At 73.9% G+C, this 57,472-nt stretch carries 56 protein-coding genes and 1 riboswitch (1 of these 57 running past the window's edge); of the genes, 20 read left to right on the forward strand and 36 right to left on the reverse strand.

Annotation, left to right across the window (positions count from 1 at the left end; all coding sequences use genetic code 11):
- Positions 1-26 precede the first annotated feature (26 nt).
- The 6 genes from rbfA to rimP all read right to left on the reverse strand — a co-directional run bounded on the left by rbfA (position 27) and on the right by rimP (position 6,096).
- On the reverse strand, positions 27-521 hold the full coding sequence (rbfA, locus tag IMZ35_RS01545) for a 30S ribosome-binding factor RbfA (RefSeq protein ID WP_199439033.1): 495 nt from the start codon (positions 519-521) through the stop codon (positions 27-29).
- A 26-nt stretch (positions 522-547) separates the two neighbouring features.
- The gene (locus tag IMZ35_RS01550) at positions 548-844 is read right to left on the reverse strand and encodes a DUF503 domain-containing protein (RefSeq protein WP_199439034.1); all 297 of its coding nucleotides are present in this window, start codon (positions 842-844) and stop codon (positions 548-550) included.
- Between the two features lie 109 nt (positions 845-953).
- Entirely contained in the window at positions 954-4,079 is a 3,126-nt protein-coding gene (gene infB, locus IMZ35_RS01555) for a translation initiation factor IF-2 (protein ID WP_199439035.1), read from the reverse strand.
- Positions 4,080-4,170: 91 nt separating this feature from the next.
- Complete coding sequence (locus IMZ35_RS01560; protein ID WP_229369238.1) at positions 4,171-4,446, reverse strand: YlxR family protein; 276 nt, start codon at positions 4,444-4,446, stop codon at positions 4,171-4,173.
- Positions 4,447-4,543: 97 nt separating this feature from the next.
- Positions 4,544-5,566 (reverse strand): transcription termination factor NusA, encoded by a 1,023-nt coding sequence (nusA, locus tag IMZ35_RS01565; RefSeq protein ID WP_199439037.1) that lies wholly within the window; start codon positions 5,564-5,566, stop codon positions 4,544-4,546.
- On the reverse strand, positions 5,563-6,096 hold the full coding sequence (rimP, locus tag IMZ35_RS01570; protein WP_199439038.1) for a ribosome maturation factor RimP: 534 nt from the start codon (positions 6,094-6,096) through the stop codon (positions 5,563-5,565). The genes nusA and rimP overlap by 4 nt, the downstream gene beginning before the upstream one ends.
- 182 nt (positions 6,097-6,278) lie before the next feature.
- On the opposite strand from rimP, the gene IMZ35_RS01575 reads away from it, so the two are divergent.
- Both IMZ35_RS01575 and IMZ35_RS01580 read left to right on the forward strand, forming a co-directional pair.
- Positions 6,279-6,767 carry a hypothetical protein gene (locus tag IMZ35_RS01575; protein WP_307867651.1) on the forward strand — a complete coding sequence of 163 codons (489 nt, stop codon included), beginning with the start codon at positions 6,279-6,281 and terminating at the stop codon, positions 6,765-6,767.
- Positions 6,764-7,198: a ferritin-like domain-containing protein gene (locus tag IMZ35_RS01580; protein WP_199439039.1), complete on the forward strand. Its 435-nt coding sequence runs from the start codon at positions 6,764-6,766 to the stop codon at positions 7,196-7,198. Before IMZ35_RS01575 ends, IMZ35_RS01580 begins: the two co-directional genes overlap by 4 nt.
- Before the next feature lie 4 nt (positions 7,199-7,202).
- Here the strand turns inward: IMZ35_RS01580 and IMZ35_RS01585 are convergent, their stop codons facing one another.
- The 3 genes from IMZ35_RS01585 to IMZ35_RS01595 are packed head-to-tail and all read right to left on the reverse strand — an operon-like array spanning position 7,203 to position 9,528.
- Complete coding sequence (locus tag IMZ35_RS01585) at positions 7,203-7,997, reverse strand: hypothetical protein (protein ID WP_199439040.1); 795 nt, start codon at positions 7,995-7,997, stop codon at positions 7,203-7,205.
- Between the two features lie 24 nt (positions 7,998-8,021).
- Entirely contained in the window at positions 8,022-9,050 is a 1,029-nt protein-coding gene (locus tag IMZ35_RS01590; protein WP_199439041.1) for an aminotransferase class V-fold PLP-dependent enzyme, read from the reverse strand.
- 7 nt (positions 9,051-9,057) lie between these two features.
- Positions 9,058-9,528, reverse strand: a complete 471-nt coding sequence (locus IMZ35_RS01595) for a DUF4442 domain-containing protein (protein WP_307867652.1) — start codon at positions 9,526-9,528, stop codon at positions 9,058-9,060.
- An 84-nt stretch (positions 9,529-9,612) separates the two neighbouring features.
- Here IMZ35_RS01595 and IMZ35_RS01600 point away from each other — a divergent pair, with 84 nt between their 5' ends.
- From IMZ35_RS01600 to IMZ35_RS01610, 3 genes are all read left to right on the forward strand, one after another.
- Entirely contained in the window at positions 9,613-10,020 is a 408-nt protein-coding gene (locus tag IMZ35_RS01600; RefSeq protein WP_199439042.1) for a YjbQ family protein, read from the forward strand.
- A gap of 112 nt (positions 10,021-10,132) precedes the next feature.
- Entirely contained in the window at positions 10,133-10,873 is a 741-nt protein-coding gene (locus tag IMZ35_RS01605; RefSeq protein WP_199439043.1) for a DUF8017 domain-containing protein, read from the forward strand.
- A complete protein-coding gene (locus IMZ35_RS01610; protein WP_199439044.1) occupies positions 10,870-11,580 on the forward strand; it encodes an HAD family hydrolase in 711 nt (236 codons plus the stop codon). Before IMZ35_RS01605 ends, IMZ35_RS01610 begins: the two co-directional genes overlap by 4 nt.
- On the opposite strand, the gene IMZ35_RS01615 is transcribed toward IMZ35_RS01610, so the two are convergent.
- The 3 genes from IMZ35_RS01615 to IMZ35_RS01625 form a co-directional block, all read right to left on the reverse strand.
- Positions 11,577-12,146 carry a hypothetical protein gene (locus IMZ35_RS01615; protein ID WP_199439045.1) on the reverse strand — a complete coding sequence of 190 codons (570 nt, stop codon included), beginning with the start codon at positions 12,144-12,146 and terminating at the stop codon, positions 11,577-11,579. The two genes, IMZ35_RS01610 and IMZ35_RS01615, sit on opposite strands and share 4 nt — an antisense overlap.
- A gap of 69 nt (positions 12,147-12,215) precedes the next feature.
- Complete coding sequence (locus IMZ35_RS01620; RefSeq protein WP_199439046.1) at positions 12,216-13,964, reverse strand: proline--tRNA ligase; 1,749 nt, start codon at positions 13,962-13,964, stop codon at positions 12,216-12,218.
- A 114-nt stretch (positions 13,965-14,078) separates the two neighbouring features.
- Complete coding sequence (locus IMZ35_RS01625) at positions 14,079-15,041, reverse strand: GNAT family N-acetyltransferase (protein WP_199439047.1); 963 nt, start codon at positions 15,039-15,041, stop codon at positions 14,079-14,081.
- Positions 15,042-15,110: 69 nt separating this feature from the next.
- On the opposite strand from IMZ35_RS01625, the gene yaaA reads away from it, so the two are divergent.
- Positions 15,111-15,854, forward strand: coding sequence for a peroxide stress protein YaaA (gene yaaA / locus IMZ35_RS01630; protein WP_199439048.1), 744 nt, complete (start codon positions 15,111-15,113; stop codon positions 15,852-15,854).
- Between the two features lie 229 nt (positions 15,855-16,083).
- The gene (locus IMZ35_RS01635) at positions 16,084-17,049 is read left to right on the forward strand and encodes a serine protein kinase RIO (RefSeq protein ID WP_199439049.1); all 966 of its coding nucleotides are present in this window, start codon (positions 16,084-16,086) and stop codon (positions 17,047-17,049) included.
- On the opposite strand, the gene IMZ35_RS01640 is transcribed toward IMZ35_RS01635, so the two are convergent.
- Positions 17,012-17,620: a TetR/AcrR family transcriptional regulator gene (locus tag IMZ35_RS01640; protein WP_199439050.1), complete on the reverse strand. Its 609-nt coding sequence runs from the start codon at positions 17,618-17,620 to the stop codon at positions 17,012-17,014. The genes IMZ35_RS01635 and IMZ35_RS01640 overlap by 38 nt on opposite strands.
- Positions 17,621-18,117: 497 nt before the next feature.
- On the opposite strand from IMZ35_RS01640, the gene IMZ35_RS01645 reads away from it, so the two are divergent.
- Positions 18,118-19,653, forward strand: coding sequence for a DEAD/DEAH box helicase (locus IMZ35_RS01645; RefSeq protein ID WP_199439051.1), 1,536 nt, complete (start codon positions 18,118-18,120; stop codon positions 19,651-19,653).
- A gap of 107 nt (positions 19,654-19,760) precedes the next feature.
- Here the strand turns inward: IMZ35_RS01645 and cobA are convergent, their stop codons facing one another.
- The 8 genes from cobA to IMZ35_RS01685 all read right to left on the reverse strand — a co-directional run bounded on the left by cobA (position 19,761) and on the right by IMZ35_RS01685 (position 29,131).
- A complete protein-coding gene (gene cobA / locus IMZ35_RS01650; RefSeq protein WP_199439052.1) occupies positions 19,761-20,966 on the reverse strand; it encodes a uroporphyrinogen-III C-methyltransferase in 1,206 nt (401 codons plus the stop codon).
- 69 nt (positions 20,967-21,035) lie between these two features.
- Positions 21,036-22,325, reverse strand: a complete 1,290-nt coding sequence (locus tag IMZ35_RS01655) for a cobalamin biosynthesis protein (RefSeq protein ID WP_199439053.1) — start codon at positions 22,323-22,325, stop codon at positions 21,036-21,038.
- Positions 22,322-23,512 (reverse strand): bifunctional cobalt-precorrin-7 (C(5))-methyltransferase/cobalt-precorrin-6B (C(15))-methyltransferase, encoded by a 1,191-nt coding sequence (locus IMZ35_RS01660; protein ID WP_199439054.1) that lies wholly within the window; start codon positions 23,510-23,512, stop codon positions 22,322-22,324. Before IMZ35_RS01660 ends, IMZ35_RS01655 begins: the two co-directional genes overlap by 4 nt.
- 17 nt (positions 23,513-23,529) lie before the next feature.
- Positions 23,530-24,663: a cobalt-precorrin-4/precorrin-4 C(11)-methyltransferase gene (locus IMZ35_RS01665; RefSeq protein ID WP_199439055.1), complete on the reverse strand. Its 1,134-nt coding sequence runs from the start codon at positions 24,661-24,663 to the stop codon at positions 23,530-23,532.
- Between the two features lie 90 nt (positions 24,664-24,753).
- Entirely contained in the window at positions 24,754-26,133 is a 1,380-nt protein-coding gene (locus IMZ35_RS01670) for a cobyrinic acid a,c-diamide synthase CobB (RefSeq protein WP_199439056.1), read from the reverse strand.
- A complete protein-coding gene (cobO, locus tag IMZ35_RS01675; RefSeq protein WP_199439057.1) occupies positions 26,127-26,741 on the reverse strand; it encodes a cob(I)yrinic acid a,c-diamide adenosyltransferase in 615 nt (204 codons plus the stop codon). Before cobO ends, IMZ35_RS01670 begins: the two co-directional genes overlap by 7 nt.
- An 8-nt stretch (positions 26,742-26,749) precedes the next feature.
- Entirely contained in the window at positions 26,750-28,783 is a 2,034-nt protein-coding gene (locus IMZ35_RS01680) for a putative cobaltochelatase (RefSeq protein ID WP_199439058.1), read from the reverse strand.
- A gap of 30 nt (positions 28,784-28,813) precedes the next feature.
- Positions 28,814-28,929: riboswitch (cobalamin riboswitch) on the reverse strand.
- 43 nt (positions 28,930-28,972) lie between these two features.
- Entirely contained in the window at positions 28,973-29,131 is a 159-nt protein-coding gene (locus IMZ35_RS01685) for a hypothetical protein (protein WP_199439059.1), read from the reverse strand.
- A gap of 165 nt (positions 29,132-29,296) precedes the next feature.
- Between IMZ35_RS01685 and IMZ35_RS01690 the strand changes: the two genes are divergently transcribed.
- Positions 29,297-30,460, forward strand: coding sequence for an 8-amino-7-oxononanoate synthase (locus IMZ35_RS01690; RefSeq protein ID WP_307867655.1), 1,164 nt, complete (start codon positions 29,297-29,299; stop codon positions 30,458-30,460).
- On the opposite strand, the gene IMZ35_RS01695 is transcribed toward IMZ35_RS01690, so the two are convergent.
- Together IMZ35_RS01695 and IMZ35_RS01700 are read right to left on the reverse strand one after the other, a co-directional pair.
- The gene (locus IMZ35_RS01695) at positions 30,429-30,896 is read right to left on the reverse strand and encodes a GNAT family N-acetyltransferase (protein ID WP_199439060.1); all 468 of its coding nucleotides are present in this window, start codon (positions 30,894-30,896) and stop codon (positions 30,429-30,431) included. The genes IMZ35_RS01690 and IMZ35_RS01695 overlap by 32 nt on opposite strands.
- Before the next feature lie 22 nt (positions 30,897-30,918).
- A complete protein-coding gene (locus IMZ35_RS01700) occupies positions 30,919-31,686 on the reverse strand; it encodes a serine protease (RefSeq protein ID WP_199439061.1) in 768 nt (255 codons plus the stop codon).
- Between the two features lie 197 nt (positions 31,687-31,883).
- Here IMZ35_RS01700 and IMZ35_RS01705 point away from each other — a divergent pair, with 197 nt between their 5' ends.
- On the forward strand, positions 31,884-32,501 hold the full coding sequence (locus tag IMZ35_RS01705; protein WP_199439062.1) for a LysE family translocator: 618 nt from the start codon (positions 31,884-31,886) through the stop codon (positions 32,499-32,501).
- 9 nt (positions 32,502-32,510) lie between these two features.
- Here IMZ35_RS01705 and IMZ35_RS01710 read toward each other — a convergent pair whose 3' ends face one another.
- Positions 32,511-33,284: a S1 family peptidase gene (locus IMZ35_RS01710; protein WP_307867656.1), complete on the reverse strand. Its 774-nt coding sequence runs from the start codon at positions 33,282-33,284 to the stop codon at positions 32,511-32,513.
- A gap of 271 nt (positions 33,285-33,555) precedes the next feature.
- Here IMZ35_RS01710 and IMZ35_RS01715 point away from each other — a divergent pair, with 271 nt between their 5' ends.
- Complete coding sequence (locus tag IMZ35_RS01715) at positions 33,556-34,503, forward strand: alpha/beta hydrolase (RefSeq protein WP_199439064.1); 948 nt, start codon at positions 33,556-33,558, stop codon at positions 34,501-34,503.
- Positions 34,504-34,545: 42 nt separating this feature from the next.
- Here IMZ35_RS01715 and IMZ35_RS01720 read toward each other — a convergent pair whose 3' ends face one another.
- Entirely contained in the window at positions 34,546-35,133 is a 588-nt protein-coding gene (locus tag IMZ35_RS01720; RefSeq protein ID WP_199439065.1) for a TetR/AcrR family transcriptional regulator, read from the reverse strand.
- A 49-nt stretch (positions 35,134-35,182) separates the two neighbouring features.
- On the opposite strand from IMZ35_RS01720, the gene IMZ35_RS01725 reads away from it, so the two are divergent.
- Together IMZ35_RS01725 and IMZ35_RS01730 are read left to right on the forward strand one after the other, a co-directional pair.
- The gene (locus tag IMZ35_RS01725; RefSeq protein ID WP_307867657.1) at positions 35,183-36,487 is read left to right on the forward strand and encodes an alpha/beta hydrolase-fold protein; all 1,305 of its coding nucleotides are present in this window, start codon (positions 35,183-35,185) and stop codon (positions 36,485-36,487) included.
- Positions 36,478-37,137, forward strand: a complete 660-nt coding sequence (locus tag IMZ35_RS01730) for a CatB-related O-acetyltransferase (protein ID WP_199439066.1) — start codon at positions 36,478-36,480, stop codon at positions 37,135-37,137. The genes IMZ35_RS01725 and IMZ35_RS01730 overlap by 10 nt, the downstream gene beginning before the upstream one ends.
- Here IMZ35_RS01730 and IMZ35_RS01735 read toward each other — a convergent pair whose 3' ends face one another.
- A complete protein-coding gene (locus IMZ35_RS01735) occupies positions 37,138-37,950 on the reverse strand; it encodes a hypothetical protein (protein WP_199439067.1) in 813 nt (270 codons plus the stop codon).
- A 166-nt stretch (positions 37,951-38,116) separates the two neighbouring features.
- Complete coding sequence (locus tag IMZ35_RS01740) at positions 38,117-38,920, reverse strand: SAM-dependent methyltransferase (protein ID WP_307867658.1); 804 nt, start codon at positions 38,918-38,920, stop codon at positions 38,117-38,119.
- A gap of 285 nt (positions 38,921-39,205) precedes the next feature.
- Between IMZ35_RS01740 and lon the strand changes: the two genes are divergently transcribed.
- From lon to IMZ35_RS01755, 3 genes are all read left to right on the forward strand, one after another.
- Entirely contained in the window at positions 39,206-41,575 is a 2,370-nt protein-coding gene (lon, locus tag IMZ35_RS01745; RefSeq protein WP_199439068.1) for an endopeptidase La, read from the forward strand.
- 163 nt (positions 41,576-41,738) lie between these two features.
- Positions 41,739-42,266, forward strand: coding sequence for a YbhB/YbcL family Raf kinase inhibitor-like protein (locus tag IMZ35_RS01750; RefSeq protein WP_199439069.1), 528 nt, complete (start codon positions 41,739-41,741; stop codon positions 42,264-42,266).
- A gap of 84 nt (positions 42,267-42,350) precedes the next feature.
- Positions 42,351-43,727 (forward strand): mycothione reductase, encoded by a 1,377-nt coding sequence (locus tag IMZ35_RS01755; RefSeq protein ID WP_199439070.1) that lies wholly within the window; start codon positions 42,351-42,353, stop codon positions 43,725-43,727.
- A 57-nt stretch (positions 43,728-43,784) separates the two neighbouring features.
- On the opposite strand, the gene IMZ35_RS01760 is transcribed toward IMZ35_RS01755, so the two are convergent.
- Positions 43,785-45,029: an MFS transporter gene (locus IMZ35_RS01760; protein WP_307867660.1), complete on the reverse strand. Its 1,245-nt coding sequence runs from the start codon at positions 45,027-45,029 to the stop codon at positions 43,785-43,787.
- Positions 45,030-45,148: 119 nt separating this feature from the next.
- Here IMZ35_RS01760 and IMZ35_RS01765 point away from each other — a divergent pair, with 119 nt between their 5' ends.
- Together IMZ35_RS01765 and IMZ35_RS01770 are read left to right on the forward strand one after the other, a co-directional pair.
- Entirely contained in the window at positions 45,149-45,826 is a 678-nt protein-coding gene (locus tag IMZ35_RS01765) for a FadR/GntR family transcriptional regulator (RefSeq protein WP_199439071.1), read from the forward strand.
- Positions 45,827-45,886: 60 nt separating this feature from the next.
- Positions 45,887-46,993 (forward strand): winged helix DNA-binding domain-containing protein, encoded by a 1,107-nt coding sequence (locus tag IMZ35_RS01770; protein ID WP_199439072.1) that lies wholly within the window; start codon positions 45,887-45,889, stop codon positions 46,991-46,993.
- Here the strand turns inward: IMZ35_RS01770 and IMZ35_RS01775 are convergent.
- A complete protein-coding gene (locus tag IMZ35_RS01775; protein WP_199439073.1) occupies positions 46,977-47,885 on the reverse strand; it encodes a LysR family transcriptional regulator in 909 nt (302 codons plus the stop codon). The two genes, IMZ35_RS01770 and IMZ35_RS01775, sit on opposite strands and share 17 nt — an antisense overlap.
- Before the next feature lie 72 nt (positions 47,886-47,957).
- On the opposite strand from IMZ35_RS01775, the gene IMZ35_RS01780 reads away from it, so the two are divergent.
- Positions 47,958-48,869 (forward strand): EamA family transporter, encoded by a 912-nt coding sequence (locus IMZ35_RS01780; protein ID WP_199439074.1) that lies wholly within the window; start codon positions 47,958-47,960, stop codon positions 48,867-48,869.
- On the opposite strand, the gene IMZ35_RS01785 is transcribed toward IMZ35_RS01780, so the two are convergent.
- Positions 48,799-50,334 (reverse strand): cobyric acid synthase, encoded by a 1,536-nt coding sequence (locus IMZ35_RS01785; protein WP_199439075.1) that lies wholly within the window; start codon positions 50,332-50,334, stop codon positions 48,799-48,801. The genes IMZ35_RS01780 and IMZ35_RS01785 overlap by 71 nt on opposite strands.
- A gap of 47 nt (positions 50,335-50,381) precedes the next feature.
- Here IMZ35_RS01785 and IMZ35_RS01790 point away from each other — a divergent pair, with 47 nt between their 5' ends.
- The gene (locus IMZ35_RS01790) at positions 50,382-51,080 is read left to right on the forward strand and encodes an alpha/beta hydrolase family protein (RefSeq protein WP_199439076.1); all 699 of its coding nucleotides are present in this window, start codon (positions 50,382-50,384) and stop codon (positions 51,078-51,080) included.
- 9 nt (positions 51,081-51,089) lie between these two features.
- On the opposite strand, the gene map is transcribed toward IMZ35_RS01790, so the two are convergent.
- The 6 genes in view from map to dxr are tightly spaced (at most 54 nt apart) and all read right to left on the reverse strand, a layout consistent with a single transcriptional unit that may run on beyond the window.
- On the reverse strand, positions 51,090-51,947 hold the full coding sequence (gene map / locus IMZ35_RS01795) for a type I methionyl aminopeptidase (protein ID WP_199439077.1): 858 nt from the start codon (positions 51,945-51,947) through the stop codon (positions 51,090-51,092).
- Positions 51,948-51,998: 51 nt separating this feature from the next.
- Complete coding sequence (locus IMZ35_RS01800) at positions 51,999-53,825, reverse strand: penicillin-binding transpeptidase domain-containing protein (RefSeq protein ID WP_307867662.1); 1,827 nt, start codon at positions 53,823-53,825, stop codon at positions 51,999-52,001.
- A 54-nt stretch (positions 53,826-53,879) separates the two neighbouring features.
- Positions 53,880-54,734, reverse strand: a complete 855-nt coding sequence (locus IMZ35_RS01805; protein WP_199439078.1) for a GNAT family N-acetyltransferase — start codon at positions 54,732-54,734, stop codon at positions 53,880-53,882.
- 53 nt (positions 54,735-54,787) lie between these two features.
- Complete coding sequence (gene ispG, locus IMZ35_RS01810) at positions 54,788-55,951, reverse strand: flavodoxin-dependent (E)-4-hydroxy-3-methylbut-2-enyl-diphosphate synthase (RefSeq protein WP_199439079.1); 1,164 nt, start codon at positions 55,949-55,951, stop codon at positions 54,788-54,790.
- A gap of 36 nt (positions 55,952-55,987) precedes the next feature.
- Positions 55,988-57,202 carry a M50 family metallopeptidase gene (locus IMZ35_RS01815; protein WP_199439080.1) on the reverse strand — a complete coding sequence of 405 codons (1,215 nt, stop codon included), beginning with the start codon at positions 57,200-57,202 and terminating at the stop codon, positions 55,988-55,990.
- A gap of 2 nt (positions 57,203-57,204) precedes the next feature.
- On the reverse strand, positions 57,205-57,472 hold the end of the coding sequence (dxr, locus tag IMZ35_RS01820; RefSeq protein ID WP_199439589.1) for a 1-deoxy-D-xylulose-5-phosphate reductoisomerase. Its footprint extends 989 nt past the window's final position; the window shows 268 of its 1,257 coding nt (coding positions 990-1,257); its start codon lies off the right edge, out of view; the stop codon is at positions 57,205-57,207.

Genomic DNA, 57,472 nt, shown 5'->3' on the forward strand with positions numbered 1-57,472 from the left:
GTCCGGGTTCGGCCGTGCGGGAACCGCTACCCGCGGGAGTCCTCGCGGACGTCCGCCGAGTCCTCGGCGTCGTCCTCGTCCTCGTCGTCCTCGCGCGGAGCCCGGTACGGGTCCGGGTCACCGGCCGGCTCGGCGCCGTGCGCGATGCGGGCCACCTCGGCGTCGGCCTCGCGGGCCTTCGCCAGCAGCTCCTCCATGCGCCGGGCCTCGTCGGGCACGGTGTCGGTGACGAACGTCAGCGTCGGCGTGAACCGCACACCGGTCTGCGCGCCGACCGTGCTGCGCAGCACGCCCTTGGCGCTCTCCAGCGCCGCGGCCGCACCCGCGAAGTCCGGTTCGACGTCGATCTTCGCGCCGAGCACGGTGTAGTACACGGTCGCGTCGTGCAGGTCACCGGTCACCCTGGTGTCGGTGATGGTGACGAAGTTGAGCCTCGGGTCCTTGACCTCGTGTTCGATCGCGGAAGCGACGATCTGCGAGATCCGCTTGGCGAGCTTGCGCGCGCGGGCCTGGTCGACCACGACGCCCTCCTAGTGTCGATGTCGAGCTATTCGTCCTCTGGTCCCAGCAGGCGGTGCCTGGCCGAGAGCAGTTCCAACTCGGGGCGACCGACCACCAGCCGTTCGGCGGCGTCCATCACCTCTCGGACGTGCGTCGCGTCCGGCGCGACCACCGCCACCCCGATGAGCGCGCGGCGGTGCAGGTCGAGATGACCCGCCTCGGCCGCGGAGACCTCGAACTTGCGGCGGAGCTCGGCCACGACGGGCCTCACCACCGACCGCTTCTCCTTCAGGGAGTGGACGTCGCCGAGCAGCACGTCCAGCTCCAGGGCACCTACGTACACAGGCATCACCGTGGAACGAGCGTTGTGGTGGTCACCCCGGTGACACCGGGGTGCACGACGAGTTCGGGGCCGCCACGAGGACGGCCCCGAACTCAACTTCCCGCCGAGATCAGCCGCGCGGCTTCTCGCGCATCTCGAAGGTCTCGATGACGTCCTCGACCTTGAGATCGCTGTAGTTGCCGAGCGTCAGACCGCACTCGAAGCCCTCGCGGACCTCGGTGGCGTCGTCCTTGAACCTCTTCAGCGAGCTGATCGGGAGGTTCTCCGCGACGACCTTGCCGTCGCGGATCAGGCGAGCACGCGCGTTGCGGCGGATCTCGCCGGACAGGACCATGCAACCCGCGATCGTGCCGACCTTGGAGGACTTGAACACGTCGCGGATCTCCGCGCGGCCCAGCTGAACCTCTTCGTACTCCGGCTTGAGCATGCCCTTCAGGGCCTGCTCGATCTCGTCGATCGCCTGGTAGATGACCGTGTAGTACCGGACGTCGATGCCCTCGCGGTTGGCCAGCTCGGTGGCCTTGCCCTCCGCGCGGACGTTGAAGCCGAGCACGATCACGTTGTCCGCGATGGCGAGGTTGATGTCGCCCTCGGTGATGCCACCGACGCCCCGGTGGATGACCCGCAGCTCGACGTCGTCGCCGACCTCGATCTTCATGAGCGCGTCCTCGAGTGCCTCGACGGTACCCGAGTTGTCGCCCTTGATGATCAGGTTGAGCTGGCTGGTCTCCTTCAGAGCCGCGTCCAGGTCCTCCAGGCTGACCCGCTTGCGCTTCGACGCGTTCATGGCGTTGCGGTTGCGGGCCTGGCGGCGCTCGGCGATCTGCCTGGCCACCCGGTCCTCGTCCACGACCAGGAACGTGTCACCGGCACCCGGCACCGACGTCAGACCGATGACCTGCACCGGCCGCGACGGGGTCGCCTCGATGACGTCGTCGCCGTGCTCGTCCACCATGCGGCGCACGCGGCCGTAGGCGGCACCGGCGACGATCGAGTCGCCGACCCGGAGCGTTCCGCGCTGGACGAGGACCGTGGCGACCGGACCGCGACCGCGGTCCAGGTGAGCCTCGATCGCGACGCCCTGCGCCTCCATCTCCGGGTTCGCCCGCAGGTCGAGGGACGCGTCGGCCGTCAGCAGGATCGCTTCCAGCAGACCGTCGATGTTGATGCCCTGCTTGGCGGAGATGTCGACGAACATCGTGTCGCCGCCGTACTCCTCGGCGACCAGGTTGTACTCGGTGAGCTGCTGGCGGATCTTGGCGGGGTTGGCCCCCTCCTTGTCGATCTTGTTCACCGCGACCACGATCGGCGCACCGGCCGCCTGGGCGTGGTTGATCGCCTCCACCGTCTGCGGCATGACGCCGTCGTCGGCCGCCACCACGATCACCGCGATGTCGGTCGAGTTCGCACCGCGAGCACGCATGGCGGTGAACGCCTCGTGACCGGGGGTGTCGATGAAGGTGATGAGCCGCTCGTTGCCCTCGAGCTCGGTCCGCACCTGGTAGGCACCGATGTGCTGGGTGATGCCACCGGCCTCGCCCTCGGCGACCTTCGCCTTGCGGATCGTGTCGAGCAGGCGCGTCTTTCCGTGGTCGACGTGACCCATGACGGTGACGACCGGCGGACGGATCTGGAGGTCGTCCTCGCCACCGGCGTCGTCGCCGTAGGTGATGTCGAACGTCCCGAGCAGCTCGCGGTCCTCCTCCTCGGGGGACACGACCTGCACGTTGTAGTTCATCTCCGAGCCGAGCAGCTCGAGGACCTCGTCCGAGACCGACTGGGTCGCGGTGACCATCTCACCGAGGTGGAACAGCACCTGGACCAGCGACGCCGGGTTGGCGTTGATCTTGTCCGCGAAGTCGGTCAGCGAGGCACCGCGCGGCAGGCGGATCGTCTCGCCGCTGCCCTTGGGCAGGCGGACGCCACCGACCGAGGGCGCCTGCATGTTGTCCATGTACTCCTGGCGCTTCTGCCGCTTGGACTTGCGTCCACGACGCGCCGGACCACCCGGACGACCGAAGGCACCAGCCGTGCCACCGCGACCGGCACCGCCGCCGCCACCGGGACGACCGCGGAAACCGCCGCCACCGGCGGGAGCGCCACCGCCGCCACCGGGACGGAAGCCACCGCCACCGCCACCGCCGCCACCGGCACCACCGGGACGGAAGCCACCGCCACCGCCGCCACCGGCACCACCGGGACGGAAGCCACCGCCACCGCCGCCACCGGGACGACCAGCGCCGCCACCGGCACCACCGGGACGACCAGCGCCGCCACCGGGGCCGGGACGACCGCCACCGCCGCCGGGACGAGGACCGGCCGGGCGGCCGGGCATCATGCCGGGGTTCGGGCGAGGAGGCATGCTGCCGGGGTTCGGGCGCGGACCACCGGAACCGGCGGAACCGCCGGGACGGGGACCGGCCGGACGGCTGTCACCGGGCTTGGGCGCGTTGCCGCGCTCGCCCTGGTTGCCGCCGGGGGCACCACCGGGAGCGCCACCGGGACCGGGGCGCGGACCGGACGGACGCGGGGCGGGAGCGCCGCCGCCGACACCGAACGGGTTGTTGCCGGGACGCGGGGCGCGGGGGCCCTGCGGCTTCGGCGACTGCGGCTTCGGCGGGACCACGGAGGGACCCTGCTGAGCCGGCTGGGTGTTCTGCGCCGCCGGGGCCTGCGGCTGGGGAGCGCGCGGACCCGGACGGGGACCTGCGGGCCTCGACGCCTGCGGGGCCCTGGGGGCCGCAGCGGCCGGAGCCTGCTGCTGCGGCTGCGCGGCGGGAGCCGCCGGAGCCTGGGCAGCGGGTGCGGGGGCGGCGGGAGCCGCCGGAGCCTGAGCCGCGGGTGCGGCGGGCTGCGGGGCGGGAGCCGTCTCCTGCTTGGGCGCGGGCGGCTTGGGGGCCGCCGGACGCGGGCCGGGCATCGGGCCGGGACGGCCGGGCACGGGGCCAGGCCTGCCCGGAGCGGCGGGCCTGTTCTCCTGCGGCCTGTTCTCCGGGGAACCACCGGACTGCTGCGCCGGGGCGGCCGGCTTCGGCGGACCCGGACGGGCGCCGCCCGGCTTCGGCTTGGACTCGTTCTTGGTGTACGCGTCCCTCAACCGGCGGGCCACGGGGGCCTCGACGGTCGACGACGCCGACTTCACGTACTCGCCCTGGTCGGCGAGCTTCGTGAGCACTTCCTTGCTCGTGACTCCGAGCTCCTTCGCGAGCTCGTGCACGCGGGCCTTGCCTGCCACTGCTCTCCTCATCGGGTGATGAGGCCGGCGGGCAAGTCCCGTCGACCTCGTCCTAACGTCGCGCGTTCATGGCTTCAGCTTCACGGCTGACTCATGACGGGTCGACCTGCTTCCTTGATTCCTGCTGGCCGCGGGGCGTTCCTGCGACCGGGCTCTCGTGAGCGAACTGCTCGAAGTGGCGCACCACGGCGGACACGTCGAGCGTCGTCGGAGCGCGAAGCGCCCTCGGCAACGCCCGACGCCGCTCGGCGCTGCGCAGGCAGTCCGGGTCGAGGTGCAACCACGCACCCCGTCCCGGCAACCTGCGCCGTGCGTCGGGGACGGCCGTCCCGTTCAGCACCACCACGCGCAGCAGCTCGGAGGGCAACGCCCGAGCGCGGCATCCTATGCACGTACGAACTGGGCCGTCGTGCGCGAGAACCGATCCCCGACGTTGAACCACTGAGTAGTCTATCTCCTGATCCTCAATCAGCCGAACCGGATGTCGCCGCACCCGCTGGAGCGGCCCCTCCGGCCTCGGCGTCGCTGCGGATGTCGATGCGCCATCCGGTCAGCCGAGCGGCCAGTCGGGCGTTCTGCCCCTCCTTGCCGATCGCCAGCGACAGCTGGAAGTCGGGCACCACGACACGGGCCGTCTTGGCCCGCTCGTCGAGCACCCTCACGGACACGACCTTCGCAGGCGAGAGGGCGTTCCCGACGAACGTGGCCGGGTCGTCGGAGTGGTCGATGATGTCGATCTTCTCACCGGCCAGCTCGCTCATGACGTTGCGCACGCGGGCTCCCATCGGCCCGATGCACGCGCCCTTGGCGTTCACCCCCGGCACGGTCGACTTGACCGCGATCTTCGAACGGTGACCTGCCTCACGTGCCACCGCGGGGATCTCCACGGTGCCGTCCGCGATCTCCGGGACCTCCAGCGCGAAGAGCCTGCGCACGAGGTTCGGGTGCGTCCGGGACAGGGTGATCTGCGGACCGCGCGCGCCGCGGGAGACCCCGACGACGTAGCACTTCACGCGCTCGCCGTGCACGTAGGTCTCGCCGGGCACCTGCTCGGCCGGGGGCAGCACGCCCTCGGTGTCGCCGACCTGCACCACGACCATGCCGCGGGCGTTGGCCCGCGCGTCGCGCTGCACGACACCGGCGATGATCTCGCCCTCCTTGGCCGAGAACTCGCCGAAGGTGCGCTCGTGCTCGGCGTCGCGCAGCCGCTGGAGGATGACCTGGCGGGCCGTCGTGGCGGCGATGCGCCCGAAGCCCTCCGGCGTGTCGTCCCACTCGTCGGCCACGCTGCCGTCCGGTCCGAGCTCCTGCGCCAGGACGCGCACGGAGCCGGACTTGCGGTCGATCTCGACCCGCGAGTGCGGGAAGTGTCCCTCTGTGTGCTTGTACGCCGTGAGCAGCGCGGTTTCAATCGCGTCGAGCACGGTCTCGAAGGGGATGTCCTTGTCCCGCTCGATCGCCCGAAGCGCGGCGATGTCGACGTTCACCTCGACCCCTCCTCCGTTCCCTCTCCAGTGCCCTGCTCCAGCAGGGCGAGCTCGTCCGCGGACGGCTGCTTGAACTCGATCTCCACGACGGCGCGCTCGACGTCGCCGTACTCGATCCGGCGCAGCTCTCCCTTGACGAGGAGCACGACACCGGTCTCGTCGGCCTGCCCGACGCGGCCGAAGAACTCGACCGCGTCCGGCTGCTTGACCTTGACGAGGCGCTGCCTGGCGCGCCGCCAGTGCCTCGGCCTGGTCAGCGGCCGGTCCGCCCCCGGCGAGGTGACCTCCAGCGTGTAGGGGCCGGCCAGGAGGTGCTCGTTGGCGTCGAGCGCGGCGGACACCGCGCGACTGGCCACGGCCACCTCGTCCAGGCCGATGCCGTCCTCGCCGTCGACGACCACCTTCACCAGCCGGCGACGCCCAGCCTGATGCACGTCGAGCAGTTCGAGGTCGAGGCCGATGGCCCCGACCGCCTCCTGCACGACGGGTTCTAGCTGCGCGGCAAGCTCTCCGCGCGGCGGGCTGGACACGTAGTCACTCCCCTGGTCCTCGGGTGCAGTCCACATCCGTTCTCGGGCACGAGAACCCCGGCCGACGCTGCACTCGCCGGTCGTGGTCGCCCAGAGTATCTCGTTCGCGGGGCGCTCACCGCCGCCGCCGACCGCGGCGGGCCGATCCGGCGGCCTCGGACCGCCTGGCAGGATGACACGCCGTGATCCCCTCTTCCCGTGGTCCGCAGCTCAGCCGTCGTGGCGTGCTGCTCGCCGCCGCGGCCGGGCCCCTCGTGGTGGCGTGCACCACGAAGGAGACCTCGCCGCCGGAGCCCGACCCGCTGGCCGAGCTGGCGGAGCAGGCCCGCGTCGACGCCGCGCTCGCGGCCGCCGTCGCCGCGTCGTTCCCCGGTCTGGGCGCCGACGTCGTCGCGGCCAACCGCGGTGAGCACGCGCAGCGGCTGGCCGCCGAGGTCGAGCGGGCGCGGACCACCCCGTCGTCCGCGGCGCGGTCGCCGTCCGGGGCTCCGTCCTCGCAGCCGGTCGCGCCCCCGGCCGACGCCGGCTCGGCGGTGGCGCTGCTCGCCGACGCGCTGGCCGCGGCGCAGCGGCGCGGCACCGAACTCCTGCCCGACCTGCCCACCCACCGGTCCGGCCTGGTCGGCGCGGTCGTCGCCGGGTGCGCCTGCCTCGCGGAGGTACTCGCGTGACGCTCTCCCCCGAAGCAGTGGCCGCCACGCAGACGGCCCTGGCGGCCGAGCACGCTGCCGTCTGGACCTACGGCCTGGTCAGCGCCTTCGTCAGCGACGCCGACGCGACGACGCGGGGCGCGAACGCGCACCGGGCGCGTCGCGACACCACCGCGCGGCTGCTGCGCGACGCGGGCGCCGAGCCGCAGCCGCCCGCGGCCGCCTACCTGCCGCCGGAGCCGGTGACCGACGCGGCGTCGTCGATCGCCGCTCTCGTCGCGGTCGAGGCCGACGCGTGCCGGGCGTGGCACGGGGTCCTGGAGCGCACCGACGACACCGACCTGCGCCGCTCGGCGCTCGACGCGCTGACCGAGTCGGCCGTGCGGGCGACCCGGTGGCGCAAGACCGGCGGCATCACGCCGGTGGCGGTGGCGCTGCCCGGCACGTCCTGACGCGCTACTCCGCCTTCATCTCGGCGGTGAGCCGGAAGGCGTCGTTGCTGATGCGCTTCATCAGGGCGTTGTGGGTCGGCTCGTCGGGGACGTGCTGCACGGCGTCCGACTCGATGATCACGACCTCGCGGTCGACCTGCTGCGAGGCGTAGCCGCCGTTGCCGAGCGTCGTCAGGCCCGGCACCGACGCGACCCCCTGCTTGATCAGGTCGTTGACGTTGCCGGTGTCGTCCTGGGTGGTGAGGTTCTTCAGCCCCACGGCGTCCTCGACGGTCTTCATCTTCACGATCGAGATCGACGTGTAGACCTTGCGGCCGTCGTCGGTGGTGGTCGTGTAGAGCGCGCGGATCAGCTCCTCGCAGGGCTTGGCGCGCAGGTACTCCTGGGTCTTGGTGTAGGCGTTGGCGGCGCAGTCGGTGTCGTGCCGCGGCTCCGGCACGGAGGCGGACACCGCGAACTCGAACTCGCCCTCGGGGACGGTCTTCTGCGGCGTGCTCAGGTCCTGCGGCGTGGTGGTCGGCTTGAGGGCCAGGTACAGCAGCCCGGAGAGCACCGCCACGCCGAGCAGGCCGATCCCCTTGACGACCAGGCCGCGCCTGCCGCCACCCGGCCGCTGGTCCTGCTGCGGCGGTGGCGGTGGCGGGTACTGCTGCTGTCCCCAGCCGTACTGCGGCTGGCCGGGAGCGGGCGAGAACTGCCCGATGTCGACCGGCGGCATATGCGCGGTGCTGGACGGGCCCGCCGGGACGCGGGGAATCCGCTGCGTCACCTCTTCGGGCGACTCGTGGGGAACCGACACGGCACTCACGGTAACGGACGCTCCTCAGCGGAGCGCTTCGAGCACCAGGTCCACGTCCTCGTCGGTGTTGTAGAGGTGGAAGGCGAGGCGGGTCCGCCCGGCGCGCTGGCTGCTGACCACGCCAGCGGCGGCCAGTCGTCCGGCCCGCTCACCGAGGTCGAGCGACACGATCGCGGACCCCGCCGGCGGCAGGCCGAGGCCGGTCAGGACGGCGTCGGCCAGCCGGACGCAGTGGTCGCGCACCCCCGCGAGGTCCAGCGACGCGAGCCAGTTCAGCGAGTGGGCCGCGCCCACCTGCGAGAACCACACCGGGGAGGTGTCGAACCGCCGCGCGTTCCCGGCGAGCCGCAGCGGCAGGCCGTAGACCGACGACCAGACGTCCTGCCCGGCGTACCAGTTCGCGGTCTGCGGGACGGTCGTCTCCAGCACCTCGGGACGGCACGCCATCCAGGCCGCGCCGCGGGGAGCGAGGAGCCACTTGTACCCGGCGGCCACCACCCAGTGGGCCCAGTCCAGCGCGAGCGGCGTCCAGCCGGCCGCCTGGGTCGCGTCGAGCAGGACCCGCGCCCCGGCGGCGGAGGCGGCGTCCCGCAGCGCGTCGAGGTCGGCGATCCGGCCGTCGGCGGACTGCACGACGCTGGTGACCACGAGGTCGTGCCCCTCGACCCGCGAGGGCAGCTCGGTCAGCTCCACCTCGGTGACGGTCACGCCGCGGTGGGCCTGCGCGGCGAACGGGAACGTCGCGCTGGTGAACTCGCGCGCCGGGACGAGCACGCGGGTGCCGTCCGGGACGCTCGCGGCGACGAGGCCGACGAACTGGGCGGCCGTGGAGCCCTGGGCGACCGCGTCGGCGGGCACGCCGACGAGCCGGGCGAAGGCCGCGCGGGCCGTGGCCACGTGCTCGTCGAAGTCGCCGGGCCGGTCGGTGCCGGCGGCCCAGCGCTGCACGCTGTCGCGGACCGCCGCGGCCGCCGCGGCGGGAGGAACGCCGATGCTGGCGGTGTTGAGGTAGCCGGTGGGGACGTCGAACCGCTGACCGAGGTGTTCGCGCACCCGTCGATCACACAGTGCCGACCCCCTCCCCGTCCACCCTCTTCCGGCGGACGTAGACCTGCTTGCGCACGCGGGCCACGACGGAGCCGTCCTCGGCGAGCACGTCCGTGTCGAACCACACCAGCGCCTTGTCGCCCCCGGCGGTGCGCTCGCGGATGTCGGCGAGGTGCTCGTCGGTGAGCCGGAACTCGGCGGTGACGGTGCCGCGGCCGGGCCGCACGAACTCGATCTCGGCGGCGCGGTCCCACACGAGGTGCCCGCGGCCGACGTTCCGCAGCACCAGCAGCATCCAGAACGGGTCGGTCATCGCGAACAGCGATCCGCCGAAGTGGGTGCCGACGTAGTTGCGGTTCCACGGCCGCAGCCGCAGGCGCACGCGGGCGAAGCGGTGGTCGTCGGACATCTCCAGCACGCGGATCCCGGCGAACAGGAACGGCGGCCACAGGTTCATCAGCAGGCGGAGGCGCGAGGCGGACACGTCCAGCAGTGTCGCAAGAGGGGCTACTGGCGAGTAACTCCGCGTGGTCACCACCACACCGCGCCGCGCGCCTACCGTGGACGGGTGCTCACCGAAGAGATCGAGATCCGCACCGGCTCCACCGAGGTCGTCCACGACCTGACCGGCGACTGCGCCCGCTTCCTCGACGCCGTCGACGGCGACGGGCTGCTCAACGTCTGGGTGCCGCACGCCACCGCCGGGATCGCCGTGCTGGAGACCGGCGCGGGCAGCGACGACGACCTGCTCGCCGCGCTGCGCGACCTGCTGCCCGCCGACGGCCGGTGGCGCCACCGGCACGGCACGCCGGGCCACGGCCGCGACCACGTGCTGCCCGCCCTGGTCCCGCCGTACGCGACGATCCCCGTGCTCGGCGGCGTCCTCGCGCTGGGCACGTGGCAGTCGGTCTGCCTGGTGGACACCAACGTCGACAACCCGGTCCGCCGGGTCCGGCTGAGCTTCCTGCCCGGATAGAAGATCGAGGTCACGGCCCTGCCGACGGTGCCACGCGGTACGGTTGCGCCGGAACTCGACCGGGTGGTGGACACCGCGGCGGGCCGTCCCAGGAGTGACCCCAGGAGTGGCGTTGTCCTACCCGTCTCAGTACCAGGGCTTCGGGATGTACCAAGCCCCCCAGCAGAAGCCCCCGCGCGGCAGACGTCCGCTCTGGCTCGCCCTCGGCGTGATCGGCCTGGTCGTGCTCGTCGTCGGCGGTGTCGTGGCGGCCGTGCTGATCTCGCGCGGCGACGCGGAGGCGGGCGGCGCGCCGTCGCCCACCCCGGCCTCGACGTCGAACGCCGATCCGGCCGAGGACTGGCAGGAGATCCGCGGCGACAGCAGCAAGATCGTCTACGAGGTGCCGCCCACCTGGATCTCCCAGTCCGGCACGGTCTCGGCGAGCCAGGTCGAACTGGGCGAGCTGATGAAGACCGGCACGTTCGAGTGCCGGGGCGAGAAGCTCGTGCAGGCGTACGCCGGGTCCGGCACCAGCACGACGGCCGACCCGAAGGCCGTGGCCGTGGCGGTGGCGACCTCGATCGCCGTGGACTCCTACTCGGTGGACGGCAACCGCCCGTCCGCCGGGCAGCCGAAGATCAGCACGATCACCCGCGACGGCGTCACCGGCGTGCGGGCCGACGTCGAGGTGACGCCGACCGCCGTGAGCGCCTGCCACCCGCCGAAGGGCCTCGTCACGGTCGTCGCGCTGCCGCACGCCTCCGGCACGGCCGTCGTGACCCTCAACGTCGCGCAGGGCGGACCGCACTCGGCGGACGGCCCCACCGACGACGAGGCGGAGCGCATCCTCGACAGCGTGCGGCTCGCGTGAGCGCGCGGCGGTCCCGCACGCTCGTGCTGTGGGACGTCGACCTCACGCTCGTGGACCTGCGGGGCGTCGGCGGCACCTGGTACCGGGAGGCGCTGAGCACCGTCACCGGGGTCGACCTGGTGCACACCCCGTCGTTCGCGGGCCGCACCGAGCGGGCCATCACGACGGACCTGCTCACGACGCACGGCGTCGCCGTGACCGACGAGACGATCACGGCGATGCACGAGGCGCTGGCCGAGGTGGCGCTGCGGGAGCACGGCGGGCTCGCCGAGCACGGGCGCGCGCTGCCCGGTTCGGCGGAGGTGCTGGCGGCGCTGGCCGCGCAGGACGGCGTCGTGCAGAGCGTCGTCACCGGCAACCTCGTGGAGATCGCGCGGTACAAGCTGGCGGCCTTCGGCCTGGACCGCCACGTCGACCTCACCATCGGCGGCTACGGCGTGCTGTCCGAGCACCGTCCCGACCTGGTCACCGAGGCGGTCCGCCTCGCCGCGGCCAAGCACGGCGAACGCTTCCCGCCGGACTCGGTGGTCGTCGTGGGCGACACCCCGCACGACGTCGCGGCGGCCCTGCACCACGGCGCGGTCGCGGTGGGCGTGGCGACCGGCCGCAGCTCGACCGGCGAACTGCGCGAGGCGGGCGCGCACGTGGTGCTGGAGGACCTGTCCGACACCGCGGCGGTGGTGGACGCGCTCCTCGCGGCGCGCTAACCCAGCACCGCTTCGAGGTACTGGAGGTCGCCGGGCCGCCGGGCGGCCAGGTGCACCCACGACGTGCCGCCCCGCTCGCCCGCCAACGCCAGCAGGTGCTCACCGGCGTAGAGCCGGGAGCCCGCGGTGGGGCCGGGCAGCGGCAGCGGGCGCAGCGGGTCGAGCAGCAGGTCCCGGCGGCCGGGCGACAGGTCGTCGGCGTACGCGCGGTACCGCGCGCCGACGACCGCCTCGTGCACGAGCAGCGACACCAGGAACTCCGCCAGCGGCGCTCCCGTGCGGTGCCACGGCTCACCCCGCAGGGCGGTCCGCCGGCGCACCAGGCCGTCCGGGCCCGCGCCCCACTCGTAGAGGCCGCGGCGCTCGACCCAGAACACGAGCACGCCGTCGTCCGCGCGGACGTCCCTCGGGGCGAGCAGCCCGTCGTGCGCCACCGAGTGCCGCGACAGGGCCTCGTGCAGGTCCAGCAGCGCACCGGGCAGCGCGGCGGCGGGTCGCGCCCCCGCCAGGTCCGGTTCGCCGTACCACCACCGGAGGAACCCCGGCACGGTCCACGCACCGATCATCGCGGCAGCCTCCCACGGCGCGCGGACGGCCACCGGGCTCGGCGGCCGTCGCGCGGGTTCGGGCGGACGTCAGGAGCGGACCACGCCCAGCAGGTGCGGCACCACGTCGGCGACCGCGATCTCCTCGCGGTCGCCGGAACGGCGGTCCTTCACCTCGACCGTGCCGTCGGCCAGGCCGCGGCCCACGACCAGGATCGTCGGCACGCCGACCAGCTCGGCGTCCTTGAACTTCACGCCGGGGCTGGCCCTGCGGTCGTCCAGCAGGACCCGCAGACCGGCCTCGTGCAGCTCGGCGGCGATCTTCTCGCCACCGGCGAGCAGCGCGTCGTCCTTGCCCGCGACGACCACGTGCACGTCGGCGGGGGCCACGTTGCGGGGCCAGATCAGGCCGCGGTCGTCGTGGCTCTGCTCCGCGATGACCGCGACGAGCCGGGACACGCCGATGCCGTAGGAGCCCATCGTGATGCGCACCGGCCTGCTGTCCGGGCCGAGGGCGTCGAGGGAGAACGCGTCGGCGTACTTGCGGCCGAGCTGGAAGATGTGGCCGATCTCGATGCCGCGCGCCGCGACCAGCGTGCCGCGGCCGTCGGGCGACGGGTCGCCCTCGCGGACCTCGGCGACGTCGATGACGCCGTCCGGGGTGAAGTCGCGGCCCGCGACGAGGTCGACCACGTGGTGCTCGGCCTCGTCCGCGCCGGTCACCCAGGCCGTGCCCCGCACCACGCGGGGGTCGACGAGGTAGCGCACGCCGTTGGCCAGCAGCGCGCCCGGTCCGATGTAGCCCTTGACCAGGAAGGCGTTGCGGGCGAAGTCGGTCTCGGTCAGCAGCTCGACCTCGGCGGGCTCGACGGCCGCCTCCAGCCGCTTGAAGTCCACCTCGCGGTCGCCGGGCAGGCCGACGGCCAGCAGCGTCCACTCCTTCTCGCCGGGCTCGCGGGTCTTCACCAGGACGTTCTTCAGCGTGTCCGCGGCGGTGAAGGTGCGGCCCAGCCCGGCGGCGTTGAGGAAGTCCACGAGCGTCTCGATCGTGGGGGTGCCCGGCGTGCGGTGGACCTGCGCCTCCGGCTTGTCCTCGATCGACTGCTCCGGCGGCGCGATCGTCGTCACGGCCTCGACGTTCGCGGCGTAGTCGGACTCCGTGCTGCGCACGAACGTGTCCTCACCGGTCTCGGCGACCGCGAGGAACTCCTCCGACGCCGACCCGCCCATCGCGCCGGAGGTGGCGGAGACGATGACGTACTCCAGCCCGAGCCGGTCGAAGATGCGGACGTAGGCGTCGCGGTGGTCCTGGTAGGACTTGGCCAGGCCCTCGTCGGTCAGGTCGAAGGAGTACGAGTCCTTCATGACGAACTCGCGGCCGCGCAGGATGCCGGCGCGGGGACGCGCCTCGTCCCGGTACTTCGTCTGGACCTGGTACAGCGTGACCGGGTAGTCCTTGTACGAGCTGTACTCGCCCTTCACGGTGAGGGCGAACAGCTCCTCGTGGGTCGGGCCGAGGAGGTAGTCGGCGCCGCGGCGGTCCTTGAGCCGGAACAGGTTGGGGCCGTACTCGGTCCACCTGTTCGTCGCCTCGTAGGGCTCCTTCGGCAGCAGCGCGGGGAACTGGATCTCCTGCGCGCCGAACGCGTCCATCTCCTCGCGCACGACCCGCTCGACGTTCCGCAGCACCCGCAGACCGAGCGGCAGCCAGGAGTACCCGCCCGGCGCGACGCGGCGGACGTAGCCGGCGCGGACCAGCAGCTTGTGGCTGGGCACTTCGGCGTCGGCCGGATCCTCGCGCAAGGTGCGCAGGAACAGCGACGACATCCTGGTGATCACGGTGAGTGCTCCTCGTGGCGAAAGGCACGGGTTGTCCGAGCGTGCGAGCAGCGTAGTGAACGGCGTCCTCGCAGTTCCACCTGGTGGCGGTTCGGCCGGGGCCGTCGCGGCACGTCACCGCACGGGCAGCGAGTGCGTCACCCAGCGGGTGTCGACGGTGAACCCGGCGCGCTCGTAGACACCGAGCGCGCCGGTGGGGTTGGTGGCGTCCACCCCCAGGCCCGCGCTGCGGAAGCCGCGGGCGAAGGCGTCGGTCATCGCGCGGTTCAGCAGCGCGGAGGCGACGCCCCTGCCCCGGTGCGCGCGCAGGGTGCCCACGTCGGCGATCCACAGCTCGCGCACGCCCCTGGCGATCGTGTCGGCCTCGAAGTGCCTGCTCAGCACGAAGCCGACGACCGCGCCAGCGGCGTCGAGCGCCAGCGGGGACAGGTCCGGTTCGAACGACGCCCCGCCGGTGTAGTGCTGCGCCCAGCCCACGGGTGTCGCGTCGGCGGTGCCCCAGTGGTCGGCGAACGCGGCGTTGCGCACCAGCCGCACCTCCTCGTCGCGGTCGCGGGAGTACGGCACGAACCGGTACCCGTCCGGTTCCGCCACCGGCGCCGGCGGGTGCGGCAGGCCGGTGCGCATGTCGAAGAACCAGCGCTGCGGCGTGAACCCCGCGCGGCGCACGAGCGCGATCGCGTCCTCGCGGTGCTCGGCCGCCGTCACGTCCAACACCAGCGGCATGTCGCCGTGCAGGCGTCCGTGCAGCAGCGCGGCGCTCCGCACGAGCCGGTCCAGGAGGGCGGTGCCCATCCCGGCGCGGCGGTGGCGGGGGTGGACCGCACCCCGCAGCCACACCCGGTGCTCGACCGTCGCGGCCCGGCGGGTGCGCACGATCCCGAACGCGACGAGCAGGTCCCCGTCCCACACGCCGACCGTGCCGTCGGCGAGGTCCAGCTCGGGGTCGGTGAGCAGGTCGGCGACGTCGTCGGCCGAGTGGTGCTCCCCGGTGCGGTCCACCGCCTCCACCGCGGCCATCAGCGCCGTGAGCGCGGGGACGTCGGCCGGGGACAGGGCTCGCCGGGTCAGCTCCACCACGGAGAAGCTACGCGCACGCCGGCCACCGCTCGACCGGATTTCGGGGCGCTGAAATACCCTGAGCAGGTGCTGGTGCTGCTTCCCCCGTCGGAGACCAAGGCCACCGGCGGCACGGGTGCGCCGCTGGACGTCGACGCCCTGTCGTTCCCCGAGCTGACCCCCGTGCGGGAGAAGCTGCTGGCCGCTCTGGTCGAGCTGGCCGCCGACGTCCCGGCGAGCCTGCGGGCGCTGGAGCTGTCGCAGCGGCAGGCCGCCGAGGTGACCCGCAACGCCGAGCTGCGCTCCTCCCCCACGACGCCCGCGCTCGCCCGCTACACCGGCGTCCTCTACGACGCGCTGGACGTGCGGACGCTGACCCGCGCGCAGCGGGCGCGCGCCGAGCGGAGCCTCGCGGTGGCCTCGGCGCTGTTCGGCGTCGTGCGCGGCGGCGACCCGATCCCGGCGTACCGGCTCTCCGGCGGCAGCGCCGTTCCCGCGATCGGCCCGCTGGGCACGCTGTGGCGGCCCGCGCTGGAACCGGTGCTCACCGGCCTGGACGAGCTGGTGGTGGACCTGCGCTCCGGCGCGTACTCGGCGCTGGCGCGGGTGCCGTCGGCCGTCGTGGTGCGGGTGGTCTCGGAGGACGGCTCGGGGCGGCGCAAGGCCGTGAGCCACTTCAACAAGGCGCACAAGGGCCTGCTGGCCCGCGCGGTGGCGGCCTCCCGCGCCGAGCCGTCGGACGTCGCCGGGCTGGTGCGGCTCGCCTCGCGGGCGGGCCTGCGGCTGGAGCCGACCGGGGAGCGTTCGCTCGACCTGGTGACGCACGCCTGAAAACCGGTTGCGCGCCCGTGCGGCGTGCGCCACTCTCGTGCTCGTCGCAGACGCAGCCGGTGCGTGACGCCGGTGGATCGGAGGAGGTGCCCGATGTCCACAGCTGTCCGGGACGTGGCGCCGACCCGTCCACCCGCTCCGCGCGGCTGATCGCACCACCGATCCCAGCACGCCGATCACCGGCGTCCCCGCGCGGGCGGCTCACCTCATCGTTCGAGGAGAACCACCAGTGCGCGAGCACGAGGACCACATCGAGCACGACGACGTCCACGACCGGCGCGGCGGACGAGCCGCGCGCCGCGGGCGCCGGGAGCACGACGACCTGGAGCCGACCCGGCGCGGGCGGCTCACCCACGAGGAGCGGGCACGGCTGGCCCGCGTGCGCGAGGACTCGCTCAGCGAGGCCGACGTCCCGCCGGACGGCGACCGCTGGTCGACGTGGGGCGACGCCGACCACGGCCCCGCGCCGCGCCCGGCGTGGCTCGTCACCGACCTGGCCGCGGTCGACCACGAGCTGGGCGTCCTGAAGACCGGCAAGGAGGCCGACGTCCACCTGCTCCGGCGGGCGATGCCGGGCACCGACCGGTCCTGCCTGCTGGCGGCGAAGCGCTACCGCAGCGGCGACCACCGGCTGTTCCACCGGGACGCCGGGTACCTGGAGGGGCGGCGGATGCGGCGGTCCCGCGAGATGCGGGCGATGTCCACCCGCAGCTCGTTCGGCCGCAACCTCATCGCCGAGCAGTGGGCGGTGGCCGAGTTCGCGGCGCTGAGCAGGCTGTGGCTGCTGGGCGCACCCGTCCCCTACCCCGTGCAGCGCGCGGGCACGGAGCTGCTGCTGGAGTTCGTCGGCGACGACGACGGCACGGCCGCGCCGAGGCTCGCGCAACTGCGTCCGGAGCGCGACGAGCTGGCCGGGCTGTGGTGTCAGCTCGTGGACGCGCTGACGGTCCTCGCGGGAGCGGGGCTGGTCCACGGCGACCTGTCGGCGTTCAACCTCATGGTCCACGAGGGGCGCCTCGTCCTGATCGACCTGCCCCAGGTGGTGGACCTCGTGGCGAACCCGCGCGGCCCCGAGTTCCTGGAGCGGGACGTGCGGAACGCGGCGGCGTGGTTCACCTCCCGCGGGCTGCCCGCCGACGAGGCGGACCCGCTGGAGGTCACCCGGCTGCTGCTGGACTCTGCCGGTCTGAGCTGAGCACCGGCCAGAGCACCTCGAAGAGCTGGTCGACGCGATCGGCGGGCATCGGCTCGCCGGTCGCGAACCAGTGGTAGACCAGCGGGCCGACCACGAGGTCGCGCACGACGTCGGCGTGGAGGTCGGTCCGCAGCTCGCCGCCCGCCACGCCCCGCTCGACGATCTCGTCGATCTGGGCGTGGCGGGTGGCGATGAACCGCTCGTAGAGCTGGTCCCCCAGCTCCGGGTCGCGCCGGGCCTCCGCGGTGACCGCGAGCACCGCCCAGCCGAGCGAGGAGCCCACCAGCCCGGTGACCACGAGCTCGACGAACTCGCGCAGGTCCTCGCGCGCGCTGCCGGTCCTCGGCAGCGGTGGTGGCACCGCCGCCTGGAGCAGGACCTGCGTCACCAGGTGCACCTTGGACGGGAAGCGCCGGTACACCGTCGGTCTGCTCACGCCGGCGCGCGCGGCGACGGCGTCGACGGTGAGAGCGTCGAAGCCGACCTCGGCCAGCAGTTCCATCGTCGCCGCCGCGAGCGCTCGATCGACCTCAGCGCTGCGGGGACGTCCTCTTGCGCCACTCGTGCTCATCTACTCGTATTCCGTTACAGAATGTAATGTTGCGTTGCGGTTTCCGTAGTCGACTCGGAAGCTACCTGGGCTTCAGCTCCGCAGTGGGCCGGTTGCCGGTGCTCGGCGTGGCGGATGGCCCCACGACGTTCCACCTGATGACACACTCCGCTGTGCGCTAGAACACGCCACGCACCGGCAAAGCGCCACACGGATGCCACGACCAGGTGAAACTTCACCGATCCGGGCGTCCGGCGCGGCGCGTTGAAGCGGTTCGACGGCGCTGCGACGGTTCCGTTCGTCGTTCGACGGCGTGATCGGCTAAGCTTTCTCCTGCACCACGAAATCGGCGTACACCTGAGTTCGTACGCCCTCAGACCACCTCGGGTCGGTCATCGACGGTGCTCCCAACCACAATCGGCGCGTCCAGCGCCGGGCTCGTCCTTGCGATCGGCGCCGCGACCCGCTTGATTCACTGCGGAGCATCCCCGAGACGTGCCGTGTCCCGGAGGTTTGTTTTGCCACCCACGTCCTACGGCCACACCGAGCGTTCCTCGCAGTTCCGCAAGCCGCGCAACCGCCGCTCAGGCCAGGGCAACGGCCGTTCTCAGTTCTCCGAGTCGGCCCCTTCCACCGTCGCCGACCACGTCGAGAGCACGATGCCGGAAGGTCCTCTCCCCTCGTTCGCCGAGCTGGGGCTCGCCGACGAACTGGTCCGCGCGCTCACCGCCGCGGGCATCGACGCGCCGTTCCCCATCCAGGCCGCCACGCTGCCCGACGCCCTCGCGGGCCGGGACGTCCTCGGCCGGGGCCAGACCGGCTCGGGCAAGACGCTGGCGTTCGGTCTCGCGCTGCTGTCCCGCCTCGCGGGTGGCAGGGCCAAGCCGCTCACGCCGCGCGCGCTCATCCTCGTTCCCACCCGCGAGCTGGCGATGCAGGTGGAGACGGCGCTCAACCCGTACGCCCGCGCGCTCGGCCTGTGGTGCCGCACGGTCGTCGGCGGCACGTCGTTCCCGCGTCAGATCGACGCGCTGCGCCGTGGCGTCGACCTGCTGATCGCCACCCCCGGTCGCCTGTCGGACCACGTCCGCCAGGGCACCTGCGACCTGTCCGAGGTCATGTTCACCGCCCTGGACGAGGCCGACCAGATGGCGGACATGGGCTTCATGCCCCAGGTCCGCGCCATCCTCGACCTCACCCCCCAGGACGGGCAGCGCCTGCTGTTCTCCGCGACGCTCGACGGCGACGTGGACAAGCTGGTGCGCCAGTACCTGCACAACCCGGTGACCCACTCGGTCGCGCCGCCCACCGGCAGCGTCACCACCATGGAGCACCACCTGCTGCTGGTCTCCGCCGAGGACAAGCAGAACGTCATCACCGAGGTCGCCGCCCGCGACGGCCGCACGATCATGTTCGTGCGGACGAAGCACCACGTGGACCGTCTCGCCAAGAAGCTCCGCTCGGTCGGTGTCGCCGCCGGCGCGCTGCACGGCGGCAAGGCGCAGAGCGCTCGCACCAGGGTGCTCGGCGAGTTCCGCGACGGGACGACCCCCGTGCTGATCGCCACCGACGTCGCCGCTCGCGGCATCCACGTCGACGACGTCAGCCTCGTGGTCCACGTCGACCCGCCCGCGGACTCGAAGGACTACCTGCACCGGGCCGGTCGCACCGCCCGCGCCGGCCAGGCCGGTGTGGTCGTCACGATGGTCACGCACGACCAGCGCCGTTCCGTGCAGGGCCTCACCGCCCGCGCGGGCATCAAGCCCGAGTCGACCAGGGTCCGCCCCGGCGACGTGGACCTGATCCGCATCACCGGCGCCCGCATCCCCAGCGGCGAGCCGCTGGCGGAGCCGGAGATCTCCGTGCGCGCCCCGCGCCGCGGTGCTCCCCGCCGCGCCTTCGGCGCCGGTGGCACCGGTGCCGTTCGCTCCGAGTTCCGCGGTGGCCGCGGTCGCGGTGGCGAACGCTCCGAGGGCGGTCGCACCGGCTTCGGCCGGCCCGAGCGCACCGCGTCCGCCGGTGGGCGTCCGCGCCGCCCGGCCGCGCAGTACTGATCCGCTGATCACGCGAAGGCCCCCTCCGTCCGCGGAGGGGGCCTTCGCGCTGTGCGGGATCGGCGCTGTGCGGGATCGGCGCTGGGCGGGATCGGCGCTGGGCGGGATCAGCGTGGTGCGAGACCGGCCACCGGGCCGACGACGATGATCGCGGGCGGGCGGATGCCCTCGGCCACCACGTCCGCGCCCAGCGAGTCCAGAGTGGACCGCAGCACCCGCTCGGTGCGCGTGCTGCCCTCCTGCACGACGGTGACGGGAGTGTCGGCGGGCCGTCCGCCGTCGATCAGGGCGGTCGCGAACGCCCCGGCCCGCTCCACCGCCATCATCAGCACGATCGTGCCGCGCAGCGCGGCGAGCGCGGGCCAGTCCACCATGGACCGCTCGTCGTCGGGGGCCACGTGGCCGGAGACCACCACGACCTCGTGGGCCACGCCGCGGTGCGTCACGGGGACACCGGCCAGGGCGGGCACGCCGAACGCGCTCGTGACGCCCGGCACGACGGTGACCGGGACGCCGGCCTCCGCGCACGCCAGCAGCTCCTCGAAGCCGCGGCCGAACACGTACGGGTCGCCGCCCTTCAGGCGCACGACGAACTTCCCCCGCCTGGCGTGCTCGATCAGGGAGGCGTTGATGAAGTCCTGGGTCGCCGCGCGCCCGTAGGGGATCTTCGCCGCGTCGATCACCTCGACGTGCGGGGCCAGTTCGTCGAGCAGGTCGCGCGGGCCGAGCCGGTCGGCCACCACGACGTCGGCGCGCGACAGCAGCCTGCGCCCGCGCACCGTGATCAGGTCGGGGTCGCCGGGGCCCCCGCCGACGAGCGCCACCCCGGACGGCTTCTCGTGGTGGTCGGCGACCGCGCCCTCGTGCAGCGCGCTCAGCAGCCCGTCGCGCACGGCGGCGGAACGGCGGTGCTCGCCACCGGCCAGCACGCCCACGAGGAGACCGTCGTGCTCGCCGACGGCGGGGGTGACGGCCGTGCCCTCGACGGCGACGTCCGCGCGCACGCAGAACACCCGGCGGCTCTCCGCGTCGGCGGCGATCCGCGCGTTCACGGCGGTGTCGGACGTGCACGCCAGGACGTACCACGCGCCGTCCAGGTCGTCCGACGCGTAGGAGCGCTCCCACCAGGTGATCTCACCGCTGTCGGCCATGCCCTGCACGGCGGGCGTCACCTCGGGCGACACCACGTCGACGACGGCGCCCGAGGCGACCAGGCGGGGCAGGCGGCGCTGGGCGACGGTACCTCCACCGACCACGACGACGCGCCGTCCGGCGAGGTCGAGGCCGACGAGGTAGTGCTGTTCGGCGTGCATGGGTAGAAGCATCCACACCAGCGCACCCGTGTCCACGCCCGGGGCGTTCCGCGTGACGATCGCCACGCGTCAGGCGACGCCGGGGACCTCCACCAGTTCCACCCGCAGCCCACCGGCGTCCAGGACCGCTCCCGCGCCGGCCGAGACGAGCGCCACCGCCGCACCGGCGGAGGCCAGGCGCACCGCCGTGCCGGCGTCGCCCGCGGTGATCCGGGTGCCGGGGCGCAGCAGGTGCCGCACCTGCTCCACGCACTCCGGCACGCCCACGACCGTCGACGCGCGGCGCAGCTCCGCCTCGGCGCGCGGGGTCCGCAGGTCGGCCGCGCCGGGGCCCAGGCCGATGACGGCGAGCCGTCCGCGCGGCAGGATGCGGGCGGCGGCCACGGTGACCCGGTCGCCGGTGACCTTCTCCACCGCCATCTCCACCCGCGCGCCGGAGGCCAGCGCCATCGCGCCGTGCAGCGCGGCGGCCTCGGCGACGCTCGCCGTGCCCACCTCGGCCAGCACGGCGCTGCTCGGGTTGGGGACGTCGACGACGGCCAGCGAGGCGGCGGGGTAGGTCAGCAGCGGCGCGGTCGTGTCGTCGTGCCAGAAGCCCCAGTCCTCGACCGCCTCGACGATGCCGCGCTCACCGGCCTTGTTCTCGCTGGTCGCGAACGCCCGGACGGCCCGCAGGTCGAGACCGCCGCGCAGCTCCAGCTCGGACAGGGCGGACGCGACGGCCGTCGTCGTGACGCCGCGCGAGGAGCCCAGGCCCACGACGAGGGTGCGCGGCACGAGCCGCACCCTGTCCTCCCGGTGGGGCCCCTCCGGCCTGCGGTCGTCCACGACGACCGTCCACACCCCGCGGGCGTGCGCGCCGTCCGCGGCGAGCACGACGTTGTCCGGCAGCGCGGGAAGCGGGAAGTTCAGCGGGTTGGCCAGCACCACCGGTTCCCCGCTCGCGAGCGCCGCGCCGCAGCCCTCGACGTCGCCGTCGACGCTGGCGTCGAGGAGTTCCACGAGGTCGTCCAGCGGGGTGCGCTCGACACCCCTGGTCACGACGGGCACGCTGCCGCGCAGCTCGGCGATCCGGTCGGTGAGCGCGCCGCCGTCGCCGACCAGCGCCACGGCGAACGCGCCGGCGTCGTCCACGCAGATCACCGCGGGGTCGGACTGCCGGTCCCGCAGCAGCGGCGCGACGAGCCGCACGGCGGCCTCGGTCGGCAGGAACAGCACGGCCGCGCCGAGCTGCGGCCAGAGCCGGTGCAGCGCCGGGCGCACCGGGCCGTCCGGAACCACCACGTCGGGGCCGAGGAACGCGGCGAGGTCGGCCGCGGCGCGGCGGCCCGCCTCGGTGGCCGCGAAGAGACCGATCACCGCTTCCTCCCGACGAGCACCAGCGCGGGACGGACGGGGGCGAACCCGACGCCGCCCCCCGGCAGGTCCTCCAGGGGCGCGGCGGTGAGCTGCACGCCGCTCACGTCGTACCCGGCGTCGCGCAGCGCGTCCCGCACCGGGCCGACCTCGTCGAGCGCGTGCGGGGCCACGACGATCCGGCGCGCGCCCGACGTCGCGCAGGCGCGCACCACGGCCGGGCCGCCGGCGCCGACGAACACCGCGTCCGGGCGGGGCAGCCGTCCGACGGCGTCCCGCGGGTCGGACTCCTCGACCCGCACGTCCACGCCGTGCGCGGCGGCGTTGGCGACGATCCGCACGCCCTGCACCGGGTCGGACTCGACGGCGACGACCGCCGCGCCGAGCCGGGCGCACTCGACGCCGATCTCCCCTGAGCCCGCTCCGACGTCCCACACGAGCGTCCCCGGCCGGGGTTCGAGCCGCGCGAGCACGACGGCCCGCAGCTCGGCGGAGCGGACGCCGTCGCGAGAGGCGAACTCGCTCTCCGGCAGCGCCCACCCGTCCACGAGCTCCCCACCGGCCAGCCAGACGTCCTTCGGCGCGGCGTTCGCGTCGGCCAGGCACACCACCACGTTCGAGTCGTACCAGTGCCGCACGACCGCGTCGGCGGGGTCCACCGCGGACACCCGCTGCGCCGGGCCACCGGGGTCCTCCACGACGACGAGCACCCGCCGCCAGCCGTCCAGGCCGCGCCCGAGCTCCGCCGGTCCGGCGCCGGGCGTCGTGAGCACGACGACGGCGGGCCGCGCGCGGCACACGTTCAGCGCCTGGCCGAGCGACCCGGCGCGCGCGGTGCTGACCACCGCGACGTCGTCCCAGGAGCGCCCGGCGGCGGCCACGGCGTGCTGCACGACCGACAGCGACGGCAGCACGGCGACGCGCAGCCCGCGTTCCCGCAGGGGCGTGACGACGCCGAAGCAGCCGGGGTCGCCGGAGGTGAGCACGACGGCCGGGCCGTCGGCGTCGGTGTGCGCGGCGAGAGCGTCGGCCGCGGGTCCGAACGGGTGCAGGTCGAGGGTCCTGGCGTCGCGCGGGGCGTACGCGGCGAGGTGCTCGCGCGAGCCGACGACGAGTCGGGCACCGGTCAGCGCGGCCTGGCCGCCGGGCGGCAGTCCGCGCGCGTCGACACCGATCACCGTGACGGTCATGGGGTGCAGTCCACCACTCAGCCGGTGCGCTTGGCCTTGCGGGTCCGGCCCGTGCCGGAGGGCTTCTTCGCCCCACCGGTGCTGGCCTGCACGGACGGGGTGCGCTTGCTCGCGGCGACGACGCGGCGGGGCTTCTGGGCCTGCTCGCCGTCACCCGCGGGGGCGTCGGCCTTCGCGCGGTTGCGGCGCGCGGTCTCCTGCCAGTCGTGCACGGCCGACCACGCGGCGGCGGCCGTGCCGGACTCGGCGGGCGGGGTCGCGCCGAGGGGAACGTCGGCGGTGACGGTGGCGGTGACGGTGGCGGTGACGGCCTCCGCGGCCGCCGGGACCTCGGGCTCCGCGCCCGGCTCCCCGGCGGTCTCCGTGCGCGCGGCGCCCCTGGCCAGCCCGGCGCGGCGCGACCACCGGGTCGGCTTCGCGCGCCGCGCGGACTCGGCGTCCTCGCCCTCGGACCGGCGGAAGCGCGGGCGGCCCGCGCCGCCGCGCAGCTCGGCGCCCACCAGGAACAGCGCGGCGCGGTAGAGCTTGTGCTCCTTGACGCTGTTCTCCAGCTCGCCCAGCGTCGTGTGCACGACGGTCTCCTCGGCGGTGGTCACCTTCACCACGACCACGACCGGGGTGTCCTCCGGGTAGCCGCCCGCGCGCAGCCGCTCGGCCAGCTGGCCGGCGCGCGCCGCGGACAGGTGCACGGCCATCGCGCCACCGGGACCGGCGAGGTCGGCGATCCGGTCGGCCGCCTCCGGCCCGGCGACGACGACCGACGCGCTCAGCTCGCGGCCGATCGCGGCGGTGGCCGCGGCGAACTGCGGCACGCCGGGGACGATCTCGACCTCCAGGCCGAGGCGCTGGCAGACGTCGTGCTGCTCCTGCACGCCGCCCCACAGCGTCGGGTCGCCGGAGTACAGCCGCACGACCCTCGACCGGCTGGCCGCGGCCCTGCGGTAGACCTCCACGACCTCGTCCGCCGACACGCGGGAGAAGTCGACCAGCTCGGCGCCCGCCGCGGCGTGCTCGCGAACGCACTCCTGGTCGACCGCGCCCGGTGCCCACAGCACGACGTCCGCCTCCGCGATGCGCCGGGCGGCGCGCAGCGTCAGCAGGTCGGCGGCGCCGGGGCCAGCCCCGACGAAGGAGACACGGCCAGTCGTCACAACTGCTCCCCACGAGATGATCTGCGACACGAGCGGGCGAGAGCTGTCAGCGACCTCGCGCAGGCGACGACCGTACCGTCCTGTCCCGACTCACGAGCGAGCAGCCTCGCGGCGTGCGGGGGCCGCGCCGCACGCCCGGACGAACCGCATCACCGACTCGGGTGACGCCGCCGGATGCGTGTGCAGGTAGGAGGCGTGGACGCCGCCGACGACGAAACCCTCGGCCACCGCACGCCGGTCGTGTCCCCGCCAGCGCCACGCGGGCGGCTCCCCGGTCCCCGGCGTCAGCACCGTGCGGTGGAACTCGTGGCCGGTGAGCCGGGTGCCGGCCGCGTGCAGCACGGAGTCCTCCGTCGCCAGCGCGTCGCGGTAGCCCAGCACGAGCCGGGGCGACATGGCCGCGTCGGCGTCGAGCACCCCGCACATGGGCAGGCCGTCGAGCTGCCGCGCCAGGTACAGCAGCCCACCGCACTCGGCGTGCACGGGCCCGCCGGAGCGGGCGAAGGCGGCGACGTCGGCGCGCAGCGACTCGTTGGCGGACAGCGCGTCGGCGTGCTGCTCGGGGAACCCGCCGGGCAGCACGAGGCCCGCCGTCCCCCCTGGCAGCGCCTCGTCGCGCAGCGGGTCGACGACGGCGACGTCCGCCCCGGCGGCGCGCAGCAGCTCCACGTGCTCGGCGTAGCCGAAGGTGAACGCCGCTCCCCCGGCGACGGCGATCACCGGGGTGCCCGGCGCGCGGCGCACCTCCTGCTCGGGGTTCCACGCCGGGACGGCGAGCGGGGGCGCGGTGGCGGCCAGGCGGCGCACCGCGTCGAGGTCGACGTGCGCGGCGACGGACGCGGCGACCGCGTCGACGGCGGCGCGGGCGGCCGGACCGTGCTCGGCGGCGGTGACCAGCCCGAGGTGCCGGGAGGGCAGCGCGAACGCGGGGTCGCGCGGCAGGACGCCCACGACCTCCAGGCCCACCTCGGCGCACGCCTGCCGCAGCACCTGCTCGTGCCGCGGCGAGCCGACCTGGTTGAGCACCACCGCGCCGATCCGCACGCTCGGGTCGTAGCCGCGGAAGCCGTGCAGCAGCGCCGCGAGGCTGCGGCTCTGCCCGCGGGCGTCCACGACGAACAGCACGGGCGCGCTGAGCAGCTTCGCGACGTGCGCGGTGGAGCCGACGCCCTCGGTGTCCACCCGGCCGTCGAACAGGCCCATGACGCCCTCGACCACGGCGACGTCGCAGCCGCGGGCCCCGGCGGCGAACAGCGACGCGACGCGCTGCTCGCCCACCATGACCGGGTCGAGGTTGCGGCCCGGCCGCCCGGCGGCGAGGCCGTGGTAGCCGGGGTCGATGTAGTCGGGACCGACCTTGAACGGCGCGACGCGGTCGCCGGCGGCGCGCAGTGCGGCCATCAGCCCGGTGGCGACGGTGGTCTTGCCGCTGCCCGACGCGGGTGCGGCGACCACCAGCCGGTTCACCACTCGATCCCCCGCTGGCCCTTCTGCCCGGCGTCCATGGGGTGCTTGACCTTCGTCATCTCCACGACCAGGTCGGCGGCGTCGACCAGCGCCTGCGGGGCGTACCGGCCGGTGATCACGACGTGCTGGTGGCCGGGGCGGTCGCGCAGCACCGACACCACCTCGTCGACGTCGATCCAGCCCCAGTGCAGCGGGTAGGTGAACTCGTCCAGCACGTACAGGCCGTGCCGCGCCTCGCCGATGCGCCGCGCGATCTCGCGCCAGCCCTCCAGCGCGGCGGCGGCGTGGTCGTCCTCGGTGCCCTGCTTGCGGCTCCAGGACCACCCCTCGCCCATCTTGTGCCACTCCACCGGGCCGCCCTCGCCGGTCTCCTCGTGCACCCGGCCGAGCGCGCGGAACGCCGACTCCTCGCCGACCTTCCACTTGGCGGACTTGACGAACTGGAACACCCCGATGTCCCAGCCCTGGTTCCAGCCGCGCAGCGCGAGGCCGAACGCGGCGGTGGACTTGCCCTTCATCTCACCGGTGTGCAGCACCACCAGCGGCCGGTTGCGGCGCTGGCGGGTGGTCATGCCGTCGGCGGGCACGACGGTCGGCTGTCCCTGTGGCACGACGACTCCTAGGCTGCTCGGGCGGCGCGGACGACTCCGGCCACCTGGTCGGCTGACAGCTCCTCCAGCCGCAGGCACGCGGCGTTCATCGTGACGGCGAGCCGCGCCGCGAGCCCCAGCCGCACGTGGCCGGACTCGCAGTCGACGACCACCGCCGCCACGCCGTCGGCGGCCAGCAGCGCGGCGGCGCGGGTGGCGTCTCCGCCCGGATCGCCCCCGGCTCCGGTGGCCGTGGCGCGACCGTCGGTGAGCAGCACCAGCAGCGGGCGGCGGCGCGGGTCGCGCACGCGCTCGACCTCCAGCACCCGGCGGGCGCGCAGCAGGCCGTCGGCGAGCGGGGTGCGCCCACCGGTGCGCAGGTCGCGCAGCCGTGCGGCGGCGGCGTCGACCGAGGTGGTCGGCGGCAGCGCGAGGTCGGCCTCCCGGCCGCGGAAGGTGACGACGCCGACCTTGTCGCGGCGCTGGTAGGCGTCGCGCAGCAGGGAGATCACCGCACCGGTGACGGCGGAGGTGCGCTGCCGGGCGGCCATCGAGCCGGAGGCGTCGACCACGAACAGGACGAGGTTGCCCTCCTTGCCCTCGCGCACCGACCGGCGCAGGTCGCCGCCGCGCAGCACGAGCCCGGGACCGCTGCGCCCGCGCGCGGCCTGGTGCGGAGCCGCCGCGGCCAGCGTGCCCACGAGGTGCAGCCCCGAACCGTCCACGTCGGACGGCCGGACGACCCGTCCGGAGCGCGTCCTGGCGCGGGAGCGGCGACCCGGTGCGCCCTCGCCGACGCCGGGGACCTGGAGCAGCCTGGCGCGGAACGCCGGTGCCGGTGCGACCGGGGGACGCGGTGCCGCGCCGTTGCCGCCGGTGTCCGGGGTGGACGGTCCGGCCGACTGCTCCGGCCGCTGTCCGTCGTCGGGTCCTGGTCCGTCCTGGCCCCCGCCGTCAGGACCGTCGGGGCCGCCGTCAGGACCGTCGGGACCGTCGGGACCACCACCGGGGCCGGGATCGTCGTCCGGGTCCTCGTCGGAACCGGTGTCGGCGTGCTCGGCCGCCCGACGCATCGCGTCGTCGAGCTGCTGCTCCTCCATCCCCGGCTCGTCGAAGGGGTCGCGGCGACGGCGGTGCGGCAGCGCGAGGCGCACGGCGGCCTCGACGTCGGCCTCCTCGACGCGCCCGGCGCCGCGCCACGCCGCGTGCGCGGTCGCGGTGCGGGCCACGACCAGGTCGGCGCGCATCCCGTCGACCTCGAACGCCGCGCAGACCGCGGCGATGCGGCGCAGTTCCGAGTCGGGCAGCTCGACGTCCGGCAGCACCGCGCGGGCGCGCACGACGCGCTCGGCGAGGTCGGCGTCGGCGGACTTCCAGCGGGCGGCGAAGCCCTCGGGGTCGGCCTCGTGGGCGAGCCTGCGGCGGATCACCTCGGCGCGGGTGGGCACGTCGCGCGAGGCGCGGACGGCGACGGTGAGGCCGAACCGGTCGAGGAGCTGCGGGCGCAGCTCGCCCTCCTCCGGGTTCATGGTGCCGACCAGCAGGAACGACGCGGCGTGCGAGACGGACACGCCCTCCCGCTCGACGTGCGCGCGGCCCATGGCCGCGGCGTCGAGGAGCAGGTCGACCAGGTGGTCGTGCAGGAGGTTGACCTCGTCGACGTAGAGCACGCCGCGGTGCGCGGCGGCGAGCAGGCCCGGCTGGTAGGCCCGGACGCCCTCGGTGAGAGCGCGCTCCAGGTCCAGCGAGCCGACGAGCCGGTCCTCGGTGGCGCCGACGGGCAGCTCCACCAGTCGCGCGGGCCTGCGCTCGGGCTCGCTCGGCGGGTGCGGGCCGTCGGGGCAGGCGGTGTCGACGCGGGGGTCGCAGCCGAAGCGGCAGCCCGGCACGACGTCCAGCTCGGGGAGCAGGGCGGCCAGGGCGCGCACGATCGTCGACTTGGCGGTCCCCTTCTCACCCCTGACGAGGACTCCGCCGATGCCGGGGTGCACCGCGTTGAGCAGCAGTGCCAGCCTCAGGTCGTCGTGGCCGACGACGGCGGAGAAGGGAAAGCGCGAGGTCATGCGGGAGTTCCTTCCTCGGGTGTCCACGCCCGGGTCCGGTCACGAGGGGACGAGTTCCTGACTCCCGGACTCGCGCCCGGTCACAGTGGCGGGACCGCGCCGGACTCGCACCGGCTTCCTCGCACACCCCTCACAGCTCACGCATCGTCGCACCTGCGGGTGCGGTGACCAAGCCGCGAGCGAGAGCGATCACACCGGGGCGGCGAACTCGGCGAACGCGGCGGTGGCCTCGTCGGCCGTCCGCTCCAGCGCGGGCCGCTGCGCCGCCGCGTGCCGAACAGCCGCACCCCGGCCGACTCCTCCAGCTCCCGGCCCGGCCCCCGACGCCGCAGACGTCGCCCGGTTCACCGGTGAGCAGGTGGGCGAGCTGCGCGCGGGTGGTCGGCCGCCCGGTCCCGGACAGCCGCCTCACCGGACCACGACCCGGCGCAGGCCGGGGTCGGCGGCGGACACGAAGAGGTGGACGGGGGTGCGCACGCGCCGACCGCATCCGGCCGGTGCGAGACTGCCCCGGTGAGCGTGACCACAGCTGACTCGGTGTTCGACTGGATCGACGAGCGCGCGCAGGCCCGCGCCAAGGCCGGGCTGGCGCGCAGACTGCGACCCCGCCGGGCCGACTCGACCGACCTCGACCTGGCCAGCAACGACTACCTGGGCCTCGCCCGCGACAAGCGGGTGACCGGTGCCGCGGCGGCCGCCGCGCTGCGCTGGGGCGCGGGCTCCACCGGGTCGCGGCTGGTCACCGGCAGCACCGAGCTGCACCAGGAGCTGGAGTACGAGCTGGCGAACTTCTGCGGCGCTCCGGCCGCGCTGGTGTTCTCCTCCGGCTACGCGGCCAACCTCGGCGCGCTCACCGCCCTGTCCGGTCCCGGCACGGCGATCGTCGCCGACCAGCACATCCACGCCTCGCTGATCGACGGCTGCAAGCTGTCGAAGGCCGACGTCGCCGTCGCCGGGCACTGCGACCCCGAGCAGGTGGAGAAGGCGCTGGCCACGCGGGGCGAGCGCCGCGCGCTGGTCGTCACCGACTCGGTGTTCTCGGTGGACGGCGACCTCGCGCCGCTGTCCGTGCTCGCCGAGCTGACGGCGAAGCACGGCTCGGCGCTCGTCGTGGACGACGCGCACGGCCTCGGCGTCGTGGGGCCGGCCGGCCGGGGCGCGGTCGCCGGGGCGGGGCTGGCGAAGGCGCCGCACGTGGTGACCACGCTGACCCTGTCCAAGTCGCTGGGCGCTCAGGGCGGCGCCGTCCTCGGTCCCGGCCGGGTGATCCGCCACCTGGTCGACACCGCCCGCAGCTTCATCTTCGACACCGGTCTCGCGCCCGCCAGCGCCGCCGCCGCGCTGGCCGCGCTGCGCGTCCTGCGCGAGGAGCCGGAGCGCCCGGCGCGCGCGCTGGCCGTGGCCGCCGGCCTGGCCGCCCGGCTGCGCGAGGCGGGACTGCGGACCAGCGAGCCGACCGCGGCCGTCGTGTCGGTGCGGGCTCCGTCGCCGGAGGCCGCCGTGGCGTGGGCCGAGTCGTGCCGCGCCGCCGGTGTCGTCGTCGGCTGCTTCCGGCCGCCGTCCGTGCCGGACCAGGTCTCCCGGCTGCGGCTGACCGCGCGGGCCGACCTCACCGACGCCGACCTGGACCGGGTCGTGACCGTGATCAGGGAGTGCGCGCCCGCCGGCGCATCCTGACGTGCGGGATGCCGTCCTCCAGGAACTGCTCGCCCTCGGGGACGAAGCCGAACGAGCCGTAGAAGTCGGCGACGTAGGTCTGCGCGTCCAGCACGCAGTCCGCGTCGCCGACCTCGGCCAGCGCCGCCTCCATCAGCCGTCGGCTGAACCCGCGTCCGCGCGCGGTCCTGGCGGTGACGACCCGGCCGATGCGGAAGGTCCCGCCGGGCTCCTCCAGCAGTCTCAGGTACGCCGAGGGCTCGGCCGACCCGTCCTCCTCCAGCCAGAGGTGCCGGGTGGTGGGCTCCAGGTCGCGCCCGTCCAGCTCGGGGTAGGGGCAGTTCTGCTCGACGACGAAGACGTCACCCCGCAGCCGCAGCACCGCGTAGAGCTGCGGGACCGTCAGGTCGGCCGACCACTGACGGCGCAGGGTCGCGGGAAATGGTTGTGTGCGCACAGACCGTTGATACCACCGACGGTCAGAGACCCAGCCACCGCCGGTAGGAGGCCAGGCGCGTGTAGACGCCGGGTTCACCCGCACGTGCGCAGCCGGTGCCCCAGGACACGACGCCCGCGAGACGGCCGCCGACGACCAGCGGGCCCCCGGAGTCGCCCTCGCAGGCGTCCCGGCCGCCCTCGGGGTACCCGGCGCAGGTCATGCCGTCCGCGCGGTAGGAGCTGATCTCGGCGCGGCACTCGTCGTCGCCCAGGACGGGCACCACGACCTCGCGCAGGACGGGCGACGGCGGCGTCCCCTCCGCCGTGCGTCCCCAGCCGAGCACCGAGGCGGGCGTGCCGGGCGCGTAGCTGGCGGTGTCGCCCTCCTCGACCAGCGGGACCGGCCGGGCGGCCACCGGCCTGGCCAGGACGAGGACGGCCACGTCGTCTCCGGAGATCGCCTCCCGGAAGCCGGGGTGGACCCGCACGGCGCTGACCGGCACGGACTCCCCGGAGTCGCCGCGCAGGTCGGTGCGTCCCACGACCACCCGCATCCGCGCGAGCGGACGCGCCTCGGCCGTGCCCACCGGGGTGCGCTCCCGCGTGCAGTGCGCGGCCGTGACGACGCGGTCCGGCGCGACGAGCGCGCCGCCGCAGAAGAGCTGTCCGGAGGGGGTCGTCAGCGCGACCGTCCAGGGGTGGTCGGCGGTGTCGGCCGGTCGGCCGCCGACGATCGCCCGCGCGGGTGCCGACACCCCGGCCACGGCGGCGGTGAGAGCGAGGACGAGGAGCACACGACTGGTCCGCACGGAGCACGACCTCCAACGTCGAACGACGGAGCGCTACAAACCGTAGCTCACCGTGACCGAACCGAACACATCGCCAGTTGCGAGTGACAAAGACGGCACATCTTCCTGTTAGCATCCCGATGTACCGAAAAATTGACGGTCAGTGGCACAGATCACCGTTGTCTGTCCGGCCGTTGTGTCGTAGTGGAGCGTTTCTCGTGCACCTGGACCTCACCCAGTTCCCGGCCTTCCTGCTCGCGTGCGCGGTCGTGGTCCTCACCCCCGGCGTCGACGCGTTCCTGCTGCTGCGCACCTCGATGCGCTCGGGCACGCGCGCCGGCCTGCTGACCCTCGCCGGCATCCACACGGCGAGCGCGGTCCAGGTCGGCCTCGTCATCTCCGGTCTGGGCGTCGTCCTGGCCAGCTACCCCGCGGTGCTCGTCGCGCTGCGCTGGATCGGCGCGGCGTACCTGCTGCACCTCGCCGTGTCGATCGCGCGCAGCCTGCTGACCCGGCGCACCGGCGTCGTCGAGCCGGAACCGGTCGCGTCCCGCGACCGCCCGTTCCGCCGCGGGTTCCTGACCAACATCACCAACCCGAAGATGCTGCTGTTCTCCCTGGCGTTCCTGCCCCAGTTCATCGGTTCCGGCAGCCCCGCCGCGCAGCTCACCGCGCTCGCCGCGGTGTTCCTGGGGCTCGCCGCGATCTGGGAGCTGATGATCGTGCTGGCCGCGAGCAGGGTCGCCGGACGCCTGCGCCGCCCCGGCGTGACGACCGCGCTCGACGCCGTCTGCGCGACGGTCTTCCTCGGGATGAGCGTCGGCCTGGTCGTGTAGGACCGCCGCTCAGAGCGAGGTCGCGGGCGGGTGGTGCAACGCCACCTGCTCGCGCACGGCCGGCTCGTAGGTGCGCACCCGCGCGTACACGCCGGGTCTGCCCGGCCGCCCGCAGCCCTCGCCCCACGACGTCACGCCGACGAGCTTCCCCCCGGCGACCAGCGGCCCGCCCGAGTCGCCCTGGCAGGTGTCCACGCCGCCGTCCGGCTCACCGGCGCACACCATCGCGAGCGGGTCGAACTGCGGGTACGCGCCGGCGCACGTGGCGTCCGAGGTCAGCGGGAGGACGACGCCGAGCAGCCGGCGGGACGGGCTGCCCTGCTCGCTCACCCTGCCCCACCCGTACGCCTCGGCCGGGACGCCCTCCTCGTACAGCGCGGCGTCGTCCGGCCCGGCCAGCGGCAGCGGCGTCAGCTCCGTCTCCCGCCCGAGCGTGAGCAGGGCGACGTCGTCACCGCGGTCGGCCGACACGAAGCCGGGGTGGACCCAGATGCGGGTGACCTCCAGCACGGCGCCCTGCTGGCTCTGCTTGTCCTCGCGCCCCGCCACGACGCGCAGCGAGCCGGGACGCTGCCCGGCCGCGCAGTGCGCCGCGGTCAGCACCTCGTCCGGCGCGATCAGCGTGCCGCCGCAGAACTGGAAGCCGCCCGCGTCGACCAGGTAGACCACCCACGGGTGGGTGGCGATGCTCGCCGGCGCACCGCCGACGATCGCGACGTCCGCCGCTGCCGTCCCGGTGATCGCCCCCGCGATCGTCGCTGCGGCCGCGACCAGCGATCCCACCCGTGCAGCGAGCCCTCGTGCCCCGTCCCCCACGCGTCCTCCTCGTGCTGTGATCGGTTCACCCCACAACACACCACCCGGAGGTGCGTTGGGCAGGACAGTCGTACGGATTAACCCGAAGGGCTTACCCCCACCCGTGGGCCGGTCGTCCTCGCGGCACCGGGCCGGAGCCGGGGAGGCGCCGCGGCACTCGACGGCGTCGATCGTCGGACCGGGCACGAACGACGTACGTCCCTCCCGGTCCGGCGCGATCGGCGTGCAGACTGTGGCCGTGACGGCAGACCTGCTCGGCGACGGCTTCGAGATCCGCGTCCTCCCGCTGGGGGACGGCGTGGACAACGACCTGGTGGCCTCCCTCGTGCGCTTCCGGGCGCAGGACCCGGCGCGCGGCGCCGTGCTGTACGTGCACGGGTTCTCCGACTACTTCTTCCAGCGGCACGTGGCCGTGCACTTCGCGGAGCGCGGGTACGACTTCTACGCGATCGACCTCCGCGGCTACGGACGCTCGCTGCGGCCGAGCCGGGCGCCGAACTACGTGGCCGCGATGTCGGAGCACTTCGAGGAGCTGGACGCGGCCGTCGAGCTGATCCGCACCGACGGCCACCGGGGCCTGGTCGTGGTGGGACACTCGACCGGCGGGCTGATCACGACGCTGTGGGCGCACGAGCGGCGGGCCGACCCGCCCCTGGACGCGCTGGTGCTCAACAGTCCGTGGTTCGACCTGGCCGAGCCCTGGCTGACCCGCGTCGTCGGCACCCCGCTGATCGACGTGGTGGGTCGCTTCGCGCCCCGGCTGGTGCTGCGCGAGGGCCTCGGCGGGGTGTACGGGCACAGCATCCACCGCGATCACCACGGGGAGTGGGACTACGACCCCCGCTGGAAGCCGGTCACGGGGTTCCCGGTGCTCGCCGGGTGGCTGCGCGCGGTGCGCCGCGGGCACGCGGCCCTGCACCGCGGCCTGGACGTGCCGGTGCCGGTCCTGGTGCTGCACTCCGGCCGCAGCCACCTGCGCGCGAAGCGGTGGACCGAGGAGGCCATGACCGCGGACACCGTCCTCGACGTCGGGCAGATCGCGCGGTGGGCGCCGAAGGTCGGTCGCGACGTGGACGTCGTGCGGGTCGAGGGCGGCCTGCACGACCTCTTCCTGTCCGCGGCGCCGGTGCGGGACAGGGCCTTCGCGGTCGTGGACGACTGGCTCGCCGGGCACCGGCGCGACTGAGCACCGGCGCGGACCGTCCTGTTCGGACGGCCCGCGTCCGCGCTACCCGGCGAACACCCCCGCCGCGGCGGCGGCGAGCGCGGCGTCGACGGCGCGGTGGGCCACCGCCTCGTCGACGGGCTCGCGGGTGATGAACACCCGCAGGAACACCGGCGCGCAGGTGGCCCGCAGCACCTCGACGGGATCGGTCCCGGCGGGCAGCTCCCCCCGCTCGACCGCGCGCCGCACCACGACCGCGGCCCGCCCGAGCCGGTCGGCGTAGAAGGTGCGCAGGGCCTCGACCGTGTCCGCCGAGCGCATCGCGCCGACGACGACGGCCTCGGGGATCGCCCGCAGCTCCGGATCGGCGAAGGTGCGCACCAGCTCCAGCGCGATGGCCTCCAGGTCGCCGCGCAACGACCCCGTGTCGGGCACCGCCCACCGGGCCAGCGTCGGTTCCAGCGCCTCGACGATCAGCGCCTGCACGGTGCCCCACCTGCGGTAGAGGGTGGTCTTGTGCACCGAGGCGCGCAGGGCGACGTTCTCCATCGTCACCCCGGTGAAGCCCTTGTCGATCAGCTCCTCCAGCGCGGCCTCCAGTGCGGACCGGCGCACCCGTTCGGTGCGACCGCCGGGTCTCGACGCGCTCAAGAGCAACTCTCCGTTGCGTTAGTGGGACGTCTCTGCCAGGATCAGCCTAGTGCAACTGGAGTTGCACTCCGAGGGGGTGTTCGTGGAGGGCAGGATCGCGGAGTTCGCGGCGGAGGCCGCGCACGACGCGCCGGGGGCGACGCGGCGGTTGCACGCGGACCTGGTGGCGTCGGGCGGCCCGCTCGTGGAGCGGGTGGAGGGCGACGAGCGGGTGCGGGTGACGTTCGTCTGGATCGGCCCGCAGACCGACGTGTCGGTCCGCGCGCAGGTGTTCGACGACCCCCTCGCGCTCTCCCACCCGATGCGGCGGGTGGAGGGCACGGACGTGTGGTGGCGGCAGGCACTCGTGGCCCCGGCCGTGGTCACGACCTACCAGTACCTGGTGGACGACCCGTTCCGCGGCGTCGATCCCACCGATCTGGCCGCGGTCGGCGCGGTGCTGGGCGCGCTGCGGGAGCGCTCGTTCGCCGATCCGGTCAACCCGCGGTCGCTGTTCCCGCAGACGGCCGTGATCGCCGGGGAGACGACGGCCGGTTCCCGGCACCGCGAGTCGGTGCTGCGGCTGCCCGGCGCGGAGCCGGAACCCTGGTTCGACACCGTGCCCGAGCGGCGGGGCACGCTGACCGAGCACCGCCTGCGCGACCGGACGATCGAGGTGTGGAGCCCTCCCGGCGCGCACGGCGCGCTGCCGCTGGTGGTGCTGCTCGACGGCGAGTGCTGGCCGCTGGTGGCGGAACTGGACGGAGCGCTGGACGCCCTGGTGGGCTCGGGCGAGCTGGCCCCGGCGCTGGTGGCGTTCGTGCACAACACCGGGGGGATGGCGGCCCGGACGGCCGAGCTGTCCTGCGACGACTCCTTCGCCGCGTTCCTGGCGCACGAGTGCGTGCCGTTCCTGCGCGCGCGCCACGACACGACGCCGGACCGCGTGGTGATCGGCGGCGACAGTCTCGCCGGCCTGGCGGCCGCGCACGCCGCGCTGAACCACCCCGAGGTCTTCGGCGCCGTGCTGTCCTGCTCGGGTTCCTTCTGGTGGGGCTACCGCGCGGACGACTCCGGCTGGGGCCGCGACGGCGAACCGGAGTGGCTCACCAGGCAGATCGCGGCGCGGCCACCGCGCGACGTCGAGTTCTGGGCGTCGGTCGGCTCCCTGGAGACCGGAGCGAGCCCCCTGTCGCCCGGCGTGGACCAGCGAGCGGCGAACCGGCACCTGCGGGACGTGCTGCGAGCCGGCGGGTGCGCCGTCACCCTCGTCGAGGAACCGGGCGGCCACGACTTCGCCACCTTCCGGCGCAGCGCCGTGCGCGGCCTGCGCGCCCTTCTCCCCCCCGACCCGGAGGTCCGGCCGTGCCGGTAGCGCCCGATCCGAACCAGCTGCACCCCCTGCCCGACCACCCCAGGGTGGTGCTGCTCAAATCCCTGGTCCGCTCGGACAAGATCGTGGTGGGCGACTACACCTACTACGACGACCCGCAGGACGCGACGGCGTTCGAGCACCGCAACGTCCTCTACTCCTACGGCGAGGAGAAGCTCGTCATCGGCGCGTACTGCGCCCTGGCGGCCGGCACGACGTTCGTGATGTCCGGCGGGAACCACTCGACCAGCGGTCCGTCGACGTTCCCGTTCACGATCTTCGGCGGTGAGTGGGCGGAGCGGACGGTGGACATCGCGCTGGACATCCCGAGCCGCGGGGACACCGTGGTGGGCAACGACGTGTGGTTCGGCCACCGCAGTCTGGTGATGCCGGGCGTGCGCATCGGCGACGGCGCGATCGTCGCGACGGGCGCGGTGGTGACCGCGGACGTCCCGCCCTACGCGGTCGTCGGCGGCAACCCCGCCCGCCCGCTGAAGCAGCGCTACCCCGACGAGGACGTGCGCCGCCTCCTGCGCGCCGCGTGGTGGCACTGGCCGCCCGAACTGGTGACCGAGCACGTCCGCACGATCATGGCGGGCACCCCGGAGGAGGTGGAGCGGATCGCGGAGGCGAACGGTCTGCTGACCGGCTGATCACCGCGGTGCGACGGTCCACTCGCCGCTGGACGTGACCTGCACCAGCGCCGGTCCGGCGAGCGGAACGGTTCCCTCGTAGCCACCGATGTGGTTGACCGCCAGGTCGAGGGTGCTGGCGCTGAGGGACACGACGTGCACGGCGAAGTTGCTCTCACCGGTGTTGGTGATCCGCGCCTTCCGCGACGAGGTGGTCAGCAGCACCACGGAGTCACCTCGTCCGGCCGCGACGCCGCTCGTGGTCTCGGCCAGGTCGAGACCACCGATGGTCACCGTCCACGCCCCGGTGGCCTGGACGGTGAGGGTGCTGGTGCGGCTGCCGTCCCGGACGTCCATCCACATCCGACCGGAGTAGGGACCGATCTCGTTCACGAGCAGGGAGTCGAATCCGTCCGACTTCAGCACGGTGTTGCCCCGGCACGCGGGGCACTCGAACTCGACGATCTTGATTCCGGCCGGTCGGCCCACGTCGATCACGTCGTCACCGATTCCGGTGTGGACCGAGGGCGGGGGCGGAGGCGTCGTGGTGGTCGGCCTGGTGGTCGTCGGTCTGGCGGTCGTGGTCCGAGCAGTGGTGACGGTCGTGCGAACGGCCCCGGCCGTCGTCGTCGCACCGGCGCCTCTCGCATCGACGTCGTCCTTCCCCGCTCCGGCGACCCCCGCGAGTCCGAGGAGCACGACGACGACACCCGCGGCGATCCAGAGCCACGCCGGACGGAGCTTCCCCGGTGGGACGTACGGCGTCGAGCGCCCGTCCTGCGCGGGACGCGGTCCCGAAGGAGGTGGCACGGGCGCGGACGAAGGCTGGTTCACGGGCTTTCCCCCAGTGGCCGAGGCTGTTGCCCGGTGGTTCGCACAACGACGACGCCGCGTTATGGGCAAGCCCGATCTACCACTCGGAAGAGTTGTTCTTCTCCAGCGGAGCAACGCCGGAGCGCGATCGTGCGATCGGGAGCGCGACCACGAGGAGCCCGGACGGCTACACCTTGCGGCCGACTCCGGCGTAGGCGCTGATGGGCGGTTCGTCGGAGTCCGGCCGCCACTCCGACAGCGGCACCACACCCGGCGGCACCAGGTCCAGCCCGGTGAAGAGCTCGGCGATCTCGGCCCTGCTCCGCATGACGAGGGGGCTGTCGGTCCGCTGGTAGATCTGCTGGACCGCCTCCGCGTCGGGCACCTCGTCCACCGCGATGCCCTCCAGGCTGCCGTGGGAGATCACCAGGTGGCTGCCGGGCACGACCGCGGACAGGTAGGAGTCGACCAGGTCCCGGGGCGCGTCGGAATCGGCCACGAAGTGCAGCACGGCGACGAGCAGCACCCCGACGGGCTGCGAGAGGTCGAGCAGTTCGCGCACCTCGGGGTCGGCCAGGACGGTGTCGGGCGAGCGCAGGTCCCCCTGCACGGCGACCGTCCGCGGCTCGTCGGCGAGCAGCGCCGTGCTGTGCGCGACGGCGACGGGCTCGACGTCGACGTAGGCGACCCGGCACGCGGGGTTCACGGCCCTGGCGACCTCGTGGACGCTGCCCACGGTCGGGATGCCGGAACCCAGGTCGAGGAACTGCTCGACGCCCTGCTCGGCGAGGTGGTGGACGGCTCGGCGCAGGAACGACCGGTTCGCGCGGGCGGCGGCGGCCATGCCGGGGTAGATCCGCGCCACGGCGTCCGCGGCGCGGCGGTCCACCTCGAAGTTGTGCGAGCCGCCGAGGTAGTGGTCGTACATGCGCGCGACGCTCGGCCGATCCAGGTCGATCGACGACGGCGCCCACTCCGGTCGCTCCACCACGTGCCCCCCACCTCCGCCGACCACCGGACGACGAGCATCCTCTCGTCGCGCCCGACCAGCGGGCACCGCCAGAAGTACCAGCACCCCGGCTCGCCGGCACCGCCGGGACCGTCCGGCGCCCTCGTCCCGGTGCCGTCACGCGCGCGCCCCGCACCGGTTCCACCGGGTCCTCCCGCGCCGCCGCGGCCCGGTGGGGCGGTGCTCGCTCAGAGCGAACGCGCGGGGGAAACAAACCCCCGCTGAACTTGGTTGAGCCGTACAGACTCAACTGTGGAGGGTGATCTGATGGGCGAGACGTTGGCTCTGCCGGTCCTGCCGCTGGACGACGTCGTCGTCCTGCCCGGCATGGTGGTGCCGGTCCGGCTCTCCGGTGCGGACGCCAGCGCCGAGGCGCGCGCGGCCGTCGAGGCGGCCAGGGCCGGTGCCGACGGCGACGAGGCTCGGGTCCTGCTGGTCCCGAGACTCGACAGCAAGTACGCGGCGGTCGGCACGCTGGCCGTGATCGAGCAGGTCGGGCGGTTGCAGGGCGGCGAGCGCGCGGCCGTGCTGCGCGGTGTGTCCAGGGTGCGCATCGGCACCGGGACGACCGGCCCCGGCGCGGCGCTGTGGGTGGAGGCGACCCTCGCCCACGAGTCGCCGGAGACGGCGCAGACGGCGGAACTGGCACGCGAGTACCGCTCGCTGGTCACGACGATCCTCCAGCAGCGCGGTGCGTGGCAGGTCGTGGACTCGGTGCAGCAGGTGGACACGGCGTCCGCGCTGGCCGACCTCGCCGGGTACGCCTCGTACCTGACGGACGAGCAGAAGGTCTGGCTGCTGGAGACCAGCGACGTCGACGAGCGGCTGCGCAAGCTGCTCGACTGGGGTCGCGAGCACCTGGCCGAGCTGGACGTGGCCGAGACGATCCGCAAGGACGTCCAGGAGGGCATGGAGAAGCAGCAGCGGGAGTTCCTGCTGCGCCAGCAGCTCGCGGCCGTCCGCAAGGAGCTGGCCGAGCTGGACGGCAAGCCCGCGACCGAGGAGCAGGACTACCGGGCTCGCGTCGAGGACGCCGACCTGCCCGAGCACGTGCGCCGCGCCGCGCTGTCCGAAGTGGACAAGCTGGAGCGCACGTCCGAGCAGTCGCCCGAGGTGAGCTGGATCCGCACCTGGCTCGACACGGTGCTGGAACTGCCCTGGAACAGCAGGACCGAGGACACCTACGACATCGCGGGCGCCCGCGCCGTCCTGGACGCCGACCACGCGGGCCTGGACGACGTGAAGGAGCGCATCACCGAGTACCTGGCCGTGCGGCGCAGGCGCGCCGACCGCGGCACGGGCGTCGTGGGCGGTCGCCGCAGCGGCGCGGTGCTGGCCCTGGTGGGCCCGCCCGGAGTGGGCAAGACGTCGCTGGGCGAGTCCGTGGCCCGTGCGATGGGCCGCGACTTCGTGCGGGTGGCGCTCGGCGGTGTGCGGGACGAGGCCGAGATCCGCGGCCACCGGCGCACCTACGTGGGCGCGCTGCCCGGCCGCATCGTGCGCGCCGTCACCGAGGCGGGGTCGATGAACCCGGTCGTGCTGCTCGACGAGATCGACAAGGTCGGCTCCGACTACCGCGGCGACCCGACCGCCGCGCTGCTGGAGGTGCTGGACCCGGCGCAGAACCACACGTTCCGCGACCACTACCTGGAGGTCGACCTCGACCTGTCGGACGTGGTGTTCCTGGCCACGGCGAACGTCCTGGAGTCGATCCCGGCGCCGCTGCTGGACCGCATGGAGCTGGTGCGGCTCGACGGCTACACCGAGGACGAGAAGGTGACGATCGCCCGCGACCACCTGCTGCCGCGGCAGATCGAGCGGGCCGGGCTGACCCCGGACGACGTGTCGATCACCGAGGACGCGCTGCGCTCGCTCGCGGCCGAGCACACCCGCGAGGCGGGGGTGCGGCAGCTGGAGCGCGGTCTGGCACGGGTGCTGCGCAAGGTGACGACGAAGCTGGCGCTGGAGCAGGTCCCCACGCCGGTCGCGATCGACGCCGCGGGCCTGCGCGGGTACCTGGGCAGCCCCAGGTTCACCCCGGAGACGGCGGAGCGGACGGCGGTTCCCGGTGTGGCGACGGGTCTCGCGGTGACCGGCGCCGGTGGTGAGGTGCTCTTCGTGGAGGCGTCGCTGGCGGCGAGGGACACCGGGCCCTCCGGCGTCACGCTGACCGGGCAGCTCGGCGAGGTGATGAAGGAGTCGGCGCAGATCGCCCTGTCCTACCTGCGTTCCCACGACGGCGAACTGGGCTTCGGCGTCGGTGAGCTGGCGGAGCGCGGGGTGCACGTCCACGTCCCCGCCGGCGCGGTGCCGAAGGACGGGCCGAGCGCGGGCGTGACGATGACGACGGCGCTGGCGTCGCTGCTGTCGGGCCGTCCGGTGCGGTCGGACGTGGCGATGACCGGTGAGGTGTCGCTGACCGGACGGGTCCTGCCGATCGGCGGTGTGAAGCAGAAGCTGCTGGCCGCCCACCGCGCCGGGATCACGACGGTGCTGCTGCCGCAGCGCAACGAGCCGGACCTGGAGGACGTGCCGGAGTCGGTGCGCGAGGCGCTGACCGTGCACCTGGTGTCCGACGTGCGCGAGGTGCTGGGACACGCGCTGGAGGCCGCTCCGGCGATGGTCTCCGCGGCCTGACGCGACAGCGGTGGTCGGAGGGGAGTCCCGGCGCGGGGCTCCCCCCTCCGACCACCGCTGTCGCGAACGGGAGCCGGGCCGCCCGTCCTCACCCGGAACCTGCGCCCCCTCCGGTGCGGGGCTAGGGTCGTGGCCGTCCCGCGAGATCACCCGTGGAGGGATCATGAGCCTCGAACGACCCGTCGCTCCCGACCCGTACTCGCTGCTGCCGTCCGTGCCCTCGTTCGCGCTGACGTCGACCGACGTCCGCGACGGCGGACAGCTGGGGCGGGCGCAGGTCTTCGAGGGCGGGAACACCTCTCCGCAGCTGAGCTGGGAGGGCTTCCCCGAGGGGACGAAGAGCTTCGTCGTCACCTGCTACGACCCGGACGCCCCGACGCCGTCCGGCTTCTGGCACTGGGTCGCGGTGAACCTGCCCGTCGGCACCACCGAGCTGCCCGCCGGTGCGGGTGCGGGCGACGAGTCCCTGCCGGGCGCGGCCTTCCACGTGCGCAACGACTACGGCACCCGCGCGTTCGGCGGTGCCGCGCCGCCGCCCGGCGACCACCCGCACCGCTACTACTTCGCGGTGCACGCCGTGGACGTGGAGGCGCTGGACGTGGACGGCGACGCCTCGCCCGCCGTGGTGAGCTTCACCCTCGCCTTCCACACGCTCGCCCGCGCGCTGCTGGTCGGCACCCACGCGCGCTGAAACCACCCGCGAGAACGGGAATTGCGACGCCGTTCCGCCCGTTGGTCGAGGAGAGGACTCTCAACCGACAGGCGGGACGGCACCGTGGGCAAGCACTTCGACCTCGTGATCATCGGCACCGGTTCGGGGAACTCGATCCTCGACGAGCGGTTCGCCGGGTGGAAGGTCGCGATGGTGGAGAAGGGCGTCTTCGGCGGCACCTGCCTCAACGTCGGGTGCATCCCGACGAAGATGTTCGTGCACGCGGCCGACCTCGCGTCCACGCCCGCCGCGAGCGCGCGGCTCGGCGTCGACTCCCACCTCGACGGGGTGCGCTGGACGGACGTGCGGGACCGGATCTTCGGCCGCATCGACCCGATCGCCGAGGGCGGGCGCCGCTGGCGTGCCGAGGAGAACGCGAACGTGACGGTCTACGAGGGCACGGCGCGGTTCACCGGCCCCAAGACCCTGGACACGGGCACCGGCGAGACCATCACCGCCGACCGGTTCGTGCTGGCCGCGGGCAGCCGCCCGATCGCGCCGGACGTCGCGGACCTGGAGACGGTCGACCACCACACCAGCGACACGATCATGCGGCTCGACGAGCTGCCGAAGCGTCTGCTGATCCTGGGCAGCGGGTTCGTCGCGACCGAGTTCGCGCACGTGTTCTCGTCGTTCGGCGTGGCCGTCACGGTGATCGCGCGCTCGGACCTGCTCCTGCGCTCCGAGGACCGCGAGATCGCCGAGCGCTTCACCTCGATCGCCTCGGGCAAGTGGGACGTGCGGTTGCGCCGCAAGGCGGTGCGCGCCGAGCGCGTCGACGGCGTGGTGCGGCTGCACCTGGAGGGCCCGGACGGCGCGGAGGTCGTGGAGGGCGACGAGCTGCTCGTGGCCGTGGGCCGCCGCCCCAACACGGACCTGCTCGACGCCGCGGCGGCGGGCCTCGACGTCCACCCCGACGGCCGGATCGTCGTCGACGAGCACCAGCGGACGTCCGTGGAGGGCGTCTACGCCCTGGGCGACATCAGCTCCGAGCACCAGCTCAAGCACGTGGCCAACCACGAGGCGAAGGTCGTGCAGCACAACCTGCTGCACCCGGACGAGCCGATCGCCTCGGACCACCGCTTCGTGCCGTCGGCCGTGTTCTCCTCGCCGCAGATCGCCTCCGTCGGGCTCACCGAGGAGCAGGCGGTCGAGCGGGGCGTGCGGTTCGTGTCGGCGAGCCAGGCGTACGCGTCGATCGCCTACGGCTGGGCGATGGAGGACACGACGGGCTTCGCGAAGCTGCTCGCCGACCCGGAGACGGGTCAGCTGATCGGGGCGCACGTCATCGGCCCGCAGGCGCCGACGGTGATCCAGCCGGTGGTGCAGGCGATGAGCTTCGGCCTGGACGCCCGCTCGATGGCGAGGGGCCAGTACTGGATCCACCCGGCCATGCCGGAGCTGATCGAGAACGCCCTGCTGAACCTCCCCCTCGACTGAGGGGCGCACACGACGGCGGCCGTCGCCCGGAGGGGCGGCGGCCGCCGTCGCATGCGGTCAGACGGTGCGGGGGCGGGAGGCGATCACACCGAGCCCGGTCAGCGCGAGCACGACCACCAGCAGCAGGAGCACGGACACGGTCCACGCTCCGGTGGCGTCGCGCAGCAGGCCGAAGGTGAACGGGCCGATCGCGGAGATCAGGTAGCCGACGCTCTGCGCCATCGCGGACAGCCGTGCGGTGTCCGCGCCGGAGACCGTGCGCAGCGAGATGATGACCAGGGCCAGCGGGAACATGCCCAGGCCGATGCCGACGAGCACGACCCAGAGGCCGGGGGCGGCGGCGGGGGCGAGCGCCAGTCCCGTCACACCGGCGGCGGTCAGCGAGCCGAGGGCGAGCACCAGGCCGGTCTGGCTGCTCCAGCGGGTCGCCAGCGGCGGCACGATCAGGCTGACCGGGACGCCCAGCACCATCGTGACCGCGAGGAGCAGTCCGGCGGTGGTGCGGTCGACCCCGGCGTCGCCGAGGATCTGCGGCAGCCAGCTCATGACGGTGTAGGCGAGCAGGGACTGCAGGCCGAAGAACACGGTGATGACCCAGGCGAGCCGGCTGCGCAGCATCGAGCGGCGGGGCTCGGCGCGGGTGCCGGGGACGGTGCGGGTGCCGACGCCGTGACGGGCCGCGCCGATCCAGACCAGCAGCGCGGCGAGCGACAGCAGCGCCCACGCGCCCACGGCTGCGCGCCACGAGCCGAAGAACGCCTCCAGCGGCGGGGTGAACGCGGCGCCGAGCGCGCCACCGGCGGCCAGGGCCGCGGTGTAGACGCCGGTGATCAGTCCGACCCTGCCGGGGAAGGAGTCCTTCACCACGACGGGGATCAGCACGTTGCAGACGGCGATCCCGGCGCAGGCGACGAACGTGCCGCCGAGGACGGCGGCCGGGCCGTCCAGCACCCGGAGCACGAGGCCGAGGGTGAGCACGGCGAGCGATCCGCCGACCGCGCGGGCCATGCCGAAGCGTCGTCCGAGCCACGGCGAGGCGAACGCGGCGAGGCCGAAGCACAGGGACGGCACGGCGGTGACGGCGCTGGTCCACGCGGCGGAGACGCCGAGGGAGGAGCGCACGTCGCCGAGGACGGAGGCGAGCCCGGTGACGGCGGGCCGCAGGTTCGTCGCGGCGAGGGCGACACCGATCGCGAGGAGGGTGCTGCCCACGAGGGCGGCGTGCCGACTGCGGAAGACCGGCTGAACGGCGCCCTCGTTCTGGAGCGCTTCGGCGGCGAACCCGTGCTCCGAACCCGTCACCGTCGCCACGCGATCGGTGGCAGGCTGAGCGGTCGACGGTGTCGGATTCGGTTCTGTCCGCTGGATCATCACCGGGCTACTGTCGCAGACATAGGATGTTCGGATGAAGGGATGCCGCTGTGCCGTTGGCCACTACTCGGCGCGCAGGGCTGGTCGACCAGGTGATCGAGCAGATGCGAGCCGCGATCACGGGCGGTGAGTGGCCGGTGGGACAGCGCATCCCACCGGAGCCGGAACTGGTCACCGCGCTCGGCGTGGGTCGTAACACCGTGCGCGAGGCCGTCCGCGCGCTCTCGCACGCGGGCCTGCTGGAGGTCCGTCAGGGCGACGGCACCTTCGTGCGCGCCACCAGCGAGATCTCCGGCGCGGTCAGGCGGATGTGCGGCACCGAGCTGCGCGACGTGCTCCAGGTCCGCCGCACGCTGGAGGTCGAGGGCGCCCGGCTCGCCGCCCAGCACCGCACCGACGACGACCTCGCCCGGCTGGGCGCGCTGCTCACCGCCCGCGACTCCGCGCTCGACGACGAGCGCTGGGACGACCTGGTCGAGCACGACACGGCGTTCCACGTGCTGCTCGTGCAGTGCTCGCACAACGCGCTGCTGGCGGAGCTGTACCAGGGCCTCACCGAGGCGGTGCGGGCCAGCATCACCGCCACCGTCGAGACCACCAACGCCGCCCACCACGTGTCCCACACCCCGCTGCTGGACGCGGTGCGCGACCGCGACGCGGAGCGGGCCGCCGTGGAGGCGGGCGGCTTCCTGGAGGAACTGCTGGAACGGCACTCCGAGCGGGGCTGACCGCCCGCACCGAGCGGACAGCGGTCAGGAGGCGACCGCGGTCCCCCCTACGCTCGTGCGGTGACGACGCAGGTGCTGACCACGCGGGTGCTCAACCGGACGCTGCTGCGGCGGCAACTGCTGCTGGAGCGCCGGGACGTGCCGGTCGGTGACGCCGTGGAGCTGCTCGTCGGGCTCCAGGCGCAGACGACGAACTCGCCGTACCTGGCGCTGTGGTCGCGGCTGCGCGACTTCGCCCCCGACGCGCTGAGCGAGCTGCTCCTGAACCGCACGGCGGTGCGCACCCACCTGATGCGCGGCACGCTGCACCTCGTCTCGGCGGCGGACCTGGCACGTCTGCGGCCGGTGCTGCAACCCGTGCTCACGGCCGCGCTGCGCGCGGTGCACGCCCGCGGGTTCCCGGACGTCGACCTCGACGAGTACGTGGCCGCCGCGCGCGAGCTGGCGACCACCGGCGGCCGGACCGCCGCCGAGTTCGGCGAGCACGCGCACGCCCGGTGGCCCGGCCACGACGCGCGCCGCCTGAGCACCGCGCTCCCCTTCGCCGTTCCGCTCGTGCAGACCCCGCCGCGCGGCGTGTGGGGTCGCGGCGGGCGGGTGGCGTGGACCCCCGCGGCGCACTGGCTCGGGACCGACGTCCCGGACGAGGGCGACACCGGGGCGGTGATCTCGCGCTACCTGGCGGTGTTCGGCCCCGCGACGGTCGCGGACGTCGGGCGGTGGTCGCGGCTGACCGGACTGCGCGAGCACGTCGAGGAGATGAGGCCCGCCCTGCGCGTCTTCCGGGACGAGCGGGGCCGCGAGCTGCTCGACGTGCCCGACGGGCCGATCGAGGACGCCGACGCGCCCGCCCCGCCGCGCTTCCTGCCGGAGTTCGACAACGTGCTGCTCTCGCACGCCGACCGCACCCGGATCGTGTCCGACGAGCACCGCGCGATCTGGGGAGCGGGCAAGAACGGGCTGTTCCCCGCGTCGTTCCTCGTCGACGGGTTCCTGCGCGGCGCGTGGCGGGTGGAGCGGGACCGGGACGTCGCGACGCTGGTGCTCACGCCGTGGAGCGCGCTGTCCGCGCCGCACGAGGCGGCGCTGCGCGAGGAGGGCGCGCGGCTGCTGCGCTTCACGGCGCCGGACGCGGAGCACGCGATGCGCGTCACGCCGTGTCCCTGATGTCCCAGCAGGAGCGCAGCGCGCCCAGCACGGCCGTGATCGCCGGGCGGCGGCTCGCGCGGGAGCGCCAGATCGCGAACACCCGGCGGGTCGGCGTGGGACGCAGCGGCACGACCCGCACGCTCGGCGGCAGCGCACCGCGCCCGAGCCGGGGCAGCAGGCCGACGCCGACGCCGCGCGCCAGCAGCGCGAGCTGCGTCTGGTACTCGCCCACCCGGTGGGCGAGGTCGGGTTCGACGCCCACCTCGCGGAAGGTGTTCATCAGCCAGCTGTGGCAGACCGTGCCGGGCGGCTGGCACACCCAGCGCTCGCCCGCGAGGTCGGTGGGTGTGAGTTCGGCGCGGTCGGCCAGCCGGTGCGTCACCGGCAGCACCAGTTCGGCGACGTCCTCACCGATCTCGCGCCGGCACAGCGACTCCGGCGCGGCCAGCGGCGCGTTGTGCCAGTCGTGCACGACCGCCAGGTCCAGCTCTCCCCTGGCCACCGCCTCGATCGCCTCCGGCGGGTCGATCTCGACCGTGCGCAGGTCCAGCGCGGGGTGACCGGTGGCCAGTTCCACGAGCACGCTGGGCAGCAGGCCGCGCGCCGCCGTGGCGAAGGCGCCGATGGACAGCTCCCCCACGGCCGCGCCGCGCTGCTCCTCCAGGGTGACCTCCGCCTCCTCCACGAGGGCCAGCACCTCACCGGCGGTGCGCGCGAGCTGGAACGCCGCGTCGGTCAGGGCCACGCCTCGGCCGCGCCGCTCCAGCAGGGTCGTGCGGGTCTCCCGCTCCAGCTTGGCGATCTGCTGCGACACGGCGGAGGGGGTGAACCCGAGTGCCGACGCCGCCGCGCCGACCGATCCGTGCGACGCGACCGCGTGCAGCGCGCGCAACCTGCCGAGATCAAGCATGAAGCGATCCTAAACCCGACGGTGAAGAACCTTTCACTGGTGCTAAACGATTCCACTTCGCAGACTCCTCTCGTGAAACCTCGTCACGCCGCCCTCGCGGTCGCCGTCGCCGCCGTGTGGGGCGTTGCCTTCGTCATGATCGAAGTGGGTCTGCGCAGCTTCCCGCCCCTGCTGTTCTCCTGCCTGCGCTTCGCCGTCGCCGCCGTGCCCGCGCTGCTGTTCCTCGGCGGTCCCCGCGTCGCCTGGCGCTGGGTGTTCGCCGTCGGGCTGGTGCTGGGCGTGGCCAAGTTCGGCCTGGAGTTCACCAGCATGAGCACCGGGATGCCCGCCGGGCTGTCGTCGCTGGTGCTCCAGTGCCAGGTGATCTTCACCGTGCTGATCGCGACCGTCGTGCTGCGGGAACGCCCCCGCCCCGCCCAGGTCGGCGGCATCGCCGTCGCCGCGGTGGGCATCGCGCTCATCGCCGTGGACCACGGCCTGCACGGGCCGTTCACCGCGTTCGGCCTGATGATCGCCGCAGGAGCCTGCTGGGGGCTCTCCAACGTCATCACCCGGTACGCGAGCCCGCCGGACGCGTTGCGGTTCGTGGTGTGGGTCAGCGCTGTCGCGGTGCTGCCGCTGCTCGCGCTCTCGCTCCTGGTCGAGGGGCCCGGCGCGATCGTCGTGGCGCTGAGCTCGCTGAGCTGGACCGGCGCGTCGGCCGTGGCCTACGTCGCGTGGGGCGCGACGCTGTTCGGGTTCGGCGCGTGGGGGTTCCTGCTGCGCACCTACGACACGGGCACGGTCGCGCCGTTCTCCCTGCTGGTGCCGGTGACCGGGATGCTGTCGGCGTGGCTGGTGCTCGGCGAGGCGCTGACCCCGCTGCGCTGCGCCGCCGGTGCGCTGATCGTCGCGGGCACGGCGGCGACGGTCCTCACACCGCGGGCGGCGCACCGGGTGGCAGCACCCGCAGCCCCCGAGGCGCACCCCGTTCCAGCAGCCTGAGCAGTGCGCCCGTGTCCAGGTGCTCGGCCACCAGGTCGCCGAGCAGGTCGAGCTGCGCGGCGCGGGCCGCGGCGAAGCTGACGTCCCCGGCGGGGCGGAAGCCGTCGCGCCCGGCGCGCAGCGCGGCCCAGCGCAGGAACTCCGCGCGGAAGCCGTCGTTCTCCAGCACGCCGTGCCAGTGCGTGCCGGCCACGTGGTCGGTCAGCGCGCCCTCGCCGCCGCCCTCCGCCAGCGTCAGCAGGGGCGCGAGCCCGTCGTCGCGGCGCACCACGCGCCCGTGGTGGATCTCGTAGCCGGTGACGGGCTCGCCGAAGCCGGTGCCGGTCGGGTGGTGCAGCACCTTGTCCGGCTCGAACCGCACGTCCACGCCCAGCAGCCCCAGGCCCCTCACCTCGCCCGCGCGGGACTCGACCGCGTCGTCGATCCGCTCGCCGAGCATCTGGAAACCGCCGCACACCCCGAGCACCGGCAGCCCGCGCGCGACGTGCGCCACGACCGCGTCGGCCAGGCCGGTGGACCGCAGCCACGCCAGGTCCTCGACGGTGGCCTTGGAACCGGGCAGCACCACCAGGTCGGCGTCGGCCAGCCGCGACGGTTCGGTCACGAACCGCACCGACACGCCCGGCTCGCAGGCCAGCGCCTCCACGTCGGTGGCGTTGGAGATGCGCGGCAGCCGCACCACGGCCACCCGCAGCCACTGCTCGCCCACCGGGGGCAGCGGACGCCCGACGACGCCGTCCGCGGTGTAGGACAGCGAGTCCTCCGCGTCGAGCCACAGCTCCTCCCGCCACGGCAGCACGCCGTGCACCGGACGGCCGGTGAGCGCCTCGATCTGCCGCAGTCCCGGCGCGAGCAGGGCGGGGTCACCGCGGAACTTGTTGATCACGAAACCGCAGATCAGGGCCTGGTCGGCGGCGTCGAGCAGCGCCAGCGTGCCGAACAGGTGCGCGAACACGCCACCCCGGTCGATGTCGCCGACGACGATCACCGGCAGCCCGGCCGCCACGGCGAGGCCCATGTTCGCGATGTCGTTCGCGCGCAGGTTGATCTCGGCCGGCGACCCGGCCCCCTCGCAGATCACGACCTCGTGGTCCGCGCGCAGGTCGTCCAGGGTCGTGAGGACCGTGCGGAACAGCTCGGCCTTGCGCTCCCGGTAGGACAGCGCCGACACCTCGCCGATCGCGCGCCCCAGCACGACGACCTGCGAACTGCGGTCACCACCCGGCTTGAGCAGCACGGGGTTGAACCGGACGCTCGGCTCCAGGCCGCACGCCGCGGCCTGCACCGCCTGAGCGCGGCCGATCTCCCCGCCGTCGTGCGTCACGACCGAGTTGTTGGACATGTTCTGCGCCTTGAAGGGCGCGACCCGGACCCCCCTGCGCGCCAGCCAGCGGCAGATGCCGGCCACCAGGACGCTCTTGCCCGCGTCCGAGGTGGTTCCGGCGACCAGCAGTGCTCCGCCCACGACCGAAGTCCTCCTCCCGCCCGCTCCCGGCTGCCATCATCCAGGTCATGTCCGTCTCACCCCCCACCGCCGTCCTCGTGCACAGCCCGTTCCTCGGCCCGGCCAGTCTGCGGCCGCTGGCCGACGCGCTCGGCGCGCGCGGCTGCCCGGCGCTGCTGCTGGACCTGCGGGTGACGGTCAACGCGGCGCCGGTCACCCAGCGGCTCATCGGCGTGTTCGCCGACGCCGTGGAGGACTCGCTCGTGCAGGGGCCGCTGGTGCTCGTCGGCCACAGCGGCGCGGGGCCGCTGCTGCCGGGGCTCGCCGACAGCCTGGAGCGGGACGTCACCGGCCTGGTCCTGCTCGACTCCGTGCTGCCCACGCCCGGCCGCGCCTGGCGCGACACGGCGCCCCCGGAGCTGACGGCGCACCTGAGGAAGATCTCCGGCGACGGGAGGCTGCCGCGCTGGGACCGCTGGTTCGACACCGACCCGATGGCCGAACTGGTGGCCGACGCCGCGCTGCGCGAGCAGATCGTCGACGAGGCTCCCGAGGTGCCGCTCGCGTTCCTCAAGGAGGCGCGTCCGTCGGCGGCCTGGTCGGGGCACAGCGGGTACGTCCAGCTCAGCGACCACTACAGCGCTGACGCCGACGAGGCCGAGCGCGCGGGGTACCGCGTGGAGCGCCTCGCGGGCGACCACCTGTGGCCGGCCACCCACCCGGCCGAGGTCGCGGACGCGCTGCTGCGCGTGCTCCCGGCCGGGTGAGCGGGGTCGTCAGCAGACGGTGAGGACCTCCGCGCCGGTGTCGGTCACCACGAGGGTGTGCTCGAACTGTGCGGTCCACTTCTTGTCCTTGGTGGTGACGGTCCACCCGTCGTCCCAGATGTCGTGCTCGATCGTGCCGAGGGTGATCATCGGCTCGATCGTGAAGGTCATGCCGGGCTCGATGACGGTGGGGACGCTCGGCTCGTCGTAGTGCAGCACCACGAGGCCGCTGTGGAACGTGCGGCCGATGCCGTGACCGGTGAAGTCCCGGACCACGCCGTAGCCGAAGCGGTTGGCGTACGCCTCGATGACCCGGCCGACCACGTTGAGCTGGCGGCCCGGCTTCACCGCCTTGATGGCGCGCATCGTCGCCTCGTGCGTGCGCTCGACCAGCAGCCGGTTCTCCTCGCTCACGTTCCCCGCGAGGAACGTGGCGTTGGTGTCGCCGTGCACACCGCCGACGTAGGCGGTGACGTCGATGTTGACGATGTCGCCGTCCTGCACCACCGTCGAGTCGGGGATGCCGTGGCAGATGACCTCGTTGAGCGAGGTGCAGCACGACTTGGGGAAGTTCCGGTAGCCCAGCGTCGACGGGTACGCGCCGTTGTCGCAGAGGAACTCGTGCGCCACCGCGTCGATCTCGTCGGTGGTCACGCCCGGCGCGACGACCTTGCCGGCCTCCTGGAGGGCCTGCGCGGCGAGGCGTCCCGCGACGCGCATCGCCTCGATCACCTCGGGCGGCTGCACCCACGGGTCGGTGCTGCGCTGCGGCGCGGGCCGGTCGACGTACTCGGGCCGGGTGATGGTGGACGGCACGGGACGGCGGGACGAGATCTGGCCTGGTTGCAGAGCAGCACGAACGGACATGCCCCCCAGGTTACGGCGCGCTCCCGACGCCCCGGCGACGCGGGGCGCGCCTCACCCGGCGGCGCGGAGGAACCGTCCGGTGGCCTCCACCGCGGGCACGGAGGTGTTGCCGCTCAGCACCAGCGTCGCGAACGCCAGGTCGCCCCGGTAGCCGACGAACCAGCCGTGGGAGTTCACACCGTCGCCGAACTGGGCCGTGCCGGTCTTGCCCCGCACGTCCCCGAGGTCCTTGAGGCTCGCCGCGGTGCCCGTCTCGACGACCTCCCGCATCATCGCCCGCACCGGGTCGAGCACCTCGGGGGCGACGGCGGCGGGCGCACCGGACGCCGACGTCGTCTCCCTGCCGCGCAGCAGCGCGGGCGTCGGCACGGTGCCGCGCGCGACCGACGCGGCCACCAGCGCCATGCCGAACGGGCTGGCCAGCACCTTGCCCTGCCCGATGCCGTCCTCCGCGCGCTCCACCACGTCCTCGGCCGGCGGCACGGAACCGGTGATGGTGGTGATGCCCTGCACGTCGAAGTCCGCGCCCAGCCCGAGCTTCGCGGAGGTCGCGGTCAGCGCGTCGGCGGGCAGCGCGGCCGCGAGCTCGGAGAACGTGGTGTTGCAGGAGAACGCGAACGCGCTGTGCAGCGGGATCGTGCCCTTGTCGAACTCGCGGTCGTTGGGCACGATCCGGCGGCCGTCGATCGTGGTCTTGGCGGGGCACCCGACCGGGGCGTCCGCCGTGGTGGTGCCGTTCTCCAGGGCCGACGCCGCCGTGACGATCTTGAACGTCGAGCCGGGCGGGAACTGCCCGGACAGCGAGATCGGGCCCTGCTCGTCGGCCGCCGCGTTCTGCGCCACGGCCAGCACGTCACCGGTCGAGGGCTGGAGCGCCACCAGCACCGCCGCCTCCCGCACCGGCTCCAGGGCGTCCTCCGCGGCGGTCTGCACCGCGCGGCTCAGGCTGACGTCGACGGCCTCGGCGGGCTTCGGCTGCTCCGCGTGCAGCTCCTCGACCTCGGCCCCGGCCACGTTGAGCGTGGTCACCCGGAAGCCCGACTCGCCCGCGAGGTCCTTCTCGACGAACGTGCGGATCGCCGGGAGCACCTGCGAACCGAAGCCGCGCGAGGGCGGCAGCAGGTTCGTCTGCCCGGTGAAGCTCACGCCGGGCAGCTCGTAGATCTTCGGCTTCACCGACTGGTAGTCGGCGTCGCGCAGCGCCGCGACCTGGTAGACCTGCCCCTCGGGCACGGCCTGCGCGCCCTCGGTGATCGACTGCTCGGTGATCCCGTCGTCCAGCGGGTGCAGCGCCTCCGCCAGGGTCTTCGCCACGGCGGCGAGGTCTCCGGCGTCCTTGCGGTTCAGCACGATCGACACGACCTGCTCCGGCGCCAGCAGCGGCGAGCCGTCGCGGTCGAGCACCGGCGCGGGCTGCGGCGTGATGGCGGCCAGCGCGATCGTCTGCTGCTCCGACAGCTTCGGGTGCACCACCGTGGGCGCCCAGTGCACGCGCCAGTCGTCTCCCTCGCGGCGCAGTTCCAGCGACGTCCGGTAGCTCCAGCTGCGGCCCTCGCCCAGGTCCCAGGTCAGCGTGGCGGTCGCGTCGGCCGTCGCCGCGTCGCCCGAGGCGTCGCGCACCTGGTCGACCGTCGTGGTGAGGCCCTGCGCGTCGAGCGCGGTGCGGACCTCGTCGAGCAGGGTCCTGGCGCTCGCCGCGTCGTCGGTGAGGTCGGCCGCGCCCTGCGTGTCACCGCTCGCGAGCCGTGCCAGGAAGTCGTTCGTCACCTCGGGCGGTCCCGGCCGGGACTCGAACAACCCGCAGCCGCTGATCGGGGCGACGAGCGTGAGTGCGCACAGCGCGCTGAGCAGCCTGCGAGATCCGGAGTTCGTCCGCACGGCGGCAGTATGCCCGTAGTGCCCCGCGGGCCGCCGCGGAGTCCGGCGATCCCGTCAGAACAGGACGGTGGCGTACTGCCCCACCTGCTCGAACCCGACGCGGCGGTACGCCGCGCGAGCGGCGGAGTTGAAGCTGTTGACGTACAGGCTCGCCGCGCGGCCGAAGCCCCTGATCAGGTGGTCCGCGACGGCGGCGGTGCCGGCCGTGCCGAAGCCGCGGCCACGGCGGTCCGGCCGCACCCACACGCCCTGGATCTGTCCGACCTTGCCCGAGAGGGCACCGATCTCGGCCTTGAAGACCACCTCGCCGCCCTCGAAGCGGGCGAACGCGCGGCCGCCGGCGACGAGTTCCGCGACGCGGGCGCGGTAGCTCGCGCCACCGTCCTCCGCGCAGGGGTCCACGCCGACCTCCTCGACGAACATGGAGATCGCCGCGGGCAGGTAGCGCTCCAGCTCGTCGGGCCGCACCGGGCGCACCAGCGGGTCCGGCGGCACGTCGGGGCCGCGGAACATCGCCATCAGCGGCTGGTCCTCGCGAACCTCGCGCGCCGGGCCCCAGTCCGGTCGCAACTCCTGCCACAGACCCATGACCTGCTCGGCGGGACCGACCAGCGAGGAGCACACGCGCCCGCGCCGGCGGGCCCGGTCGGCGAAGCTGCGCAGGGCAGCGGCGTTGCCGCGCAGCGGCACGAGGTTCGGGCCCGAGTAGCACAGGCCGTCGACCCTGCTGCCCCGCAGGGAGCGGTGGTCGACGGCCCACACCTCACCGCCGAGCCGCCAGGGGTCGAGCCCGGCGACCTCGACGCGGGCCGCGACCATGCAGGAGGCCACGGGGTCGCTGTTGAGCACCCCGATGACCTCCGGGAGGTCGCGTTCGTCGAGCAGTCGCGCACCGGCCAGCCTCAGCACGTGCTAAGCGTGCCAGACGAGGAACAGCCGGTGCACGACAACACCCTCCCGGCTCAACCGACGGTGACGACCGGTGCGGCGGCCGACGCGTCGTCGGGGACCTCCATGCTCTCGGCGATGCGCATGGCCTCTTCGATCAGGGTTTCCACGATCTGGTGCTCGGGCACGGTCTTGACGACCTCGCCCTTGACGAAGATCTGGCCCTTGCCGTTGCCCGAGGCCACGCCCAGGTCGGCCTCGCGGGCCTCACCGGGACCGTTGACCACGCACCCCATCACCGCCACCCGCAGCGGCACCTCCAGGCCCTCCAGACCCGCGGTGACCTGCTCGGCCAGCGTGTACACGTCGACCTGCGCCCGGCCGCACGACGGGCACGAGACGATCTCCAGCTTGCGCGGGCGCAGGTTCAGCGACTGCAGGATCTGCACCCCGACCTTGATCTCCTCCACCGGAGGAGCCGACAGCGACACCCGGATCGTGTCCCCGATGCCCTGCCGCAGCAGCGCCCCGAACGCCACCGCCGACTTGATCGTGCCCTGAAACGCCGGACCCGCCTCGGTCACACCCAGGTGCAGCGGGTAGTCGCACTGCTCGGCCAGGATCTCGTAGGCCCGCACCATCACGACGGGGTCGTTGTGCTTGACCGAGATCTTCAAGTCGTGGAAGTCGTGCTCGGCGAACAACCCCGCCTCCCACAACGCCGACTCCGCCAGCGCCTCCGGCGTGGCCTTGCCGTACTTCTTGAGCAACCGCGGGTCCAGCGACCCGGCGTTGACCCCGATCCGGATCGGCGTGCCGCGGTCCTTCGCCGCCGCCGCGATCTCCTTGACCTTGTCGTCGAACTTGCGGATGTTGCCGGGGTTCACCCGCACCGCCGCGCACCCGGCGTCGATCGCCGCGAACACGTACTTCGGCTGGAAGTGGATGTCGGCGATCACCGGGATCTGCGACTTGCGCGCGATCGCCGGCAACGCGTCCGCGTCGTCCTGCGAGGGACACGCCACCCGCACGATGTCGCACCCCGACGCCGTCAACTCCGCGATCTGCTGCAACGTCGCGTTCACGTCCGAGGTCAGCGTCGTGGTCATCGACTGCACCGACACCGGGAACTCGCTGCCCACTCCCACCTTCCCCACCATCAGCTGCCGCGTCTTGCGACGCTCGCCGAGCACCGGAGGCGGCAACGCCGGCATACCGAGCATCACGCCGTCAGTCATGGGTGGTGAACCTTCCTCGTAGAACCGCCGGGAGCGTCACTGGCCCAGCCGGATCGGGTTGACGATGTCCGCGGTCACGGTGAGGAGCGTGATCGCTCCACCGATGAAGATCACGACGTAGGTCAGCGGGAGCAGTTTGAGGTAGTTCACCGGTGCTCCCGCCGGCTTACCGCGGAGCTTCCTGATCCAGTCTCGCACCCGCTCGTACAGGTTGACGGCGATGTGACCACCGTCAAGCGGGAGCAGCGGCAGGAGGTTGAACACACCCACGAAGAAGTTCAGCCCGGCGAGCATGAGGAGGAAGACCTCCCACAGGCCGCGCTCGGCGGCGTCACCGCCGATGATGCTCGCGCCGACGACGCTGACCGGCGTCTCGGCGTCGCGCTCGGCGCCGCCGATGGCGCGGACGACGGCCGGGATCTTCTCCGGGAACTTCATCAGGCCGTGCCAGGTGTTGACGAACATGTCGCCGGTGAACCCGGTGGCCCCGACGAACGCGGTGAGCGGGTCGTACTCGAAGTTCGTGGTGAACGTGAGGCCGATGACGCCGATCTCGCGGACCTCGGTCCCGCCGCCGGTCGTGGAGACCTCCCGGCGGACCTTGGTGACGTCGACGGGGACGACGCGGGTCTCGCCGTCGCGGACGATCGTGAAGTCCGTCGGACCGTCGAGGTCGCGGGTCTTCGCGATCACGTCGGCGTTGGTGGGCGTGGAGACGCCGCCGACGGCGACGATCTCGTCACCGGCCAGCAGCCCCGCGGTCCTGGCCGGAGCCGGGTCGTCCGGGCGGCACGTCGGCCGCGACGGGTCGCTGCCCGCCGTCGAGTCCTGCACGCACTGCGCGACGTCCTCGACGACCGGGGTGCCCTTGAGGTTGGGCAGGCCCATCGTCGCGGCCATCACGTAGAGCACGATGAAACCGACGATGAAGTGGGTGATGGAGCCCGCGGACAGCACCACGACGCGCTTCCAGGTGCGCTGGTTGTAGAAGGCGCGCTTCTGGTCGTCGGGGTGCACCTCCTCCAGGGCCGTCATTCCGGTGATCTCGCAGAAACCACCGGCGGGAATCGCCTTGAGGCCGTACTCGGTCTCGCCGCGGCGGAAGGAGAACAGCTTGGGCCCGAACCCGATGAAGTACCGGGTGACCTTCATGCCGAACGCCTTGGCGGTCAGCAGGTGACCGAACTCGTGCAGTGCGATGGACACCGCGATGCCCAGCGCGAAGAGCACGACTCCGAAGACGAAGACCACTGTCAGTTCCTCCCAGATCCCGCCGGAGTGGCGATGAGTTCACGTGCTCGCGCACGTGCCCAGTCCTCGGCGGCGAGGACCTCGGCGACGTCGGAGGGCTCGGCCCGCCACTCGTCCGCCTCGTCCACGACCCGCGTGATGGTGTCGACGATCGAGGTGAACGACGTGCCTCCGGTGAGGAACACCGCGACCGCCTCCTCGTTGGCCGCGTTGTAGACCGCCGGGAGGCAACCGCCGCCGACGCCCGCCCGCCTGGCGAGTTCGACCGCG

This window comes from Umezawaea beigongshangensis, from assembly GCF_016464305.1.
Classification (GTDB): Bacteria; Actinomycetota; Actinomycetes; order Mycobacteriales; family Pseudonocardiaceae; genus Umezawaea_A; species Umezawaea_A beigongshangensis.

Excerpts from the sequence above, each read along its gene's own strand:
- IMZ35_RS01615 (WP_199439045.1), bottom strand. The coding sequence starts at position 12,146 with ATGATCGGTGCGTGGACCGTGCCGGGGTTCCTCCGGTGGTGGTACGGC.
- IMZ35_RS01640 (WP_199439050.1), bottom strand. The coding sequence starts at position 17,620 with ATGAGCACGAGTGGCGCAAGAGGACGTCCCCGCAGCGCTGAGGTCGAT.
- cobA (WP_199439052.1), bottom strand. The coding sequence starts at position 20,966 with ATGCACGCCGAACAGCACTACCTCGTCGGCCTCGACCTCGCCGGACGG.
- IMZ35_RS01660 (WP_199439054.1), bottom strand. The coding sequence starts at position 23,512 with ATGACCGTCACGGTGATCGGTGTCGACGCGCGCGGACTGCCGCCCGGC.
- IMZ35_RS01680 (WP_199439058.1), bottom strand. The coding sequence starts at position 28,783 with ATGACCTCGCGCTTTCCCTTCTCCGCCGTCGTCGGCCACGACGACCTG.
- lon (WP_199439068.1), top strand. The coding sequence starts at position 39,206 with ATGGGCGAGACGTTGGCTCTGCCGGTCCTGCCGCTGGACGACGTCGTC.
- IMZ35_RS01750 (WP_199439069.1), top strand. The coding sequence starts at position 41,739 with ATGAGCCTCGAACGACCCGTCGCTCCCGACCCGTACTCGCTGCTGCCG.
- IMZ35_RS01775 (WP_199439073.1), bottom strand. The coding sequence starts at position 47,885 with ATGCTTGATCTCGGCAGGTTGCGCGCGCTGCACGCGGTCGCGTCGCAC.
- IMZ35_RS01790 (WP_199439076.1), top strand. The coding sequence starts at position 50,382 with ATGTCCGTCTCACCCCCCACCGCCGTCCTCGTGCACAGCCCGTTCCTC.
- map (WP_199439077.1), bottom strand. The coding sequence starts at position 51,947 with ATGTCCGTTCGTGCTGCTCTGCAACCAGGCCAGATCTCGTCCCGCCGT.
- ispG (WP_199439079.1), bottom strand. The coding sequence starts at position 55,951 with ATGACTGACGGCGTGATGCTCGGTATGCCGGCGTTGCCGCCTCCGGTG.